Raw genomic sequence first — 56,982 nt, 5'->3', positions numbered from 1 at the left:
CCCCGGCCCACCAGCTCGTGCGGCGCGGGCTGGTGCAGGTGCCGGAGGGCCGGCAGATCCTGGCCACGCTCACCATCGAGGAGAACCTGCAGATGGGGGCATGGCACACCGGACGGGCCGCCCAGGGCCCGATCGACGCCATGTACGACCGCTTCCCGGTGCTGGCCAGACGCCGCGATCTGCCCGCCGGCGCACTCTCCGGCGGGGAGCAGCAGATGCTCGCCATCGCCCGCGCCCTGGTGGCCGCGCCGACGGTGATGCTGATGGACGAGCCGTCCATGGGGCTGGCGCCGAAGATCGTCGACGAGGTGTTCCGCGTGATCGAGGAGATCCGGGCGTCCGGCACCACGGTGGTGCTGGTCGAGCAGAACGCCCGCCGGGCGCTGCGCGCCGCCGACCACGGCTACGTGCTGCAGAGCGGGGAGATCGTGCACTCCGGGCCGGCGGACCGGCTGCTGGCCGACGAGCGGATCGTGCAGGCCTACCTGGGGGTGGAGACCCGACCCGACCAGCGCTGAGGCCCTCTCCGTCCCGGGTCCCGCGCCGAGCCTGCGGGGGGTGGGGGGACGGGGTCGCGCCTGGGTTCCTGGCCCCGTCCCGGGTCCCGCGCCGAGCTCGCGAGGGGTGGGGCAGCGGGGTCACGCCTGGGTCCCTGGCCCCGTCCCGGGTCCCGCGCCGAGCCTGCGAGGGGTGGGGAGGACGGGGTCCTTCTAGGGTCTCCCCGTGACGGACTGCCTCTTCTGCCGCATGGTCGCCGGCGAGGTGCCGGCCACGGTCGTGCACGAGACCGACCGGACGCTCGCCTTCCGGGACATCAACCCGCAGGCGCCGACGCACGTGCTCGTGGTCCCCAAGGACCACCACCCGACCGTGGCGGCGCTCGCGGCGGCCGACCCCGACCTGCTGGCCGCCGTCGTCCGCGCTGCGCACGCGGTGGCGGTGCAGGAGGGGCTGGCCACCGAGTACGACGTCGAGCCCGGGTACCGGGTGGTCACCAACACCGGCCCGGCGGCCGGCCAGACGGTGCACCACGTGCACCTGCACGTCCTGGGTGGGCGGCACCTGAACTGGCCGCCCGGCTGACGGCTGCCCCCTCCATGCCGGGACGGCGGCCCGGCGGCCGACCGGCCGGTCACGAGGGGCTGGGATGGCCATTTCCGCCCCTCGGCGACAGGGTGGGGACGTGACCGAGCCCGTGCGCATCGAGCGGGACGGCGACGTCGCCGTCGTCGTCCTGGACCACCCGCCGCTGAACCTCTTCGACGGCCCCGTGTTCGACGCCCTGGAACGGGTGGTCGGCGAACTCGCCGGGCTCACCGACCCGGCGGGCGACGGCCGGGCCCGCGCGGTGCTGGTCGAGGCCCGCGGCAAGGTCGTCTCCGGTGGCGTCGACGTCACGTTCTTCCGCGACATCGCCGAGGGGCCGGACCCGACGGGGCAGGGTGCGCAGCTGTGGCGGCGGCTGCTGCGGGTGGCGCAGGCCGTCGAGGACCTCCCGGTGCCGACGGTCTTCGCGGCGCACGGGCTCACCCTCACCGCGGCCTTCGAGCTGGCCCTGGCCTGCGACGTCCTGCTGGCCGCGGAGCGCGCCTCCTTCGGGCTGGTCGAGATCGTCGTCGGGCTGACCCCGTCGATGGGCGGGCCGCAGCGGCTGGCCGAGCGGGCCGGCCCGGCCCGCGCCAGGGAACTGGTGTTCACCGGCGAGCGCTACCCCGCCGCGGTGCTCGAGCGCTGGAACGTGGTCAACCGCGTGCTGCCCGACGACGGCTTCGCCGAGGCCGCCCGCGAGTACGCCCGGCGGGTCGCCGCGGGGCCCACCGTCGCCCACGCGGCCACCAAGACCCTCGTCGCCACCGCCGTCCGGGAGGGCGCCCGGGCCGCCGACGACCGGGTGCCGGAGATCTCGGGGGAGCTGTTCGCGACCGAGGACCTGCGCGGCGCCGTGCGGTCCTTCCTCGCCGACGGCCCGGGGAGGGCGACCTACTCGGGCCGGTGACCTGCGCCTCGGACGGGGTTCGCGGAGTGCTGCGCGGGTAGACTCGAACGGTCCGCACCCCCCTCCGCAGGAAGGCAGGGTCGAGGGTTCTTGCCCGACTCCTCCCCGAACGTCCCGGTGCCGGGAGCCCCCACGTCGCGTGAGGCCTCGGCGCAGGCCGCAGCGGCGGACGGCCATCTCGGTACGCCCGCCCAGTCCGCCACCGGCCTCGCGGAAGCGGGGCTGGGTGGGGGTCCGTCCGTCGTGCGGACCACCATCACCGTTCCCGACTCCGTCCCCATGGTCGCCCTGCTCGGGTCGGCCGACGAGCTGCTCCGGCTCGTCGAGGACGAGGTCGACACCGACGTCCACGTGCGCGGCAACGAGATCGCCGTGACCGGGCAGCCGGCCGACAACGCCTTCGCCGTCGCCGTGTTCGACGAGCTCATCGCCCTGCTGGGCACCGGCCAGGCGCTGCGGCCGGACTCGGTGCGCCGGGTCATCGGCATGCTCCGCGCCGGGGGCGCCGAGCGGCCGGCCGACGTGCTCAGCCTGGACATCATCAGCCGCCGCGGGCGCACCATCCGGCCCAAGACGCTGAACCAGAAGCGGTACGTGGACGCGATCGACGCGCACACCGTCGTCTTCGGCATCGGCCCGGCCGGTACCGGCAAGACGTACCTGGCCATGGCCAAGGCGGTGCAGGCGCTGCAGACCAAGCAGGTCAACCGGATCATCCTCACCCGCCCCGCGGTGGAGGCCGGCGAGCGGCTGGGCTACCTGCCCGGCACGCTGTCGGAGAAGATCGACCCCTACCTGCGGCCGCTGTACGACGCGCTGCACGACATGGTCGACCCCGAGTCGATCCCGCGGCTGATGCAGTCGGGCACGATCGAGGTCGCCCCGCTGGCCTACATGCGCGGGCGCACCCTCAACGACGCGTTCGTCATCCTCGACGAGGCGCAGAACACCACCGCCGAGCAGATGAAGATGTTCCTCACCCGGCTCGGTTTCGGGTCCAAGATCGTCGTGACCGGCGACGTGACGCAGGTGGACCTCCCCGGCGGCGCGCAGAGCGGGCTGAAGATCGTCCGGGAGATCCTCGACGGCATCGAGGACGTCCACTTCGCCAACCTCACCAGCTCCGACGTCGTCCGCCACCGGCTGGTCGGCGACATCGTCGACGCCTACGAGCGCTGGGACGCCGCCCACCAGCAGAACCGGCCGGCCACGGCCTCGGGTCAGGCGCCGGTGCGCCCCTCACGGCCGCGCCGGCAGGGGAGCTGAGCGCCGTGCCCGTCGAGGTCGCCAACGAGTCCGAGATCGCCGTCGACGAGTCCTCCCTCGCCGCGATCTGCACCTACGTGCTCGCCGAGATGGGGGTCAACCCCATGGCCGAGCTGTCGGTGCTGTGCGTCGACCCGGACTACATGAGCACGCTGCACGAGCGCTGGATGGGGGAGAAGGGCCCGACCGACGTCCTCGCCTTCCCCATGGACGAGCTGGACACCGGCCGCCCCGACGAGCCCGACCCCGGCCCGGCGCTGCTCGGTGACGTGGTGCTCTGCCCGTCGGTCGCGATCCGCCAGGCCCGCGCCGCCGGCCACACGATGGACGACGAGCTGATCCTGCTCGCCACCCACGGCGTGCTCCACATCCTGGGCTACGACCACATGGAGCCCGAGGAGGAGAAGGAGATGTTCGGCCTGCAGACCTCGCTGCTCGAGGGCTGGCGCTCCGCCCCGCGGGCACCGATGACCGGCGAGGCCGTCGAGCGGGGGCCGGGCCCGCGATGACCTCCGGCGAGATCACCCTCCTGGTGATCGCCGTCTGCCTCATCCCGCTCGCCGGCGTCTTCGGCGCCATGGACGCCGCTCTCCAGCGGGTGTCCCGGGCCCGCGTGGAGGAGCTGCGGCGCGACGGGGTCAAGCGGGCCGGGGTGCTCGCCGACGTGGTGGCCGAGCGGGCGCGGCACGTCTCCCTGCTCCTGCTGCTGCGCATCGCCTGCGAGATGGTCGCCGCCGTCCTCGGCACGGTGGTGCTCTACCGGCTGTGGGGCGGCGGCTGGCAGACGGTGCTCACCGCGGCCGGCGCCATGACCGTCGTCAGCTACGTGCTCGTCGGCGTCGGCCCGCGCACGCTGGGGCGCCAGCACGCGTACGGCTTCGCCCTGCGCACCGCCGGCATCGTCCGGCTGCTCGGGCGGCTGCTGGGGCCGGTGGCGACGCTGCTGATCCTCGTCGGCAACATGATCACCCCCGGCCGCGGCTACCGCGACGGGCCGTTCTCCTCCGAGGTGGAGCTGCGCGAGCTGGTCGACATGGCCGAGGAGCGCGGCGTCGTCGAGTCCGGCGAGCGCAACATGATCCACTCGGTCTTCGAGCTGGGCGACACGATCGCCCGCGAGGTCATGGTGCCGCGCACCGACGTCGTCTGGATAGAGCGCACCAAGACCGTCCGGCAGGCGCTCGCGCTGGCCATGCGCAGCGGGTTCAGCCGGCTGCCGGTCATCGGCGAGAACGTCGACGACGTCGTGGGCGTGGTCTACCTCAAGGACCTCATCCGCCGGGCCCAGGGCATCCACGACCCGAAGAACGGCCCGCGCGTCGAGGAGCTGATGCGACCGCCGACGTTCGTGCCCGAGTCCAAGCCGGTCGACGAGCTCCTGCGGGACATGCAGGCCCAGCGGATCCACATCGCGATCGTCGTCGACGAGTACGGCGGCTTCGCGGGGCTGGTGACGATCGAGGACATCCTCGAGGAGATCGTCGGCGAGATCGCCGACGAGCACGACGCCTTCCAGCGCCCGCCGGTGGAGCACCTCGACGACGGCTCGGTGCGGATCACCGCGCGGCTGCCGGTCCGCGACCTCGCCGAGCTGTTCGACGTCGAGCTCCCCGAGGACGACGACGTCGAGACCGTCGGCGGGCTGCTCGCGCGGGAGCTGGGCCTGGTGCCGATCGAGGGTTCGGCGGCGGAGGTCTCCGGGCTGCGGCTGGTCGCCGAGAGCACCGGTGGCCGGCGCAACCGGATCGACACCATCCTCGTCTGCCCGGTGGCCGGGTCCGACGCCGAGGACACCGCGGAGGCGGGGGCCACCCGGACGGACGTGCCCGCGGCCGTGGAAAGCTGACCGGCCGTGCCCGAACTCCAGCCCGAGGACGCCAAGCTCGTCACCCTCGCCCGCTCCGCCCGCGGCCGCACCGGCGCCCCTGAAGGAGCGGCCGTGCGCGACACCGACGGCCGCACCTACGTGGCCGCCACGGTCGCGCTCCCGTCGCTGGAGCTGTCCGCGCTGCAGGCCGCCGTCGCCGCCGCCGTCTCCAGCGGGGTTGAGGGGCTGGAGGCGGCCGCGATCGTGTCGGGCGCCGACGCGGTCGAGGGCGCCGGGCTGGCCGCGGTGCACGACCTCACGCCGTCGGCACCGGTGTTCCTGGCCGGCCCCGACGGCGCGGTCCGCACCACCGCCTGAGGCCGCACGCGGGGTCCCCGGCCGCGGCTGCCCGCCGGCTGCGTCCGACGGCGACGGGTGCAGCCGCACCCGGTGCGACGGGACCGGCAGGGTCACCCGGTCCGGGTCAGCCCAGCGGCACGCCCAGGGCCTCGGCGAACCCCGCCGGGTCGCGCACCCACACGGTGAGCGCCCGCTCGCCGCCGCCGTCGGCCGCCAGGTGCCGGACGGCGACCCGCGTCCGCCCGGGCCACCACCCGCCCCGCGAGCGCGCCTGCGGCCAGCCTTCGGCCGCGGTGCCGCGGCGCACCTCGCGCACCAGGCTGCGCGGCACCACGTGCAGGGACGACGTCCGCCGCAGCCCGGCGACGTCGAAGGAGAGCCCGGCGTCGGAGACGGTCAGCCGGGCGGTGGACAGCACCACGGCGGCCCCGCCGAGGAGCAGCGCGAGCGGCAGCTCGTCGAGCACCGCGGAGCTGCCGCCGGTCCAGGCGAACAGCGCCAGCCAGGCCGCGACGAACAGGACCGCGGTGAGCAGCAGCCAGGGCCGGGGCGGGTCGTACTGCCAGTAGCGCAGCGGCGCCGGGGTCACCGTCGCCGACCGTCGCGGGCCACGGGACGGGAAGAAGCCGTACGCCGCGACCTGGGCGGTGTGCCGTTCCTGCTCCCGCAGCGCCCGCACCACCAGGGGTTCGTCCTGCTCCCGCCGCCTCCGACCAGCCATGCGCCGATCCTCCCTGGTCGCTTCCGGCGGGCACCCGGCGGAGGTGCGCGGGGCTGTCGGGCCCCGGTGGGAGACTGGACGCCGTGACCGCACCGGACCAGCCGTACCGCAGCGGCTTCGCCTGTCTGGTGGGCCGCCCCAACGCCGGCAAGACCACGCTCACCAATGCGCTGGTCGGCGAGAAGGTCGGCATCGTCAGCAACCGTCCCCAGACCACCCGGCACGCCATCCGCGGCGTCGTCCACCGTCCGGGTGGGCAGCTGGTGCTCGTCGACACCCCCGGCCTGCACAAGCCCAAGAGCCTGCTCGGCCGCCGGCTCAACGACGTCGTCCGCGACACGCTGTCCGAGGTCGACGTCGTCGTCTTCTGCGTGCCGGCCGACCAGCCCGTCGGCACCGGCGACCGGTTCATCGCCCGGCAGCTGAAGGAGGTGGAGGCGCCGGTCGTCGTGGTCGTCACCAAGACCGACGCCGCCTCCAAGAAGCAGATCGCCGAGCAGCTCGTGGCCGCCAGCCAGCTCGTGGAGGCCGCCGAGGTCGTGCCGGTGAGCGCGGTGGCCGGTGACCAGGTCGAGCTGCTGGAGGACCTCCTGGTGCGCCTGCTGCCCGAGGGGCCGCCGCTCTACCCGGAGGAGCAGACCACCGACGAGGACGTCGAGCGGCAGATCGCCGAGCTGGTGCGCGAGGCCGCCCTCGAGAAGGTCCGCCAGGAGGTGCCGCACTCCCTCGCCGTCACGGTCGAGGAGATGACCCGCCGTCCCGACCCCAAGCGCGCCGGTGGCGAGCTGGTGGAGGTGCACGCGCTGCTGCACTGCGAGCGCCCCAGCCAGAAACCGATGCTGCTCGGCCGCGGCGGGCAGATCATCAAGGCGATCGGCACCGAGGCGCGCCAGGGGATGGAGATGCTGCTGGGCGCCCGCGTGCACCTGGAGCTGCACGTCACCGTGCTCGGGGAGTGGCAGGACGACCCCAAGAAGCTGAACAGGCTCGGCTACTGATGGCGCACACACCCAAGGCGCTCTACCGGGACGAGGGGATCGTCCTGCGCACCCAGAAGCTGGGCGAGGCCGACCGGATCGTCACCGTGCTGACCCGCCGCCACGGCAAGGTGCGGGCGGTGGCCAAGGGCGTGCGCCGCACCAAGAGCAAGTTCGGCGCCCGGCTGGAGCCGTTCACCCACGTCGACCTGCAGCTCTACACCGGGCGCAACCTGGACATCGTCAGCCAGGCCGAGACGATCCGCTCCTACGGCCAGCCCATCGCCGGCGACTACCCGGCCTACACCGCCGGCACCGCCGTCCTCGAGACCGCCGACCGGCTCACCGCGGAGGAGAAGGAGCCGTCGCTGCGGCTGTTCCTCCTCGTCGTCGGCGCGCTGCGCTCGCTGGCCGAGCGCAGCCACCCCGCCGGGCTGGTGCTCGACGCCTTCCTGCTCCGCGCGATGTCGGTGGCGGGGTGGGAGCCGGCGCTGACCGGCTGCGCCCGCTGCGGCGAGGAGGGCCCGCACCGGCACTTCTCGGTGCCGGCCGGCGGCATGGTCTGCCCGCCGTGCCGCCCGGCCGGCTCGGCGATGCCCAACCCGGTCACCATCGAACTGCTCGAGGCGCTGCTCACCGGCGACTGGGACGCCGCCGAGGCCAGCCAGGGGGGCACCCGGCGCGAGGGCAGCGGCCTGGTCGCCGCCCTGCTGCAGTGGCACCTGGAGCGCGGCCTGCGCTCGCTGCCGCTGGTGGACCGCAGCGACCCGTCGGCACCGCGCCGGGAGATGGACCTGCTGCGTGAGGCGTGAGGTCAAGGCCCCCGACCCGCACCCGTCGGGCGCGCGGCCACCCCGGATCCCGGCCGGCAAGGTGCCCGGCCACGTGGCGATCGTCATGGACGGCAACGGGCGCTGGGCCAAGCAGCGCGGCCTGCCCCGCACCGCCGGGCACGAGGCGGGGGAGTCCTCGCTGTTCGACTGCGTCGAGGGCGCCATCGAGCTCGGCATCACCGCCATCAGCGCCTACGCGTTCTCCACGGAGAACTGGCGGCGCAGCCCGGAGGAGGTGCGCTTCCTCATGGGCTTCAACCGCGACGTCATCCGCCGGCGCCGCGACGAGATGCACGAGCTCGGCGTACGGGTGCGCTGGGCCGGGCGCCGTCCCCGCCTGTGGCGCTCCGTCATCAAGGAGCTCGAGATCGCCGAGGAGCTCACCAAGGACAACGACGTCCTGACCCTCACCATGTGCGTCAACTACGGGGGGCGCGCCGAGATCGCCGACGCCGCCGCGGCGATCGCCCGCGAGGTCGCCGCCGGTCGCCTCGACCCCGACAAGGTCGACGAGCGGACTGTCGCCCGGTTCCTCGACGAGCCCGACATGCCCGACGTCGACCTGTTCGTCCGCAGCTCGGGGGAGAACCGCACCAGCAACTTCCTGCTGTGGCAGTCGGCCTATGCCGAGTTCGTCTTCCTCGACACCCTGTGGCCAGACTTCGATCGGCGGCACCTGTGGGCGGCGTGCGAGGAGTACGCGTCGCGGCAGCGCCGCTTCGGCACCGCCTGAGGCGGGGCGACCGTCGCAGGTCCTCGACGGGGGCCTCCGGTGCCGGTACCCGGCGCTCCGTCTGCGACGATCGGCGCTCCGGTCCGGTGCGGCGAGGAGGCCTGCGTGTTCGCGGTGACCCGGCTGCGGGTGTCGGAACGGGACGCCGAGGCCCTGGCCGCCGACGTCGCCGTCCTGCTGGCCGCCCTCGCCGCGCGCCCCGGCTACCGGGACGGCGAGGTGGGCCGCTGCGCCGACGACCCCGGGCTGTGGGCACTGGTCACCCGGTGGGACGGCGTCGGTGCCTACCGCCGCGCGCTCTCGGCCGCCGAGGTGAAGATCGCCGGGGCGCCGGTGTGGGTGCACGCCCTCGACGAACCGGGGGTCTACGACACCGACTGACCCCGTGGCCCCCGCCGGCGGCGGGTCCGGTGCCGGACCCGCCGCTTCCCGCCCGGGAGGAGCCGGCCGGCGGGCAACTACCGTGGACGGGTCAACCCGCCGACCGCCAGCCGGATGGAGCCTCTCGCCGTGAGCGACAGCACCGCCAAGCACGACCCCGCCCGCCTCGACAAGGTGGTCAACCTCTGCAAGCGACGGGGCTTCGTGTTCCCGTCGGGCGAGATCTACGGCGGCACCCGCTCCGCCTGGGACTACGGGCCCCTGGGCGTGGAGCTCAAGGAGAACATCAAGAAGCAGTGGTGGCGCACCGTCGTCCAGAGCCGCGACGACATCGTCGGCCTGGACTCCTCGGTGATCCTGCCCCGCCAGACCTGGGTCGCCTCCGGCCACGTCGGCGTCTTCACCGACCCGCTGACGGAGTGCCAGAGCTGCCACAAGCGGTTCCGCGCCGACCACCTCGAGGAGGACTTCGAGGCGCGCAAGGGGCGGGCGCCGGAGAACGGCCTGGCCGACATCTCCTGCCCGAACTGCGGCACCAAGGGCGCGTGGACCGAGCCGCGCGACTTCAACATGATGCTGAAGACCTACCTCGGCCCGGTCGAGGACGAGTCGGGCCTGCACTACCTGCGCCCGGAGACCGCGCAGGGCATCTTCGTGAACTTCGCCAACGTCATGGGCGCCGCGCGCAAGAAGCCGCCGTTCGGCATCGGGCAGATCGGCAAGTCCTTCCGCAACGAGATCACCCCCGGCAACTTCATCTTCCGCACCCGTGAGTTCGAGCAGATGGAGATGGAGTTCTTCGTCGAGCCCGGCACCGACGAGCAGTGGCACCAGTACTGGATCGACGAGCGCACCCGCTGGTACACCGACCTCGGCATCGCCCCGGAGAACCTGCGGCACTACGAGCACCCCAAGGAGAAGCTCTCCCACTACTCGACCCGCACGGTCGACATCGAGTACCGCTTCGGGTTCCAGGGCTCGGAGTGGGGTGAGCTCGAGGGCATCGCCAACCGCACCGACTTCGACCTGAAGACCCACTCGGAGCACTCCGGCGCCGACCTCACGTACTTCGACCAGGCCACCAACACCCGCTGGACGCCGTACGTCATCGAGCCGGCGGCCGGACTGACCCGCTCGCTGATGGCCTTCCTCATCGAGGCCTACACCGAGGACGAGGCACCCAACGCCAAGGGCGGGGTCGACACCCGCACCGTCCTGCGCCTGGACCCGCGGCTGGCCCCGGTGAAGGCCGCCGTCCTGCCGCTGTCGCGCAACGCCGACCTCTCGCCCAAGGCGCGCGACCTGGCCGCGACGCTGCGGAAGAGCTGGAACGTCGACTTCGACGACGCCGGCGCGATCGGCCGCCGGTACCGCCGGCAGGACGAGATCGGGACGCCGTTCTGCCTCACCGTCGACTTCGACACCCTCGACGACGACGCGGTGACGGTGCGGGAGCGGGACTCGATGAGGCAGGAGCGCATCGGCCTGGACCAGGTGGAGAGCTACCTGAAGGCCCAGCTCCCCGTCTGCTGACCGGTCCGTCGCTCCCCCCGGGGACCGACGGATCGCCGGGTGGGCAGTCGTGGTCGCCGACACGGTGCGACACGCCGGTCGCAGCGGCCGCGACCGCCCACCCGGGCGGAGGGGCCGGGTGACCCAGCTCGCCACCTACCCTGGTGGGGTGAGCAGCAGCGTCCTCGTGCGGGAGCCGTCCACCGGGACGGGCCCCGCTCCGTTGCGCCTGGGCGCGCTCACCGTCGATCCCGCGGTGGTGCTGGCACCGATGGCCGGCATCACCAACCCGGCGTTCCGGACGCTGTGCCGCGAGTTCGGGGCCGGGCTCTACGTCTGCGAGATGATCACCACGCGGGCGCTGGTGGAGCGCAATGAGAAGACGCTGCAGATGGTGCGGGCCACCCCCGACGAGAAGGACGCCTTCTCCGTCCAGCTGTACGGCGTGGACCCGGCGACCGTGGGCCGCGCCGTGGAGATGCTCGTCGACGAGGGCGTGGCCGGCACCCGGCCGGCGCACATCGACCTGAACTTCGGCTGCCCGGTGCCCAAGGTGACCCGCAAGGGCGGCGGCTCGGCGCTGCCGTGGCGGCGGGTGCTCTTTCGGGACATCGTGCGGGCCGCGGTCGCCGCCGCCCGCGACGTGCCGGTCACCGTCAAGACCCGCATCGGCATCGACGCCGACCACGTCACCTACCTCGACGCCGGCCGGATCGCCCAGGACGAGGGCGCCGCGGCGATCACCCTGCACGGCCGCACCGCCGACCAGCTCTACAGCGGCACCGCCGACTGGGCGCCGATCGCCCGGCTGGTCGACGCCGTCGACATCCCCGTGCTCGGCAACGGGGACATCTGGGAGGCCGACGACGCGCTGCGCATGATGGCCCGGACCGGCTGCGCCGGCGTGGTCGTCGGTCGGGGCTGCCTGGGCCGCCCGTGGCTGTTCGGCGACCTCGCCGCCGCCTTCGCCGGGGAGTCGCGGCGGGCGCTGCCGACCCTGCGCGAGGTGGCCGCCGTGATGGTCCGGCACGCCGAGCTGCTGTCGGCCGACCAGGGCGAGCTGCACGGCTGCACGGACTTCCGCAAGCACGTCGCCTGGTACCTCAAGGGCTTCTCGGTCGGCTCGGACGTGCGCCGGTCGCTGGCGATGGTCAGCTCCCTCGACGAGCTCGCCGGCCTGCTCGAGCGCATCCCCGACCAGCCGTACCCCACCGCCGTCCTCGGTGGGCCGCGCGGGCGCACCAGCCCGCCACGCCCCGTGGCACTGCCCGAGGGCTGGCTGGCCGATCGTGACGACCCCCGGCCGCCGGCCGGGGCCGAGCTGATGGTGAGTGGCGGATGAGCCAGACCGAGGGTCCCTACCTCTACGACGACGGCCCCGAGGCGCTGCACACCGGCACTCCCCGCGGGGCGCGCGGGCTGATCCTGGCCGTCCTCGGCGGGACGGTGCTGGTCGCCGTCGCCATGGCCGTGGGCCTGCCCCTGGTGAAGGGCACGCCCGAGGAGCAGGCACGGGAGGTCACCGGCGTCTTCCTGGCCGCGCTGGCCGACGGCGACACCGAGACCGCCCACCAGCTGCTGTGCGAGGACGAGCGGGCCCGCGTGCCGGCCGGCCGGGTGGCGGCCGAGTACGCCCCCGGCAGGGACGGCGAGATCACCGGCACCTCCGCGGCCGACGTCGACGGCGTGCCCGTGCAGCAGGTGGAGATCGCCTGGGCCGACGGCAGCACCTCGACGTTCACCGTGCTCAGCGAGGACGGCCCGCGCGTCTGCGGGGTCTCCGCCGGCTGACGACACGGGGCGGCGAGGCCTCCCCGGACGGGACGGCGGCCGCGACCACGGCGCCGTCCCGGCTCCCTGAGGAGGGACGCTGGCCGCACCCGCCCGCTCGCGCCGTCCACCGGTCGTGTGCCGCTGGTCACAGGAGACTGGTGCGGGCCTGCGTCGTGGGCCAGGATCGCCGTCCTAGGTCCCGACAGGACGTATGAGACGTCTAGGTGTCGGGGCCGTGCTCGTCGGGGTGGGGCCACCCTGGCGCGCCACCATCCCGGCACGCGGATCGCAGCCGGCGGACGAGCGCGGAGGTGCACGGTGGGCGGAGCGGCAACGACGACCTGGGTCTACGACTTCAGCGAGGGCAGCAAGGAGCAGAAGGACCTGCTCGGCGGCAAGGGCGCCAACCTCGCCGAGATGACCAACCTCGGGCTGCCGGTGCCGCCCGGGTTCACGATCACCACCGACGCCTGCCGCTACTACCTCGAGCACGGCAGCACCCCGCCGGACCTGGCCGAGCAGGTGACCGAGCACCTGACGGCGCTGGAGAAGGCCATGGGCAAGACGCTGGGGGACCCGTCCGACCCGCTGCTGGTGTCGGTGCGGTCCGGGGCGGCGGCGTCCATGCCCGGGATGATGGAGACCGTCCTCAACGTCGGCCTCAACGACGAGTCGGTACGGGGGCTGGCCGCCCAGTCGGGCAGCGAGCGCTTCGCCTGGGACTCCTACCGGCGGCTGATCCAGATGTTCGGCAAGACCGTGCTCGGCATCGACGGCGAGCTGTTCGAGGACGCCCTCGACGCGGTGAAGGCCGAGCAGGGCACCGACTCCGACCTCGACCTCGACGCCGCGCACCTCGAGGACGTCGTCGGCCGGTTCAGGGCGATCGTGCGCGAGCAGACCGGCCGCGACTTCCCGCAGGACCCCCGCGAGCAGATGGACCTCGCCATCAACGCCGTCTTCGACTCGTGGAACTCCGAGCGGGCGGTCCTGTACCGCCGCCGCGAGCGCATCCCGAGCGACGCCGGCACCGCGGTCAACGTCTGCGCGATGGTGTTCGGCAACCTCGGCCCCGACTCCGGCACCGGGGTGGCGTTCACCCGTGACCCCGGCAGCGGCGCGCAGGGCGTGTACGGCGACTACCTGCAGAACGCGCAGGGGGAGGACGTCGTCGCCGGGATCCGCAACACCGTCCCGCTGCCCGAGCTGGAGCGGATCGACGAGAACGCCTACGACGAGCTGATGTCGATCATGAGCCGGCTTGAGTCGCACTACCGCGACCTGTGCGACATCGAGTTCACCGTCGAGCGCACCAAGCTCTGGATGCTGCAGACCCGGGTGGGCAAGCGCACCGCCGCGGCCGCGTTCGTGATCGCCACCCAGCTGGTGGACGAGGGCCTCATCGACATGGACGAGGCCGTCCGGCGGGTGACCGGCGACCAGCTGGCCCAGCTGATGTTCCCCCGCTTCGTCTCCGGCGGGGACGCCACCCGGCTCACCCAGGGCATGAACGCCTCGCCCGGGGCGGCCGTGGGCCGGGCGGTGTTCTCCTCCGAGACCGCCGTCGAGTGGTCCGGCCGCGGCGAGAAGGTGGTGCTGGTCCGCCGGGAGACCAACCCCGACGACCTCTCCGGGATGATCGCCGCCGAGGGCGTGCTCACCAGCCGCGGCGGCAAGACCTCCCACGCCGCCGTCGTCGCCCGGGGCATGGGCAAGACCTGTGTCTGCGGCGCCGAGGAGCTGCAGGTCGACACCACGGCCCGGCGGTTCACCGCGCCGGACGGCACGGTCGTGAGCGAGGGCGACGTCATCTCCATCGACGGCTCCACCGGCAAGGTCTGGCTCGGGGAGGTGCCGGTCGAGCCGTCGTCGGTGGTCCGCTACTTCGAGGGCGAGATCGACCCGGGGTCCGAGGACGCCGACGACCTGGTGCGCAGCGTGCACCGCATCCTCGCCCACGCCGACTCCCGGCGGCGGATGGACGTGCGCGCCAACGCCGACACCCCCGAGGACTCGGCCCGCGCCCGGCGCTTCGGCGCCCACGGCACCGGCCTGTGCCGGACCGAGCACATGTTCCTCGGCGACCGCCGGCAGCTGGTGGAGCAGCTCATCCTCGCCGAGGACGACGAGGGCAAACAGGCCGCCCTGGACGCGCTCGCGCCGCTGCAGAAGCAGGACTTCGGCGAGATCTTCGCGGCGATGGACGGGCTGCCGGTGACCGTCCGGCTGCTCGACCCGCCGCTGCACGAGTTCCTGCCCGACCTCACCGACCTGTCGGTGCGGGTGGCCGTCGCCGAGGCCCAGGGCCATCCCGACGAGGCCAACCTGCGGCTGCTGGCCGCCGTCCGCCGGTTGCACGAGCAGAACCCGATGCTCGGCCTGCGCGGCGTCCGACTGGGGCTGGTCGTGCCCGGGCTGTTCGCGATGCAGGTGCGCGCGATCGCGGAGGCGGCCTGCGAGCGCAAGGCGGCGGGGGGCGACCCCCGGCCGGAGATCATGATCCCGCTGGTCGGGGCCGTGCAGGAGCTGGAGGCGATCCGCGAGGAGTCCGAGCAGGTGCTCAGCCAGGTCTTCGAGGAGTGCGGCGTCGAGCTCGACGTCCTCATCGGCACGATGATCGAGGTCCCGCGGGCCGCGCTGACCGCGGAGGAGATCGCGCAGTCCGCGGAGTTCTTCTCGTTCGGCACCAACGACCTCACCCAGATGACGTGGGGCTTCTCGCGGGACGACGTCGAGGCGGCCTTCTTCCACGCCTACCTGGACAAGGGGATCTTCGGGGTCTCGCCGTTCGAGTCGCTGGACCGTCCCGGTGTCGGCCGGCTCGTGGAGATCGGCGTCGAGGGCGGGCGCCGGGCCCGGCCGGACCTCAAGCTCGGCGTCTGCGGGGAGCACGGCGGCGACCCCGACTCGGTGCACTTCTTCCACCAGGTCGGGCTGGACTACGTCTCGTGCTCGCCGTTCCGCGTACCGGTGGCCCGGCTGGAGGCCGGCCGGGCCGCGCTGGGAGCCGAGCGCGCCGGCTCCTGAGCGCGGACCCGCGCCGGGAGCGCGGAGGTGGTCCGGCACACCGCCCGGGGGCCCCGTCCCGACAGCAGCGCGTGGTACCCATGACGCGTGGCGGTGCATGCGGGGAGCCTGGTCGGCCGGGTGGTGGGCGCCGCCGTCCTGGCGTTCTTCCTGCTGGTCGCCTCGACCGCGACCGCGATCTGGTGGACGGCGCGGCAGGACTCCCGGCCGTCGTCGGACGCGATCGTCGTGCTCGGGTCGGCCCAGTACAACGGCGTCCCCTCGTCGATCTTCGAGGCCCGGCTGGAGCACGCGCTGCGGCTGTACGAGGCCGGCGTCGCCCCGGTGGTCGTGACCGTCGGCGGCAAGGCCGCCGGCGACCAGTTCACCGAGGCCGTGGCCGGCCGCGACTACCTGGCCGGCTCCGGCGTCCCGGCCGAGGACCTCCTGGCCGTCGAGCAGGGCGTCGACACGCTGGAGAGCATGCGGGCGGTGGCCACGGCGTTCGACGAGCGCGGCTGGGGGTCGGCGGTGCTGGTCACCGACCCGTGGCACGCGATGCGGGCGGAACGGATGGCCGAGGACGCCGGCATCGCCGCCGACAGCTCGCCGACCCGGCAGGGCCCGGCGGTGCAGACGCGCACCACGCAGTTCCGCTACATCCTGCGGGAGACGGCGGCCTACCTGCTCTACCGCGCGACCGGCGAGAGCGTCGCCGGCGCCCCTGGGATCGGCTGAGGAGCGGCCGTGCTGGAACTCGGGAAGCCCGGCTCGGCCGGGGTCGGGAAGGGCGTGCTGCCCGTGCTCCGCGACGGCGCCGTCGTCGCGCGGTTGCGGGCCTCGAGCTGGAAGGAGGCGGCCACGGCCGTCGTCGGCGACCGCGAGTGGGTGCTCGCGAAGCGCAAGAAGCAGCTCACCGGCCGCTGGGCGGCCGACCCGGAGGACGCCGTCCGCCTGCGGGCGCGGCAGACGTCGTTCTGGAAGGGCACCTGGGCGGCCGACCTCGAGGGCACGCCCGTGCACGCCGAGGTGGTCTCGCGCTGGAAGGGCGGGTACCGCTACCTGGTCGACGGCCGGGTGGTCGCCGAGAGCGGGACGACGGGCGGCTGGTCACCGCGCCCGACGCTGACCGCCGAGGGGTCGCTGTCGCTGGACCACCAGGTCTTCCTGCTGTGGCTCGGGCTGGTGATGGCCCGCCGCGACGAGGCCGCGACCACCGCGGCGGTCGCCGGTGGCGCGGCGGCGGGAGGCAGCTGATGGCCGGGCGGGGACGCATCCGGGCCGCGGACATCGCGCTGGTCCGCGAGCGGAGCAAGATCGACGAGATCGTCGGCGAGCACCTGCAGCTCAAGCGCGCGGGGGGTGGCAGCCTGAAGGGCCTCTGCCCCTTCCACGACGAGAAGTCGCCTTCTTTCCACGTCACCCCGTCGAGAAACCTCTACCACTGTTTCGGTTGCGGGGTCGGCGGGGACGTCATCTCCTTCATCCAGCAGATCGACCACCTGTCCTTCACCGAAGCGGTCGAGCTGCTGGCCGGGCGGGCCAACGTCGAGCTGCACTACGAGGACGACGGCGGCCGGCCCACGGGGGCGCCGTCCCGGGAGCAGGCCGGGCAGCGGGCCCGGCTGGTGGCCGCCAACACCGCGGCGGCGGCGTTCTACGCCGAGCAGCTGGGCAGCCCCGAGGCGGCGCCGGCCCGGCAGTTCCTCGCCGACCGCGGCTTCGACCGGCAGGTGGCGCTGGACTTCGGCTGCGGCTACGCACCCGGCGGCTGGGACACGCTGACCCGCCACCTGCGCGGCAAGGGCTTCACCCAGCAGGAGCTGGTGACGGCCGGCCTGGCCAAGGAGTCCTCCCGCGGCACGCTGATCGACCGGTTCCACCGCCGGCTGGTCTGGCCGATCCGCGACATCACCGGCGACGTCATCGGCTTCGGCGCCCGCAAGCTGATGGACGACGACCAGGGCCCCAAGTACCTGAACACCCCGGAGACCCCGCTCTACAAGAAGAGCACCGTGTTGTACGGCGTCGACCGCGCCAAGCGCGACATCGCCCGCCGGCACCAGGCGGTGGTGGTGGAGGGATACACCGACGTGATGGCCTGCCACCTCGCCGGCGTCACCACCGCGGTCGCCTCCTGCGGAACGGCGTTCGGGCCCGAGCACATCGGGGTCCTGCGCCGGCTGCTGATGGACCAGGACGAGTTCCGCGGCGAGGTCGTCTACACCTTCGACGGCGACGCGGCCGGGCAGAACGCGGCGATGAAGACCTTCGCCGAGGACCAGCGCTTCGTCGGGCAGACCTTCGTCGCCGTCGAGCCCGACGGCCGCGACCCGTGCGAGCTGCGCCAGGCGCACGGCGACGCCGCCGTCCGTGACCTGGTGGCCCGGCGGACGCCGCTGATCGCCTTCGTGCTGAAGACGACGCTGGCCGGCTACGACCTGGACACCGTCGAGGGCCGGGTCGCGGCGCTGGAGAAGACCGTTCCGCTGGTCGCGCAGATCAAGGACCACGCGTTGCGGCCCGCCTACGCCCGCCAGCTCGCCGGGATGATCGGCAACACCGACGAGGCCGAGGTGATCGAGCGGGTGCGCCGGCTGACCGGCGACGGGGCGCCGCAGCAGCGTTCCCGCCCGCGGACGCCGAGGCGCTCGCCGGACGACATCGCCGTGGCCGTGGAGCGGGAGGCGGTGAAGACGGCGCTGCAGGTGCCCGAGCTCGCCGGCCCGTCGTTCGACTCCATCCCGGTCGATGCCTACACCGATCCGGACTACGCGGCGGTGGCCGCGGCGGTCGCCGGCGCCGGGGGAGCGGCGGCCACCCGCGTCACCGGCCCGGCGTGGCTGGACGAGGTGGCCGCGCACTGTCCCAGCGAGTCCGCGCGGGCCCAGCTCACCGCGCTCGCGGTCGAGCCGCTGCGCTCGGCGCACGAGGCGGACGCCGCGTACGTGAGCGCGGTGCTGGCCCGGCTCGAGGAGATGCACACGGTGCGGCAGGTGACCGCGCTGAAGGGCAGGCTGCAGCGGATGAACCCGGTCGAGGCCGCCGACGAGTACATGAAGGCGTTCAGCCAGCTCATGGCACTCGAGCAGCAGGCGATCTCGCTGCGGCAGCGGGCGATGGGCGGGCTGGGCCAGTGAGTCTCGCCGACCGCGTGCGGCGGCGGTTCGCCCGGCCGCCGGAGCTGGTCCGCGCGGTCGTGCTCGCCTCGGACGACGCCGACGAGCGGGTGCTCGCCTGGGGCGCCCTGGTGCGGGACGAGGGCTGGCTGGTCGCGACGTCCCGGGGGCTGCGCCGGGTGCCGGCCGAGCTGCCACTGCCCGAGGCCGGGGGCGTCGGCGTCCTGCCGTGGCACGAGGTGGCCTCGGCCCGGTGGACGGCGACCGGCGACGGCGGTGGCCGGTTCGAGGTGACCGCGCTGACCGAGGTGGAGCCGGGGGTGCAGGCGCGGCTGCCGGTGGAGCGGCACGCCCTGCGCGACGCGGGGGAGCTCCCGGCCGTCGTCCGCCGGCGGGTGGACCAGACGGTGGTCGCCAGCCGTCGGGCGCCACTGCCCGGGCGGGGCGAGGTCGTGCTGGTCGCGCGGAGGGTGCCCGGTCAGGCGGCGCGGGAGTGGACCGTCGTGTTCGACGACGACGCCGACCGCAGCGACCCGGTGGCCCGGGAGGCCGCCCGGCACAAGCTCGCCGAGGTCGTCGCCGCCGACCGGGTGGACTGACTCAGCGGGGCGGGGGCGTCGGCCCCGGGGCGGTCGTCCCGGTCGGGCGCTGCGGCCCGGTGTCGCGGCCCATGCGGGCCTTGACCGAGTTCACCACCGCGTCCGCGCGGGCCTGCGCCATGCCGGCCACGCCCTGCAGCTGCGGGTTGTCCTTGGCGTTCTCCCACGCCTTGCGGATCTGCTCGTAGCGCTCGCGCCCGGCCTTGGAGCCGAGCACGTACCCGGCACCGAAGCCGGCGAGGAAGGACAGCTTCGCCACGGGGAACCTCCTGGTGGGGGACTGGCAGAGGGATGATCACCGTAGCGGCGCCTGGTGTGACGCGCGACGCGAAGGCCCCTCCGCGGGGAGCGGGACGGCGTCAGGTACTCTCGTTGCTGCGCGCGGGTCCGACCCGCCGATCCCCCGTAGCTCAATTGGCAGAGCATGCGACTGTTAATCGCAGGGTTATTGGTTCGAGTCCAATCGGGGGAGCACCACCGCAGGTGGCCGCGGTTCGGTGGCCTGCCCTTCTCTCGAGCCGGCCTCTCGCAGCCCGGCCGACGCCGGCTCACGTGCTCCGGGAGGAGACGCTGGCCCGGACTCGCCCGTAGCCCTTGAGGAGACGGTCGGCACGGCGGTACAGCGCCGGGTTGTCGAGGACCGTCTGTCGGAGCTTCCGCACCGGAGCGCGCCCGACCCGGTAGAGAGCCGCGCCGAGCGGCGACCGCACGACAGCGCCCTCCGAGACGACGAGGTCGTGGCTCTTGAAGAGCTCCTTCGACTCCTTGGTGCCCCGGCCCAGCTCGATGTACCGGATGCCGTCCGCAGCCGCGGCCGCGATGAGGTTCAGGCGGTGCAGCATGCCGGGCGAGTATGTGGCATAGCGGAGGTCGTAGGCCGGGAACCAGCCGGCCAGGACGTCGTCGAGCCGCAGTGCCACGTGTCCGGCGATGGGCTCGTCCCCTGCGTACAGCGTCGAGACGACGAGGTGGGCGTCGTCGCGGTCGGCGTCGAACAGGGCCTCGAGCAGTTGGACGATCCAGGGGTGGGCGAACCTGTCGCTGCGGCCGGTGCGCTGGTACTGCGCCGACTTCCAGGCCATGACGCGCGTCAGCGCTGACCGGTCCCGGGAGTCGTAGTCGAAGCGGAGGGGGCCGACGTCCCGGGTGAGCCTGCGTTCCTGACGTGGCAGCTTGTCGGCGATGCGGGAGGACTGCTCGCGCAGCCGCGCCAGGACCGACTCCGATCCCTGCCCGAGGTCGATCACGGGTGACGGGGCACGGACGTGCTCGTACGGCTGGAAGGGCTCCTGCCCGCTCACGAGTCGGTCGAACTCCCACACGTCGAGCCGGCAGGCGCCCAGCAGTTCACGCGGGTCCCACTCGAAGTCGCCGGCGTGCACGAGGCCCTGGCAGTCGGTCAGCCCGGCAGCGATCGGGACGCCGTAGCGCAGACTGCGGCGCTCGAACGGGAAGAACCCCTGGATCTGGCCGCCTTCGGACAGGACCGCCACCTGGGCCGTGGCCTGGAGCTCTCCGACGGCGAGGGCGAAGCCCGAGGCCAGGAAGGGACTGCGCAGGGTCGGCAGCTGCCGCTGCAGGGCACGCCATCGCTGCACCTCTCCAGGGCCCAGCTGCCGTGGATGGACCACCTCGACCCTCATGCGTGCCTCCTGATGCTCGACGGGCGGGATGGCCCGGCCGGGTCACACCTGTGCATCGCGTGGTCCTCCGCCTCGTCGAGGGTCGCGGGTACCGAGGCAGCCGACGCTAAGGAGCCGGTGGCAAGCGCGGGGGCAGGAGCTGGCAAGCGTTCGGTAAACGCTGCGCACGGCGGCCCTCGTTGCGCCCCCGTGCCCGGTGGGCGGCCGATCGGGGACCCGGTTGGGCGATACTCGCCGGTGAGGGCGGCTCCCTGGACGCCCCTGCCCTCCCGATGGGTGACGGAGGGGACGCGCGTGCGTACTCGGATCATCGGCCTGGCGGTGTGGGTCTCCGTCCTCGCCATCGGGCTGTTCGGGGTCCCGCTGGCCGTCGCGGTGCTCCAGTACGCGGAACAGGCCGAGCGCGGTGAGCTACAGCGGATCGCCGACGCCGTGTCCATCGCGGTGGCCGATGACCTCGACCGGCACGAGCCCGTCGGCGACCTCGACGGGCACGGCGTCGTCGAGCTGACGGTGTACGACGCTGGGGGCAACTGGGTGGGCGGCAACCGGAGGGAGGGGAACGAGGCCGAGGTCGGTCGAGCCCTCCGCGGCGGCGTGAGTACCGGGACGAACGGCGATCACGTCGTGGTGGTGGCTCCCGTCACCCACAGCAACGACGTCATCGGTGCGGTCCGTGCCATGTCGATCCACGACGCCGTCCTGCCCAGGGTCCTCATGGTGTGGACCGGGATGGCCGCGCTCGCGGCTCTGGCCGTGACGACGGCCTGGCTCGTCGGGCGGAGGCAGGCTCGGCGGCTGGCGCACCCCCTCGAGGACCTCGCGGTTGCCGCGCACCGACTCGGCGATGGCGACTTCAGCGTCCGCATCCGGCGAGGCGGAGTGCCGGAGATCGACGCGGTCGGCTCCGCGCTCGATGCCACCGCGGTGCGGCTGGACGACCTCCTCGCCCGGGAACGGGCCCTGTCCGCTGAGGTCTCCCACCAGCTGCGGACGCCGCTGGCAGGTCTGCGGCTGCGGCTGGAGGCCGCCCTCGAACGGCCGGATCAGGACCCGCGACCAGCCATCGCGGCGAGCCTCACGGATGCGGACCGGCTGGAGGGCACCATCGACGAGATCCTGGCCCTCGCTCGTGACCGACGGCCCTCGCCGTCCGGCCCGCTGGACCTCTCCGCACTGCTGAGCGAGCTGACGCAGGAGTGGCGCGCCCACTTGGCGTTGCGGGGACGCACGCTCGACCTGACGGTCGAACCGGGAACCCCCGCCCCGCGCGCCTCGTCCACCGCCGTCCGCCAGGTCCTGGCCGTGCTCCTGGACAACGCGACGACGCACGGAGCGGGAACCGTGTCGCTGACCGTCCGCGAGGCCGCCGGCGCCGTCGCCGTCGCCGTCTCCGACGAGGGCCAGGGCGTCCCCAAGTCGGGCGGCGACGTGTTCTCGCGCAGCACCGAGCGCCGGGACGGGCACGGCATGGGGCTGGCCCTGGCCCGCCGGCTCGCCGAGGCCGAGCACGGACGGCTCGTGCTCACGCAGACCTCGCCTCCGGTCTTCAAGCTGCTGCTGCCGTCGGTGCCCGAGGAGACCCCACACGGGCAGCGCCCGGCCGTCGGCCTCGCCGGGGCCACCGGCTAGGGCGGCGAGCTGCTGATGTCCGCCAGCTCCAGCCGGTAACCGTGGCCACGGACCGTGGTGATCCGTGGAACCCGTCCCCCCGCGGTGTCAGCGAACACGCCGAGCTTCCTCCGGAGGGCGGCGACGTGGACGTCGAGGGTCTTGGTGGAACCGAACCAGTGTTCGTCCCACACGTCCGACATCAACGACTCACGGCTGTGCGCGACCTCGGGTTCGGCGGCCAGCCTGGCCAGCAGGTCGAACTCCTTCGGACGCAGGTGGAGCTCCCGTCCGGCGACCACGACCCGGCGACGCGACACGTCCACGACGAGGTCCCCGACGGTTCGGACGGCGGGCGCGCTCACGCCTCCTCCGGTCCGCCGCAGATGGGCGCGGACGCGCGCGTGCAGCTCCGCGAGCCGTACCGGCTTGACCAGGTAGTCGTCGGCTCCGGCCTCCAGCCCCACGACCACGTCCATCTCAGCTGACCGCGCGGTGAGCATGACCAGGACGCAGTCGGGCCGTACGTGTCGCAACTGCCGGCAGACCTCGACGCCGTCGAGGTCGGGCAACCCCAGGTCCAACAGCACCAGGTCGATGGGGGTGGCCGCGGCACGCCTCAGCGCGGCCGTCCCGGTTCGCTCCCACACGACCTCGTGGGCATGGCTTCGCAGACTCGCCGTCAGCACCTCACCGATCGTCGAGTCGTCCTCGACGATCAGGATCCGACCCCCCACGGCGCCATCGTTGCAGGCTCCGTTCCTGCCGCCGGCTCGGTCCCCCCGGAGTCCGTGGTCCGGTACGGGGAACCCGTGCTCGGCTTCGAGCAGCACCGGCCCCGGCGATGGCCTCGCCGACCGGGGCGAACCGCCGCAGGGGGTGGGTGGCGCCCACGGGCAGGGCGAGCGCGGCCTCGCGCTCGTCGGTCCGTCCCCGCGCGGCTGCCCGCGAGAGAGGGGTCGTTCCCGCATACTCGCGGCAGTTGGGCCGGGGTCGGTCCAGGCAGCGCTGCGTGCACCGACCCCGTGCTGCCGTCGTCGGTCCGCTCGGCATCCGTCGGACACCCGGTGCGTGGGGGAAGCTTGCAGTCGAGCACGAGGCGTGCGCTGAGCTGGTCGGCCTCGGTCGCGTGCCTGTTGCTCGGGTGCGTCTTCGCTTCCCTGCAGTTCGGTGCCGAGGCGAGGGTCGACGAGGTCCAATCCCGTGTGCGCCTCACCCAGGAGGTCCCGACCACCTTCAACGGCGCCGAGATCAGCCTGGGTGTCATCCACTGGAGAGACGACTCCGGGCCGGACGACGTGGCAGAGGTGTGCGGGGACCGGGTCATCGGTTACGGCGAGTTGCGCGAACCGCCGACGATCGGCCAAGACGAGCAGCCGCCGGCCCGCCTGCGGAACGACATCGTCGTCCTGCATGTCGAGGGGGCACCGTTCTGTCTGGCGGTGGGGGCCACTGCCGGCAAGGACTCGATGCGACTCCGGGTCGTGGATGTCGACGGCGCCGGCGCCGAAGCCGCCGACTCGGCTCAGCTCGTCGTCAGCACGACGATCAGGACCGACGAGTTGCTGAACAACCTGCTGGCCGGCGTGCTGCTGGGGGCGGGAGTCGGTGGCGCGCTCGGGCTGTTCTCGGCGGGCAGGACCTAGTGCCACTGCCGCGGGCGGCGTCTGCTCCCTGGGCCGGTGCGGCGCGCCACCAGCGGTGAGCGGTCGCCGGTGGCCGGCAGACGGGCGCGTCGACCTGCGTGCGGTGGCGTGCGGGTCGCATGGCCGGGGGCGTCCCCGTCGAGGACGACCCCGGGTCGGCTGCGGACTGCCATCGCACGTCCCGTGGCTGTGAGTGCCGCGCCGACACGGTCCTCCTCGTGTCGGGTGGTGGGTCCGACGCCGACGTGTCCTCCCTATCGTGAGCGGCCTCCTCAGGGGCTGCACCGCACACCAAGGGGGCGTCATGCACACGGGACCGGGTGTCCGGAGCCAGTGCCGCGTGGTCCGGCTCGTCGACCGGTTCGACCGGGCCGTCGGGCTGGTGGACACCGGCCCGGTGCCGCTGCGGGCGCGCCCCGCGGTGGAGGCCTCGGCCGGCGGTGCCGGGCGATGAGGACGAGGGAGGTGTGGGGATCCCGCGGTGGACGTCGCCGGCCGCCTCACCCGGAGGCTGCTGGTGCCCTGGTGCTCTCGCGGCCACTGGGTCTCCTCACCGCGGTGCTGACCGGCCTCCTGGCGGGCGGCATGGTCCTGATCGAGGTCGTGCTCCTCCCGTTCTGGCGCCGAGCGTCCCCGGCCGACTTCCGGGACTGGTTCGCCGCCCACTCCGACCGGATCCGGGATCTGATGATCCCGCTGGGAGTCGGCGCCGGGACCGTGGGCGCCGCCTCTGCGCTCGCGCACCTCACCGAGGGCCGGCGCAACACCCCCGCGTCCGTGACCGCAGCGCTGGCCACGGTGGGCGTCATCGGCATCACGGTGACGGTCAGCGAGCCGGCCAACCACAGGTTCACGGCCGGGACGTTGACCGACGCCGAGACCACGGAGCTCCTCGGCAGGTGGGCGCGCTGGCACCACGCCCGCGTCGTCCTCGGTCTGGCAGCGACGCTGGCGGCCGCTGCCGCGCTGATGGACGAGCACGTTGGCGGACGACGCCGACGGCCGCCCGCGTGAGCTGACCTGCGCCGACAGCCGGACCGCCGAGGCCGTGGAGCGCCCCGGCGACCGGCAGCACGCCGGCGGTCGGGGTCCTGCCCGGCCCGCCCCTCAGTCGCCGGAACGGGCGTCGGCGACGACCCGGAACCACGCCACCCGGTTGTCCTCCTCCTCGAGGCGCTCCAGCGTGGCCCGCTGGTCGAGGAAGGCCGGGTCCGCGTGCCAGGCCTCCCAGTCCTCGCGGCTCCGCCAGGTCCCGACGATCACGCGGATGGAGTCCTCGTCGTCCGAGGTGAGGAGCTGTCCGGAGATCCAGCCCGGCCGCTCACGGGCGGAGTCGAACCGGGCCCGCATCGCGGCGTCCCACTCCGCTTCACCGCCGGGCCGGAGCCTGGTCGTGGTCATCACTGTCATCATCGCTGGCTCCTGGGTGCCGGGGGATCGGTCGAGGTCGGGGTCGCGTCCAGCGGGTCAGGCGAGGGGACGGGCGGCGCACCGGGCATAGGCGTCGTGCCACGGCCGGAGACGCTCGTACGCCGCGCTCGCCGCGAGCACGTCGGCGTCCCCGTGGCGACGGCCGATCACCTGCATGCCGACCGGTAGCCCGTCGACGTCGCCGGCGGGGACCGAGGCGGCCGGGTGGCCGGTGAAGTTGACGACGTAGGTGAGGCACCAGCCGATGAGGGGGTCGACGTCGACGCCCTCGACGCTCCTCGGGCCGACCGTGTTGCCGTCGTCGGCGTTGTCGACGGGCAGCGCCGCGAGGGTGGGGGTGACCAGCAGGTCGTAGGAGCGCAGCACCTGCTGGATCCGGTCGTAGACACCGGTGCGCATCCGCTGGTCGCTGAGCACGTCCAGCGCGCTGAGCCGGTAGCCCTCGTCGATCCAGCGCAGGTACTCCGGCGGGAAGTCGTCGCGGTGGTCGCCGAGCAGGTCCAGGCCCTGCGCCTTCAGTCCCTCGAGGCCCTCGATGTTGAGCGGCATGATCAGGCGGCACCACAGGTCGCTGAGCTCGCGCTGGTCGTGGTCGAACGTGAGGTCGACCTGGTCGACGGCGGCGCCCGCCTCCTCGAAGGCGCGCACCGCCTGCTCGACGACGCCGGCGACCCGGCGGTCGACCGGGTAGACGCCGAAGTCGGGGCTGTAGGCGATCCGCCAGCCACGGATCGACCGGCGCGTGGCCCCGGCGAAGGTGGCGGAGCCGTCGAGGGCGAAGGGGTCCCGGTCGTCGTACCCGGCGAGGACGTCGAGGGCGAGGGCGGCGTCGTCCACGGTGCGGGTCAGCGCCCCCTCGAACAGGAACGGGTTGAGCGAGCCGAAGGCGTTGGGCCGCCCGGTGTAGGGCACGCGGCCGAAGGAGGCCTTGTAGCCGTACAGGCCGCACCAGGAGGCGGGGATGCGGATGGAGCCACCGCCGTCCGTGCCCTCGGCCAGGGGGAGGAGGCCGTCCGCGACGGCGGCTGCGCTGCCGCCGGAGGAGCCCCCCGAGTTCTTCGTGGTGTCGAAGGGGTTGCGCGAGGGGCCGAACAGGTAGTTGTCGCACGTCCCGCGGAAGCCCATCACGGGGCTGTTGGTCTTGCCGACGAGAACGGCTCCGGCGGCCTCCATCCGCTCCGCGTACGTGCAGTGGGCAGGCACGCTGAACCCCCGGAGCGCGCGGACCCCACCGAACGTGGCCGGCCAGCCGGGCTTGAAGTCGAACAGGTCCTTGATCGCGGTCGGGACCCCGTGCAGCGGGCCCAGCGGCTCGCCCGACGTGAGGGCCCGTTCCGCCTGGCGCGCGCGGTCCCGAGCCTCGTCGAACGCCGTGAAGACCAGTGCGTTGAGGCTGGGGTTGCGCGCCTCGACCCGGGCGATCACGGCGTCGAGCACCTCGACGGGGGAGAGGTCACGACGTCGGATGCGGTCGGCCAGCTCGGTGGCGGTGGCGTAGGCCAGGTCGTCGGACATCGTCGTCCGCCCTTCGTCTCCGGGCACACTGAGGACCGGAGTCTGCCGAGGTCGGGTGGCCGCGACAAGGCCGCCGGACCCGGCGGACCGGCGCGCACGGGTGACCGCTCGGGCAGGGCGCGCACTGGGCTCGGACCGCGGGGGCGGCTAGGGTCGCCTCCGTGCACGTGCCGGACGGGCTGGTCGCGGTCGTGAAACGCGACTGCCCGACCTGCGTGCTGGTCGAGCCGGTGCTGCGGCAGCTGGGCGCCACGGTCTGGTGCCAGGACGACCCGGACTGGTTCGACCACGACGACACCGCCCTCGAGGTGTCCTACCGGCTGGACGTCGAGACCGTCCCCACCCTGCTGCGGATCGACCACGGGGTGGAGACCGCCCGGGTGGTGGGGTGGAGCCGCGAGCAGTGGGAGACGCTGACCGGCGTCACCGGGCTGGGCGCCGGGCTGCCCGAGCACCGGCCCGGCTGCGGGTCGCTGTCGGTGGACCCGGGCCGGGTCGACGCGCTGGAGGCGCGGTACGGGAGCACCGGGTTGACCAGCCGCCGGGTGGAGCTGGCCGACCTGGAGGACGAGCACGAGGCGTTGTTCGACCGCGGCTGGACCGACGGACTGCCGGTCGTGCCGCCGACTCCCGAGCGGGTGCTGCGGATGCTGCGCGGTACGAGCCGCGACCCCGGTGAGGTGGTGGCCGTCGTCCCGCCGGACCTCGTGGAGTGCACCGTCGAGAAGGTCGCGGTCAACGCGGTGATGGCCGGTTGCCTGCCCGAGTACCTGCCGGTCGTCCTCGCGGCGCTCGAGGCGGCGTCCGCGGAGGAGTTCGCGCTGCACGGCGTGCTGGCCACCACCTACTTCGCGGGGCCGGTCGTCATCGTCAACGGGCCGGTCGCGGCCCGGATCGGGATGAACAGCGGGGTCAACGCCCTCGGGCAGGGCAACCGTGCCAACGCCACGATCGGTCGGGCGCTGCAGCTGGTGGTGCGCAACGTCGGGGGCGGTCGTCCCGGTGGGGTCGACCGGGCGACCCTGGGCAACCCGGGCAAGTTCACCTTCTGCTTCGCCGAGCGCGAGCAGGACAGCCCGTTCGCGCCGCTCGCGGCCGATCGCGGGGTGCCCGGCAGCGCCGTGACCGTCTTCGCCGGATCGGGTGTGCAGCCGGTGGTCGACCAGCTCAGCCGCGATCCGGAGTCGCTGGCCCGTACGTTCGCGGCGTGCCTGCGCGTCAACGCGCACCCGAAGCTGACGGCGGCCTTCGACGCGATGCTCGTCGTCTCACCGGAACACGGGCGGGTCCTCCGCGAGGCCGGGTGGGACCGCGCCCGGCTGCTGGCCGAGCTGGACGGGCTGCTGAGGCTGCCGGCCGGCGAGCTGGTGCGTGGAGCGGGCGGCATGGCCGAGGGTCTGCCGCCCGGGGGCACCCCCGACGAGCTGCCGAAGTTCCGGCCGGGCGGGCTGCTGGTCGTCTCCGCGGGCGGCGACGCCGGCCTGTTCAGTGCGATCGTCGGTGGTTGGGTGGCCGGTGAGACGGGCAGCGTCCCGGTGACACGGGAGGTACGGGCGTGAAGACGGTTCTCGATCCCACCGGCGAGCGGCAGGCACCGGTCCGCGCGCCGCTGCCGCGCCCGTCCTCGCTGCAGGGGCGCACCGTGGGACTGCTCGACATCAGCAAGGCCCGGGGCGACGTCGTCCTGGACCGCCTCGAGCAGCTGCTGCGTCAGGACGGCGCGACGGTGCGCCGCTACCGCAAGCCGACGTTCGCGCGCATCGCCCCGGTCGACCTGCGGCACGAGATCACCGAGCAGTGCGAGGTGGTGATCGAGGCGCTGGCCGACTAGGGCTCGTGCACGTCGTGCAGTGTGCACGACATCGCAGACATCGAGCGCCGGGGCGTGGTCGGGGTGTTCCTCGCGAGCGAGGCCTTCGCCGAGGCGGCCCGGCTGCAGGGCGCGGCGCTCGGTTTCCCGGCGCCGTACGTGCTGGTCCCGCACCCGGTCCAGGACCGCACGGACGCCGAGCTGCGCCGGGTCGCCGAGGAGGCCTACCCGGCCGTGCTGGCCTCGGTCACCACGACGGCGTAGCCCGTCCGACCGACGGCTGACGGCTCTGGTGCGACCGCTCCGTGCTCGCCCCGCGGGCCACACCGGCTCCGCGTTCGGGCCACGGGTCCTCATCCCGGTGCTGGTGCTGGCCGCCGCCGTGGCCCAGGGCTTCGGGCGCTTCGGGTACGCGCTCCTGCTTCCCGCCGTCAACGCCGACCTCGTGCACTCCTACGTCGTCGCCGGGCTGCTCGGCACGCTGAACCTCACCGCGTACCTCGCGGGGACGCTCCTGGTCAGCCTCACCGCCGACCGCATCGCGCCGGCGACCTCGGTGCGCACGGGCCTGCTGCTCACCACGGCCGGGCTGTCGGTCCTCTCGCTCGCGCCGTCGGTGCCGGTCCTGGTGACCGGCATGGTCCTGGCGGGGTTCGGCGGAGCGATGATCTGGGTGCCGGCTCCGGGCATCGCCGGGTCGGCCGTCCGCGTGTCCCGCCGGGGCCTGGCCATCGGGCTGACCGGCAGCGGGGTGGGGCTGGGGGTGGTGGCGAGCAGCGGTCTCACCGCCGTGGTCCACGCCGTCGGCGACCCGGGTGCGTGGCGCCCCGTGTGGGCGATCGAGGCGGTGCTGTCGGCGCTCGTGGCGGCCGCCGCCCTGCGCTGGCTGCGTCCGCCGTCCGCCCCGGTCTCCGGTCCGGTCCGCATCTCGGCGCTGCGCGCGGTCCCGGGCTGGATCGGCTCGACCCTCTCCTACGGCGGGTACGGCCTGGCGATCGCCGTCTACATGACCTTCCTGGTCGCCGCGTACGAGGACGACGCCGGCTTCGGCGCCGGCCACGCGTCTGCGGTCTTCGCACTCGCCGGGGTGTCCATCATGTTCGGCGGGGTGGTGCTCGGCCGCTGGTCGGACACCGTGGGACGGCGGGCGGCCATGACGTGGGCCTACGTGGGGATGACCGTGGCGGTCCTGCTGGTCCCGCTCGGCGACGAGCCCTGGGCCGCCCTATCCGCGCTCGTGTTCGGCCTGGCGATGTCCGGGGCGCCGGCGGTGCTCGCCGCCCATCTGGCCGACTGGCTCGACCCCCGGCGGTTCGCCGCCGCCTTCGGCGCGGTCACCCTCGTCTTCGGGTCGGCCCAGTTGGTGGGCCCCCAGCTCGGCGGGTGGATCGCCGACCGGACGGGCAGCTTCACCGCGGCCTTCCTGGTCGCCGCCGGAGCCGCACTCGCTGCCGCCTGCGCGTCGGCCACGCTGCCCCGGCGCGGCGCCGCGCGGGGCGGTCCGGGCGGCACCGACGTCGGCCCGGACGCGGGACCGCCCTCGCCGTCGGTTCGGAACCGGCGCCCCTGACCGGTGGCTGGGGACGGGGCGTCGTCCCCCTCCTCCGGCGGCGATTCGGTGCCACACTCCCCGCATGCCCGAGCCCTACACGGCCGTGGGTCTCGTCCCCGCGGTGCGCGGCATCCGCACCCGTGCCGACATCGGCCGCAACCTCGAGCACATCGCGCACCTGTTCAAGGCCGCGTCGTGGCTGTCCAGCCTCGACCTGCCGGTGCGGCTCGTCGCCATCCCCGAGGGCGGTCTGCAGGCGTTCAACGACGAGGTGCTCGACCTGGACCACGAGACCTTCGCCCGGGACTGCGCCATCGACATCCCCGGCCCGGAGACGGAGTTCCTCGGGGAGCTGGCGCGCACCTACGACACCTTCGTGATGGCCCAGGCCAAGGCCCGCCACGAGGCCTTCCCCGACCGGTTCTTCAACGTCGGGTTCGCCCTCGACCGGCAGGGCGAACTCGTCCTGAAGCACTACAAGCTGACCACGCTGTACCCGGTCGAGCACTCGATGACCCCGCACGACGTGTGGGACCGCTGGGTGGACCTGTACGGGCTGACCCTCGACGCCTTCTTCCCGGTGGCCGACACCGAGATCGGCCGGCTCGGCGTCCTCATGGCCAACGAGGGCTCCTACCCCGAGAACGCGCGCGGGCTGGCGATGAACGGTGCCGAGGTCGTCTACCGGGCGTCCTACCCCCACCCGCACACGGGCAACGAGTTCTTCGAGATCCAGAGCCGGGCGCGGGCCCTGGACAACAACTTCTACGTGGTGGCCCCCAACCTGGCCACCTACTACCTGTACCCGGAGGCGCAGGACCCCATCGACACCTTCGGGGGGCGGTCGATGGTGATCGACTACAAGGGCCGCGTCGTCGGTCAGCACCTGTACGGGGCCGGGTCCTCCTACGTCGCCGGCACCATCGACATCGACGCCCTCCGGCACTTCCGTACCCACGCGCAGTGGGACAACTGGGCCAAGGACCTGCGCACCGAGCTCTACCAACTGGTCTACCGCGACTCGGTCTACCCGCCGAACCTCTACGCCGACCGGGCGCCGTTCACCCATGCGGAGTTCCGCGAGCAGGTGATCGAGAAGCAGATCGAGCTGATGGTGGAGCGCGGCGTGTGGGTGCCCCCGGACCGGCGGGTCTGAGGTCGGGTCCTGCCGGAGGGCCGGCGCGCCGCGACACCGCGTGACCCGCGGGCCGGCCCGGGGCGCCGGACCGGCCCGCCGGGCCTCACTTGACCAGGGCGCCGGCGTCCACCGGCAGTGGCACGCCCGTGATGTACCGGGCGTCGTCGGACACCAGGAACACCAGTGCGCGGCTGATGTCGATCGGCTGCACCCACGGGATCGGCAGCGTGTGCATGGCCTGCGACCGGGGCTCGAAGTCCGCCCGGGTGGGGTTCGGGATGTCGGGGACGAAGACCTTCATCGTCTCGTCGTTCATGATCATGTCGGTCTCCACCTGGGTCGGGTGGATGCTGTTCACCCGGATGCGCTCCGGCCCGTACTCCACGGCGAGGGTGCGCATCAGTCCGACCACGCCGTGCTTGGCCGACACGTAGTGCGAGATGTGCGAGTACGCCTGCAGCCCGGCCGCGGAGCTGGTCAGCACGATCGCGCCGCCCTCGCCGCCGGCGATGATGTGCGGGATCGCGGCCTTGCACGTCTGCCACACACCGGTGAGGTTCACGTCGATCATCTGCTGCCAGACGTCGAGCGGCAGCTCGTGCGAGGCGTGCGGCAGCGACCCGATCCCGGCGTTGGCGGCCACGATGTCCAGGCGGCCGAGTTGGGCCACCCCGTCGTCCACCGCGCCGGCGAGGGCGTCGTAGTCCCGCACGTCGGCCTTCGCCGCCACGATCCGGCGGTCCAGCGCCTCGACCTGCCGGACGGTCTCCTGCAGCTTCTCCCAGGTGCCCGTCGGGTAGGGCATCCCGGGGACCTGTTCGCAGACGTCGACGGCGATGACGTCGGCGCCCTCGCGGGCGAGTTCGACCGCGTGGCTGCGCCCCTGTCCCTGGGCCGCTCCGGTGACGAAGGCGACCTTGCCCTCGAGTCTGCCCATGACCTCTCCTCTCGTCGACACGGTTCGTGGCGCGCGTCACACTACGGGTGCTGCACCGGTCGTCGCCCCGTGTCGCTGCCACCGCCGGGCCGACTCCGTCGGGGGCGGGTGTCCGGGGAGGTCGGGTCGAGCAGGACCACTACCCGTCGGCGTCGGCGCCGTCCGGGCCGCGCTGCTCGTCCTCCGGGCGTGCTGCCGAGGACCGCGGGTCCGTGCGCTCGAGCCGCTGACGGATCGCCGCGACGTTCAGAGCGAGGTCCTCCAGTGCCTCGACCGCGCGTGTCGCGAGCGCGAAGGTGAGGTTCTCCCGCTGCTGCTCGGCGCTGGGCTCGCGGTCGCCCTGCGGGATCTCGCGGCGCTCGCGCGGACGACGCGTCGCCTCCGCCCACGGATCGTCGCCGCTGCGCGCATCGCCGAACAGCTCGCGCAGCACCCGCTGCGCCAGCTCCAGGAACTCGCCCGGGTCGGGCCGATCGGTCGCCATCCGTCCCACTCTCCGTTCCGGTCGAGCGCGTCCCGCGGACCGGGACGACCGGTCCGCGACGGCGCGACCAACGTACGACCGACACCCCGCCCGCGACAGCCGACGGTGCCCGGGTGTCCGGCCGTCGAGGCGCGTTCAGCGCGGCTGTGACCGTGCGGGGCGCCGGCCCGTCGCGGGGGAGGCCTGCCGGACGGCGGTCGACAGCACCCCGAGCTCGGAGTAGCCACCCAGCTGCGCCGACAGGACGCCACGTGGTCGTGCTGCCGGAGGGTGGCCGGAGGACCGGGATCCCCGGGCGGCTCGCGTCCCGCGCCGGATGCGGCTACGTGGCTCCCCGGAGGCGGTCGCGGACCGAGGCGGTCAGTCGTCGTCGTGGCACGCGCACGAGCAGTCGCTGGTGCAGAAGGCGTGGTTGCCGAAGTCGCAGAGGCTCTCGTTCATGGTCGCTCCCGGTCCTGGGTCAACGGGCAGTACGGCCGGCTCCGCGTCTCGTCCGCGGGGACGCACGGGGTGTGTCGGCCGCCACACTCTAAGCAGCCGAGCGCCCGCGCGCGCGGTAAGCGGGACGACACCGGAGGACGTGTCGCCCCGCGCCGTCCGGGTCGTCCGGTGCCGCCCACTACGGTGGCGCGGTGCCCGGACCCGACGGCCTCCCGGCGGTGCGTCCGGGGGCGTGGCGGGCGGCGGCGGCCGCGGTGTTCGTCTGTGGGTGGGGCGGCAACCAGTTCACCCCGTTGCTGGTCATGTACCGCGAGGCCGGCTGGTCGGCGCTGACAGTGAACGCGCTGCTGGGTGCCTACGTGGTGGGCCTGGTGCCGGGGCTGCTGGTCGCCGGGCCGCTGGCGCAGCGGTGGGGACGACGGCGGGTGGTCGTCGGCGGGGTGGTCGCGTCGTCGGTGGCCAGCGTGCTGCTGGCGGTCGGCCCGCTGGGTGTCGCCTGGATCGCCGTGGGCCGGTTCGTCACCGGGACCGCGGTGGCGGTGGCGATGGCGGTGGGGACGACGTGGGTGCTGGAGCTGTCCCGGGCCGCGGGGTCCGATCCCGGCACGGGGGCGCGGCGAGGGGCGATGTGGCTGACGCTGGGCTTCGCGGCCGGCCCGGGGGTGGCCGGGGTGCTGGCCCAGTGGGGGCCGCTGCCGATGGTGCTGCCCTATGCCGTCCACGCGGCGCTGGCCCTCGCCGTCCTGCCGTTCCTGCCGGCCGCGCCCGAGACCGGCGACGGCGCGGCGCGGGGGAGTGGCGCCCGGTTCGCCGGGGTGCGGCATCCGCGGTTCCTGCGGGTCGTGGTCCCGATGGCGCCGTGGATCTTCGGGTCGGCCGGGGTCGCCTACGCGATCATGCCGCAGCTGGTCGGCGACCGGCTGGGGTCGTGGGGGCTGGCCTACTCCACGCTGCTGACCGTCTGCACCCTGGGTGCCGGGGCTCTGGTGCAGCCGGTGGCCAAGCGGCTGGACTCGCCCACCAGTGCCCGCGCCGTGGCGGTCTCGATGGTGGTGATGTCGGCCGGGCTGGCGGTCAGCACCGTCGCGGCCGTCGTCCGCTCGCCGGTCGTGGCCCTGGTCGCCGCCGTGGGGCTGGGCGCGGCGTACGGCATCGCGGTGGTCTCCGGCCTGCTGGAGCTGCAGCGCCTGGCCCGGCCGGAGGAGCTCGCGGCGCTCACCGGCGTCTACTACGTCCTGGCCTACGTCGGCTTCCTGCTGCCCACGCTGCTGGCCCTGCTCAGCCGGGTCGCCGGGTACCCGGTGCTGCTGGCCGGCCTGGCGCTGGTCGCCCTCGCCGGCACCGCGGTCGTCCTGCGGCACTCACGGTCGGACCTCCCCGGCCAGGACCGGCTCGACCCGGGCGGCCGCCGCGAGCAGCGCGCCGTCGCTCCCGGGCAGTGACTCCAGCGAGACGCCGATCGGCAGGCCGGTGGTGGTGGCGCCGGCCGGCAGGGAGATCGAGGGCATGCCGGCGGTCGACCCCGGGCCGGTGTTGCGGATCGTGGTGAGGAAGACCGGCACCTGCCGCCCGTTGAGCTCGGTGGTGTGGTCGTCGCCGACCGGCGGGGCCGGCAGCGGCACCGTGGGGTAGACGAGGGCGTCCAGCCCGTGGCCGTCCGGTGGGCGCAGTGCGGCGGCGTACGCGGCGCGCAGCCGCTCCCGGACGGCGAGGTTCTCCCGGTAGAGCGCCTCGGTGACCGAGCCGCCGGCGGCGAGCTCGAGCGCGCCGCGGACGTCGGGGGAGGCGGTCTGGGCCAGCACGTCGGCGAGGGTCAGCCGGCTCTCCGGGCCGGGCAGGGTGGCCAGGTAGGCCGGCAGCTCACGGGCGATCTCGAAGAACACGATCGGGAAGCCGCACTCGGCGTCGAGCTCGTGCGCGTCGGCCACGCACACCTCGACCAGCTCGACGCCGGCGTCGGCGAGCCGGTCCAGCGCCCGGGCGGCGACCGCGGCGACGTCGGGGTGCAGGTCGTCGTAGAACCCGATCCGGGGGACGCCGAGGCGCAGCGGCCGGTCGCCCGCCGCGGGGGCGGGGTGACCGGTGACCAGCTCGTCGACGAGGGCGGCGTCGGCGACGGTCGTGGTGAGGACGCCGGCGGTGTCCCGGGTGCTGGAGATCGGCACCGTGCGGCCGGTGCCCCAGCGACCGACCGACGGGCGCCAGCCGACCAGGCCGCAGTGCGCCGCCGGCACCCGCACCGACCCGCCGGTGTCGGTGCCCAGCGCGACGGGGACGACGCCGGTGGCGACGGCGACCGCGGACCCGCCGGAGGAGCCACCGGCCGAGCGGCTGGGGTCGTGCGGGTTGCGGACCGGGCCGAAGGCGGCGTTGTTGCTGGTGACGCCGAGCGCCAGCTCGTGCAGGTTCGTCTTGCCCATGACAGCCGCACCGGCGGCCCGCAGGCGCAGGACCGCCAGCTGGTCACGGTCCGGACGGGAGTCGCGCAGCGCCGGGGTGCCGCCGGTGGTGGGCAGGTCGCGGGTGTCCAGGTTGTCCTTCACCGCGACCGGGACGCCGGCCAGCGGCCCGGAGGAGCCCGCGGCGGTGTCGGCGAGGGTGATGAACGCGCCGAGGTCGGCGACCTCCCGTGCCCGGGCGAGGCTCTGGGCGAGCACGTCCTCGGCGGAGGAGGCCGCGATGCGCTGCCGGACCCGGTCGAGCGTCTGCACGTCATTGCCTCCTCGCCGGAGGCCGGGCGCCTCCGGTGCGGCGTCATCCTGCCCGCAGCGTGGCTACCGTGGCGCCGTGCGGATCGCCTCCCTGCTGCCGGCCGCGACGGAGATGGTGACGGCGCTGGGGCTGGCCGACCGACTGGTCGCGGTCACCTTCGAGTGCGCCCCGGAGGCCCGGGAGCGCTGTCCGGTCGTGGTGGACACCGCGATCCCACCGGGGCTCCCGCCGGGGGAGATCGACGCCTGGGTGCGCGACCGGGTGGCCGCGGGCCTGCCGCTGTACGAGCTGGACCGGGGGGCGCTGGCCGCTGCCGACCCCGAGGTGATCCTGACGCAGGACCTCTGCCGGGTCTGCGCGCTGCCGGCGGCGACCGTGGAGGAGGCGTGCCGGGTGATCGGGACCGACGCCGCGGTCGTGTCGATCGACCCGCACACCCTCGACGAGGTGCTCGACGCCCTCGCGGCGGTCGGCCGCGCGGTCGGCGTCCCGGACGCCGCGGAGGCCCTCGTCGAGGACCTCCGCGCACGCCTGGCTGCCGTCGGGCGGGCCGTGGCCGGCCGGACGCGACCCCGGGTGCTGGTCCTGGAGTGGACCGACCCGCCCTTCCTCCCGGGGCACTGGGTCCCCGAACTCGTGCACCGCGCCGGGGGTGAGCCCGTGGGCGGTGTCGTGGGCGGCCGCAGCGTGGCGGTGCGCTGGGCGGACCTGCCGCCGGCGGACCTCGTCGTCGTCGCGCCGTGCGGCTCGGGCCTGGACGCGGCGCTCGAGCAGTGCGCGGTCGTCGCGGACCACCTGCCGGGCGTCCCGCTGCTGGCGATCGACTCGGCCGGCTACGTGGTGCAGGCCGGGCCCGCACTCGTGGACGGCGTCGAGGCCCTCGCCTGGGCCCTGCACCCCGACGCCGTCCCCGAGCCGCCGGCAGGACGCATCAGACGGTGCTGAGCCCTCCGTCGACGGCCGGTGGCGCGCAACCGACGACCGGGACCCCGAACCGCGCGAGGCCGGCGGCGTCCCGCGGGTCGTCGGTGAGCAGGACCGCCGAGCGGACACCCAGGTCCAGCAGGACGTGCGCGGCCACCCGGTGGGTGGAGTCCGGCCCGCGACCGCCGGACGGCGCACCGGCCTGCCCGGCGCACGACGGCCGGCTCCCGCGCAGGTAGACCACGACGCCCCGCCCGGACGTCCGCACGGCGGTCAGCGCGGCGTCCAGGTCGCCGGCGCAGCGGCACTGCACCGAGCCCAGCAGGTCACCGGCGAGGCACTCGACGTGGACGCGGACGGGCACCGCCTCCCCGCCGGCCACGTCCCCGGCCACCACCGCGAGGTGCTCCGGGCCGTCGACGGCGTCGACGTAGGCGTGGCTCCGGAACCGGCCGTGCCGGTTGGTCAGCACGGTGCTCCCCGCACGGCGCACCGGTGACTCGACCCGCTCCCGGTGCCGGACGACGTCCTCGACGGTCAGCGCGGCCAGGGCGTCCAGCGCGGGGGGCAGGGGCTCCGACGCCGGCTCCGGGACGGCGGCGAGCACCGCGGCGGGCACCAGCCCGGCCAGCCGGCAGAGATCGGCCGCGGCCTCGGGGGGTGCCGCGCGCTCCAGCACGCCGCCCTGGCGCACCTGCACCGGGACGACGTGGCCCGGGCGGACCAGGTCCGCCGGCGTCGTCGACGGGTGCGCCAGGGCTCGGGCGGTGCGCGCCCGTTCGAGGGCGGAGATCCCCGTCGTCAGGCCGGCGCAGGCGTCGACCGACACGGCGAACGCCTCCCGGCCGGCGTCGTCGGCCTCCATCAGGGGGATCTCGAGGGCGGCGAGCCGTTCCCCCTCGAGGGCCACGCAGGCGAAGCCGCTGCTGTAGCGCACCAGGAGGGCCATGGTCTGGCCGGTCACCCGCTCGGCGGCGATCACCAGGTGCCGCTCCCCGGCGGAGGTCAGGACCACCGGCTCCCCCCGGCGCAGCGCGGCCAGGGCGCCGGGCACGCCGTCGGTGGTCTCCGGGCGCTCGGCCAGCACCGCGGTCATCGCCGGCCTCCCGGGAGTGCGGGGTCGCGCCGGGCCGACACGAGCTCGGCGAACCGGACCACCTCGTCGGCGACCGTGTGCAGCTGCTCGAGGACCCGCTGGTCGCTGCACACCCCGTCCGCGAAGCTGCACTGCGTCGAGTTGATCGCCGCCCCGTAGGGCGTGACCCACCCGCGCAAGGCGTGGACGATCGCCCGCAGCGCGGTCAGCGTGGTCACCGACGCCTGCCAGCCGTAGGCCGTGACGATCAACCCGACCGACCGGTCGGCCAGGTAGGGCAGCCGGTCCTCGCGCATGTCCTCGGTGTAGTCGAGGGCGTTCTTCACCATGCCCGAGAGGGAGCCGTGGTAGCCGGGGGAGGCGACGATCACCCCGTCGGCCCGGCGCAGCTCGGCGACGAGCTCCTCGGCCACCGGACCCCCGCTCCCGGACTCCGGTGCGTACATCGGCAGCTGGGCCAGCTCGGCGCCGGTGAAGACGCGGGTGGTGGCGCCCCGCGCCTCCACCCGGCGCATCGCGGCGCGCAGCGCCTGCTCACTGGACGAGCCCGGGCGCACGGTGCCGCCCAGACCCACGATGTGCAGTGGACGGTCCACGTCCCCTCCTCGCTCCGGTCGGGCGGCGGTCGCCGCCGCGTCCACGTCAGGCCCCCGCCGGCACGGCCGGTCGGCTGGCCGCGGCGACCCGCTGCTGGCTCACCTGCGGCGTCCAGTGGTCGGGCTCGTCGGCCCACAGGTCGCGCAGCTGCGGGATGACCTGGGTGCCGAACAGGTGCGTGTTCTCGGCCGCGGTCTCCTCGGGGAGGTTGCCCATGTGCAGCGACGCGATGAGCTGGCCGACGCGCAGCTCGGTCGCCAGCTCGCGGAGTCGCTGCGCCACGCGGTCGGGCGTGCCGGCCACGATGTAGCCCTTCTCGTCGTACTCCCAGAAGCTCATCTCCCCGCGGACGGCCCGCTCCCGGTCCGCGGCGGCGGCCGGGTTGGTGGTGTGCTTCAGCGTCTGCGCGAGGGACTGGGTCGAGTTGTAGCCGGGCGGGGTCGCGTACCGCATGGCGGGGTTGCGCACGCGCTGGAAGTACTTGACCGCCTCGTAGTACTTCGCCTCGGCCTCGGCGTCGGTGTCGGCCACGCAGACCAGCTGGGTGAAGGCCATGCGGTGCGGGTTCATGTCGCCGTCGTTGGCGGCGACGTAGTCCCAGTAGCCGTCGACCAGCGGCTTGGCCGCCTGCAGCCCGGAGAAGGAGAGGTGGCCGTAGCAGTAGTTCTCCCGCGTCACGAGCTCCCACGTCTCGACGCTGCTGGACCCGGGGATCCAGATCGGCGGCCGCTGCTGGATCGGCCGCGGCCAGAGGTTGACGTAGCGCAGCTGGGTGTACTTGCCGTTGAACGCGAACGGCTCCCGCTCCTCCCACGCCCGCAGCACCAGCCGGCGCGCCTCGTGGAAGCGGTCCCGCAGCTCGACGGGGATCCGGGCGTAGGCGAAGGCCGAGTCCATCGGGGTGCCGAAGACGAAGCCGGCGATGAGCCGCCCCTCCGACAGGCAGTCCAGGTAGGCCATCTCCTCGGCGACGCGGGTCGGCGGGTTGTAGAGGGCCAGCGAGTCGCCGATCACCAGGATCGCCGCGTTCTGGGTGCTGCTCGCGAGGCTCGCGGCCAGCAGGTTCGGCGACGGGGTCATCGCGAACGGCGTCTGGTGGTGCTCGTTCACCGCCAGGCCGTCGAAGCCGTCGCGGTCGGCCTGCTGCATGAGGCGGATGAACATCCGGTAGTTCTCGCCCACCCGGCCGGGGTCGGCCATGTCGATGGGGCTGTCCACCCACCCGCCTTGGCCGGGCGCCGGGAACTGGTCCGGCAGACCGTCGTACGTCACTTCCGCGAACCAGTGGAACTTCATCGTCGCCTCATCCCGGACTGTCGCGTCCTCGTCGTCCGCTACGAACGGGCCCACTGTCGAACGCCTCGGTGGAGCGGGACAACAGACGTCCGCCCACTCGTGCCCCGGCAACGGTGGGCAGCGTCACACCGCCCGGGCGGTCGCCGGCCGGCGGTCGCACGCGGCGGGCGATGTGGAGGAGTGTCCACTCCGGAAGGGTGAGGAGTGTGCGGGCGCCCCTGTCACCGAGGTGCGGCAGTGCCGACACTGGGTGGTGACGTGAGGTCGGTCACAGCGCGTGTCCGCGCGGGTCGGACGCCTCCGACCGGGCGGGGGTCTGTCGTAGCGTGACCGACCACGGAGGTGATCCGGACCACATGACGCGTGCACCCGTCGCCATGACGAACCGACGCCCACCCCGCGCGACCGTCCCGGCCGCGCGCACCGCGGCCCCTGCCCGCCCCGGGCCGACCGGCGCGGTGGCGCACCGGGCCATCGCCCACCTGCTGCACCTGCTGGCCGAGGAGGCGCCCGCGGAGGCGTTCGACCGGCTCTCCCGGAACCTGCTGGACGCGACGGTCCCCGCCGACCGGGACGCCGCGCTGACCGCGCTGGCGCGGGCCGGTCGGGTCCGGGAGCTGCTCGCCCACCGCAAGCACCGGGAGAAGGAGACGCAGGCGCTGTACGAGACCGCCCGGGACCTCGCCTCGCTGCGGGACGGCGAGCAGGTCCTGGAGGCGATCCTGCAGCGGACCCGTCAACTGCTGGGCACCGACGCCGCCTACCTGGCCCTCGTGGACCCCGACACCGGCGAGGCCTACATGCGGCTGACCCTCGGCACGGTCACCACGCCGATCCAGTCGGTGCGCCAGCGCCCGGGGCAGGGCATCGGCGGCCGGATCATCAGCACCGGCCGGCCCTTCGCGACGGCGAACTACCAGCAGGACCGGAGCCTGGAACGCGACCCCTCGGTCGCGGATGCGGTCGTCGAGGACGGGATCGTCGGCATCATCGGGGCCCCGCTGCGGGTCGGCGGGGACGTGGTGGGGGCGCTGTTCGGCGCCAACCGCTACGAGCGCTCGTTCGCGCCGTCGGAGATCGCGCTGCTGTCCTCCCTGGCCGACCACGCGGCGATCGTCATCGAGAACGTCCGGCTCTTCGAACGCGCCGAGCGGACGGCCGAGGAGCTGCGGACGGCCAACGCGCAGCTGCGGGTCCAGGGGCAGGCCCTCGAGCGGGGCACGTCGGCGCACGGCCAGCTCATGCGGACGGTGCTCCGGCGGGCGGACCTGGCAGAGCTGATCGAGGCGATCGGCGGCATCCTGGAGGGCGCGGTGGCGCTGGTCGACCCCAACGGTCAGGTGGTGGCCAGCACCCGGCCGGGCGACGGCCTGTCCGTCGGCGACCTGTCGGCCACCGCTGGTGTCGAGCCGACCGCCACGGCCCGTCCCGGCGCCGCCCACCGGCTGGACGGGCCGGCCGACGACGGGGCCGAGCGGTGGGCGGTACCCGTCCAGGCAGGGCCGGACTCGTTCGGGCACCTCGTGTTCGCCGCCGGCAAGCCGCTGCTGGAGGCCGACGTGCGCATCCTCGAGCGCTCCGCGCAGACGGCGGCGCTGCTGCTGCTGATGGAGCGCCAGGCGGCGGTGGCCGAGCAGCACGTGCGTGGTGAGGTCATCGCCGACCTGCTCGCCGAACGCGAACCGCGCTGGGACTCCTTCACCCGGAGGGCCAAGCGTGCCAGCGGCATCGACTTCGACGTCCCGCACTCGGTGCTCGTGCTGACCGCCGCCGGGGTGTCGCGGCGGCGCCTGCTCAGGGCGGCGGCGGACTACGCGGCGACGCGCCGCGGTCTGGCCAGCGAGCACGCCGGGAAGGTGGTGCTGCTGCTGCCCGGGGTCGACGCGGCCACCGCGGGCCGCACGGTGAAGCCCCAGCTGGACCGGATGACCGGCGGCCAGGTCACCTGCGGCGTCGCCGGCCCGGCCGCCTCGGCGGCCGCCGTGCGGGAGCTGTACCGCAGCGCGGACCGGTGTCACCGACTGCTCCTGGCCCTGGGCCGGGAGGGTCAGGCCGCCGGCGTCGAGGACCTCGGCGTCATCGGACTGGTGCTCAGCGGCACCTCGCGGGAGCAGCTGGAACAGGTGCTCGCCGAGACCCTCGGCCCGATCGTCCGCTACGACGAGCAGCACGGGACGCCCCTGGTCGAGACGCTGACGGTGTTCTTCTCCGCCGGGCAGAACCCGCGGGCGGCGGCCCGCTCGCTGCGGGTGCACCCCAACACCGTCTACCAGCGCCTCGAGCGGGTCGACGCCGTGCTCGGGCACCGGGCGTGGCGGGAGCCGGCGGGTGCGCTGACCATGCAGATGGCCCTCCAGCTGCACCGGGTCGTCGAGCAGGTCCCGATCGAGGTGCTGGTCGGCCGGTGAGCGGTCCCCTTCCCCGTCCCGGCCGGCCGGCCGCACCGTCCGACGTGCTGGCGCGGCTGCTCGACGTGCTCGCCGAGGAGGGGCCGGTCGCCGAGATCGACGCCATCGCCGCGCGGGTGCGCGACGCCCGCGACGTCCCCGACCGCCAGCTGCTGCTGCTCGCGGCCGAGGACGCCCGCCGCGTCCGGCACCTGCTGGCCCAGCGCGAGCGGCGCGAGGCCGAGATGCAGGCCCTGTACGAGACGGCGCGCGACCTGACCTCGCTGCGCGACGTCGACGACACCCTGCACGCCATCGTGGACCGGGTGCGCCGGCTGCTGGGGGCCGACCTCACCTACATCGCGCTGGTCGACGAGGAGACCGGCGACGCGTACATGCGGGTCACCTCCGGCGCGAGGACGGCCCCGATCGAGTCGGTCCGCCAGCGCCCGGGCCAGGGCATCGGCGGCCGGGTCATCGAGACGGGGCAGGCCATCGCCACCGACGACTACCTGGCCGACCCCCGCCTCACGCTCTCGCCCGCGGTCGCCGCCGCCGTCCGCGAGGAGGGCATCGTCGGCATCGCCGGCGTCCCGATGAAGCTCGGCTCCCGGGTCGTCGGGGCACTGTTCGCCGCCGACCGTCGTCGGCGGACGTTCGACCAGGCGGAGATCGCGCTGCTGTCCTCCCTGGCCGACCACGCGACCGTCGTCATCGAGAACGCCCGGTTGTTCGCCGGGATGCGGGCGTCCACCCGGGAACTGCGGGAGGTCAACAGCCGCCTGTCCGCGCAGCGGCACGTCCTCGAGCGGGCCAGCGCCGCGCACGAGCAGCTCATGCCCCTCGCGCTCACCCGCGCGGACCTCGGTCAGTTCGCCGAGACGCTGAGCCGGATCCTGGGCGGCGCCGTCGAGTTGTCCGACACCGACTCCCGGCTCCTCGCCGCGGCGGACGCCCCCGAGGCCGACCCGGCGGCACCGGCGTCCGCGCCCGGTGAGGAGGGCGTCGACCCCGCACCCAGCTCCGCGGTCGTGCGGGTCCGGGCGGGGAAGGAGACCTTCGGGAGCCTGCGCCTGACCCGCGCCACCCCGATCAGCGACGCGGAGATGCGGACGCTGGAGCGGGCGGCGCAGACGGCGGCCCTGCTGGTGCTGATGGAGCGGCAGACCGCCCTGCTGGAGGAGGAGCTGCGCGCCGAGCTCCTGGACGACCTGCTCGCCGACGGGACGCCGGACCCGGAGGTGGTGCACCGGCGGGCGGAGCGGCTCGGTGTGCTGCGGCCCGGTGAGGCCCAGGTCCTCGTCGTCTGCTCGGCCACGGAGGTGCCGCTGTCGCACCTGCTGAAGGCCGCTGCCGACCTGGCCGCCCGGGCCGGAGGCCTCGCCAGCGAGCACGGCGGCTCGGTGGTCCTGCTGCTGCCCGGCGTGGACGGCGGTGCCGCCGCCCGCACGGTCGCCGCCGAGCTGGGGCAGGTCGTGGGCACGGCGGTGACCGCGGGCGCCTCCGGGCCGGCGGAGGCGGGGACCGGCCTGCACGCGTCGCACCGGGAGGCGGCACGCAGTCACCGGCTGCTCCTCGCCCTGGGGCGGGAGGGCGACGGGGCCACGCTCCAGGAGCTGGGCATCGTCGGCCAGATGCTCGAGGGTGCGACGCCCGGGCAGGTGCAGCGGGTGGTCGACCGCGCGCTGGGAGCGTTGATCGCCTACGACGCCGAGCACTCGGCAGCCCTCTTCGACACCGTCGAGGCCTTCTTCTCCTGCGGGCAGAGCCCACCGGAGGCGGCGCGCCGGCTCGGGGTGCACGTCAACACCGTCTACCAGCGGCTCGAGCGCGTCGACCGGGTCCTGGGGGGACCGAGCTGGCGGGACCCGCAAGGGGCACTGGAGATGCAGATGGCGTTGGAGCTGTACCGCGCCACCGGACGTCCCGTCCGCACGGAGTCGTCCCCCTCCTGAGGGGGGCTCTGCGGTTCGCCGTCACAGGCGCTCCTGCGTCGGGACGTGGCCGACCGGCTCCTGGGGCTCCGCGGAGCCGGCGACGGGATCGCCCCGAGGGTGCTCGGCTCGGACGGAGGATCGACGAGGGGAGGGGGCCGGTCCCCCGCAGGGACCGGCCCCCTCCCGTGGGCGTGGACGGCGAACGGACGCCGGCTCAGGCGCGTCCGGCCGCCGCCTCCACCGGTTCACGGTCGGCCGACGGGTGAGCGGCGAAGTGCTCGAACATCCGGCTGGCCTGCGGCTTGGTGAGCAGGGAGACCACGATCAGGGCCGTGTACGACCCGATGACCCCGATCCCGGCGATGTTCCACGGCGACAGCAGGGGGTCGTCGGCGAACAGGGTCTGGTTCAGCAGCGCCAGTACACCGCCGATCCCGATGCCGGCCAGCAGCGAGGCGATCGCCCCCTGCGACGTCGCCCGCTTCCAGCGCACACCGAGGTACAGCACCGGCCCCAGCATCGCGGCCAGCGCTCCCCAGGCAACGGCCATCAGCGACAGGACGAACTCCGGCGGGTTGAGCGCGATCAGCCCGGCGATCACCATGACGACCACGGACGTGGCCCGGCTCCACCACATCTCCTGGCGGTCGGAGAGCCGGGCACCCAGACCCATCTTCGCGATGTCGCGGACCACCGCCGCGCCGCTGAGCACCATGAAGGAGTCCGTGGTGGACATGACCGCGGCGAGGACCGCGGCGATCATGATGCCGACGAGGAGGGGGTTGAAGGACTCCATCATCAGCGTCGGCAGCACCGCGTCGGGCTGGTCGACCGGTGGCACCACGCCCTCCTCCGCCTGCACCCGGTACGCCATCCCGATCCAGGTCGCGGCCACGGCGAACAGGTACAGGAAGCAGGAGATCAGCGGGATCCAGCGGATGACCTCGAGGTTCTTGATGGTCAGGAACTTGGTGTTGATGTGGGGCACGCCGGCGTAGGCCAGCAGACCCACGAAGAAGGCGTAGACGAGCACGTTCTGCCACGCGAAGACGCCGGAGTCGTGCCAGGGCTCCACCAGCGCCGGGTCGATCGCGGTCATCCGCTCGTGCAGCTCCGTCAGCCCGCCGACCTGGCTGACCGTGTAGACCGCGAAGGTGACGACGAAGACGCTCAGGACCAGCAGCTGGAAGAAGTTGGTCCACATCGCGGCCACGATGCCGCCACCGATGCAGTACACGACGATGATGGCGCCGCCCACGAGGAGCGAGATGCCGGGGCTCCACCCGAAGATCGTCGTCCCCACGTAGCCGATGGCGACGAACTGCACCACCAGGTAGATCAGCGAACCGAGAGCGGTGGCCAGCCCGGCGAGGATCCGGACGGTGCGGCTGTTGTCGTACCGCAGGGCCAGCACGTCCGGCAGCGTGTAGACCGCGTGTCGCTTGGCGATGACGGTCATGGGCTTGGCCAGCAGGAAGTAGGCCAGTGTCAGCCCGAGGAAGCTCAGGCCCATCGTCATGACGTAGAGCGCGTAGCCCGTGCCGTAGCCGGAGCCGGCGTTCCCGAGGATGCCGGCACCGCTGACGATGGCACCGACGATCCCGAAGGAGACGACCCAGCGGCCGAAGCCGTCACCGGCGACCAGGTAGTCCTTCATCGACTTGACCCGCCGCGTGGACCACAGGCCGATCGCGATGACGACCAGCATGTAGGCGACGACGGCGGCGATCGTCCAGGGTGAGACGACCATGCAACACCTCGCTGTGTGGGATGGGTCGGGGGCTGTGCCTCAGGAGCGGCGCGTGAAGACGTCGTCGAGCGTGGCCCACTCCTCGTCGTCGGCGGAGAAGCGCATCGCGAAGACGATGGACAGGACGACGGCGACAAGGAAGCCGCCCAACACGAACAGCGCGGTCAGGGCAGGGAGTCCGAACATGGTCGTTCCTCACTGTCGGAGAGAACGGGCGACCGACCGGGCCGGCGCAGAGCGCCGCGACCCCGGCGGTGGATCGACGAGGACGACAGTAGGGACGGCGCAGGGGGCGGGTGTAGCGCAGTACGTCCACACTCACCGGCCAGGAGGTGGGCAGTCTCACATCGGGGATCTCACCCGATGCGGCTCGGTGCCCCCTCGCCGGCCTGCTCGCGGAGCCGGAACTTCTGGACCTTCCCGGTGGAGGTCTTGGGCAGCGGGCCGAACACCACGGCCTTCGGTGCCTTGAAGCGGGCGAGCCGCCCGCGGACGTGCTCGATGATCTCCGCCTCGGTGACCGCCGCGTCCCCGTGCAGGGTCACGTAGGCGACCGGCACCTCGCCCCACCGTTCGTCCGGGGCGGCGACGACCGCGACCTCCAGGACGGCGGGGTGCTCCGCGATGGCCTGCTCGACCTCGACGCTGGCGATGTTCTCCCCACCGGAGATGATCACGTCCTTGCTGCGGTCCCGGAGCTCGACGTAGCCGTCCGGGTGCACGACGCCCAGGTCGCCGGTGCGGAACCAGCCGTCCGGCACCGCCTTCCGCGTGGCCTCCTCGTCCTTGAGGTAGCCGAGCATCACGTTGTTGCCGCGCAGGGCGATCTCGCCGACCGAGACGCCGTCGGCCGGGACGTCCGCCCCGTCCGAGCCGACCACACGGGCCGTGCAGGAGATCATGTTGCCCACGCCCTGCCGCGCGCGGAGCCGCGCCTTCACCTGGTTGTCCAGGCCGTTCCACTCCGGGCGCCAGTCACAGATCATCGCCGGGCCGAAGGTCTCGGTCAGCCCGTAGAGGTGGGTCACCTCGAAGCCCAACTCCTCCATCCGGCGCAGGATGGCCGGGCTCGGCGGCGCGCCCCCGGTCGCCACCCGCACGGGGGTGGCGACCGGTGCCGCCTCCTCGGCGTAGGCGAGCATCGACAGCACCGTGGGAGCGCCCTCGAGGTGGGTGACCCCCTCGGCGCGGATGAGCCGCCACACCTCGGCCGGGTCGACCTTCGGCAGGCAGACGTGCGTGCCGCCGGCAGCGGTGACCGCCCAGGGGAAGCACCAGCCGTTGCAGTGGAACATCGGCAGGGTCCACAGGTGCACCGCCGACGGGGACAGCTGCGTGTGCGCGACCATCGCCAGCGCCTGCAGGTACGCGCCGCGGTGGTGGTACATCACGCCCTTGGGTCGCCCGGTGGTGCCGGAGGTGTAGTTCACCGACAGCAGCGCCCGTTCGTCCGTCGGCCGCAGGGCGAGCGGGGTGGCCCCGGCGAGCAGCTCCTCGTACTGGGTGCCGGCCCGGATCCGCCGCGGCGGGTCGGCGACCTGCGCCAGCGCCGCGTCGACCACCTCGTCGAACGCCGGGTCGTGCACCAGGACGGCGGACTCCGAGTGCTCCAGGATGTAGGCGATCTCCCCGGCCGAGAGGCGGGTGTTGATCGCCACCAGGGGGACCCCCGCCCAGGGCACGCCGAAGTTCGCCTCGAGCAGCACGTGGGTGTTGGGCGCGAGGACCGCCACCGGCCGGCCCTGTGCCAGGGGAGCGAGGGCGCCGGCCAGCCGCTGGGCCCGGTCGTGCAGTTCGGTGTAGGTCCAGCGGTGGTCGCCGTCGACCACCGCCACGCGCTCGCCGTGTGCCGCGGCCGCCCGGTCCAGGTAGGAGACGGGCGTCAGCGGCTCGAAGGAGAGGGCGTCCAGGTCCGCCGTCGTCGTCATTCGTTGCCTTCCTCGGTCGCGGCCGCGCGCACCCGGTGCGCGGCCGGTGGTCACGGCAGGGGCGCTGCGGGCGGCCGGGCCAGGAGCACGTCCTCGTCCTTGCGAGGCGCTCCCGCCAGCCGGCGCGGCAGCACGATCGCGGCCAGGACGGCGCCGGCCAGGGCGACACCGGCCACCACGAGGAGGGCGAACCGCTGGCCCGCGAGCGCGCTCCCGGTCAGGCTCCCACCGCCGGCCAGGGACCGCTGGGTGGCGATGGTGCTCAGGACGGCGACGACCGCGATCGAGAGGGTGCCGCCCAGCGCCTGGGTGCTGTTGAGGGCTCCGGCCCCGACCCCGTGCCGGTGGCCCGGGATGCCCGACAGCGCCGTCACCGTGCACGTCACGTTGATCGCCCCGCTGCCGAGGCCGAGCAGCAGGAAGGGGACCAGCAGGCCGGCGGCGTAGCCGGTGGAGCCGTCCAGCGCGAGGGCGAGGAGACCGGCGCCGGCCGCGCACAGGGCGAGCCCGGCGGGGACGAGCAGTCGCGGGCCGAACCGGTGGGTGTTGCGCGAGACGAGGCGGGCGGTGATGGCGACCGTGGCGGCCCACGGCACGAAGGCGAACCCCGCGCGCAGCGCCGACCAGCCGAGCGTCTCCTGCATGAACAGCGAGCTGGTGTAGTACGCGCCGATGCCGACGCCGGCGGTCAGCAGGACGAACAGGAACGCGAAGGAGGTGCGGTGCCGGAAGATGCCCAGGGGGAGCAGGGGGTCGGCGCCGCGGGCCTGGGACAGCGCGAACAGCCCCAGGAGGACCGCGGCGGCTCCGAGGGTGACCCAGGTCCACACCCCGGCCCCGTACACCTGCAGCTGGGTCAGCCCGAGGATGAGCGCCGCCACCCCGAGGGTGACCAGCAGGCCGCCCACCGCATCGAGCCGCTGGCGGTGCTCCGGCCGGATGGCCGGCACGACGAAGAACGCCACCACGAAGGCCAGCAGGCACACCGGCACGTTGACCAGGAAGACCCAGCGCCAGCCACCCGTGTCGGTGAGGACGCCACCGATGACGTTGCCCAGCGTGGCGCCGAAGGCACCGATCGCCGCCCACATGCCCAGCGCCGCGCTGCGTTCGCGCGGCGCCACGAAGACCGTCGTCAGCAGGGACATCGCCGCGGGCGAGGCCATGGCCGCGCCGATGCCGGCGAACGCGCGGGCCGCGATCAGCAACCCGGCGTCGGAGGCGATCGCGCACAGCAGCGAGCCGAGCGTGAAGACGAGCAGGCCGGCGAGGAACAGCCGCCGCCGGCCGAACACGTCGGCGCTGCGTCCGCCGAACAGGAGCAGGCAGCCGAAGGTCAGGCTGAAGGCCGTCAGCACCCACTGGAGCTGGGCCGGCGTCAGATCGAGGTCGGCGCGGATGGCCGGGAGCGAGACGACGACGACCGTGCCGCCGACCAGCAGGATGAACTGCGCGCTGCACATCAGGGCGAGGAAGAGCCCCCGGTGCCTGACCTCCGGGACGGCCGGCGCGGCGTGCCCGGCCTCGACGGTCGCTGGCCTCGCCACGGCTCAGCTCTCCCGGCGTGCGGGGCTCGTGCGGGCCGGCGGCTGGACGGTCACCGTGCCGTGCGGCATCGCGCGCGTCCGGGGCGGCCCGCCCCGGACGGGGTCACGCGGCCTTTCCCGTCAGGTACGCGGTGATGGCGGCGAGGGTGTCGTCCGGGTACTCCAGGACCATGCCGTGGCCGCCGCGGGGCAGGACCTGCAGCGTGGCGGTCGGGATGAGCTCGGCGATCTCGACCGACTGCGACACCGGCGTCAGCACGTCCTCCGCGCCGGTGAGCACCAGCGTGGGCGTCCGCACCGACGGCAGGTCCGGCCGGGAGTCGTAGACGCGCAGCCCGGCCGCCTGGGCCTCGAAGCCGGCCAGCGTGGTGGGGTGCGGGTCGAGCCGGGACAGCTCCGCCTGCGCGGTCACCGCGGCGTGGTCGCTCACCAGCCGCGGGGTGAACCCCCACGGCATGCCGGTGATGGCGATCGAGACCGGGTCGGCGCCGCTGCGCCGCAGCGCGAGCCCGGTGTCGAGCCAGGCGTGCTGGACGGCGGTGTAGGACGGGAACGCGTTGAGCAGCACCGCCTTGGACAGGACGTCGCCGTGGCGGATGAGCATCGACTGGAGCACCGAGCCGCCGAGGGACCAGCCCACCGCCGCCACCGGGCCGAGGCCGAGGAACTCCACCAGCGCCGCCGTGTCGTCGCCGAGGTCGTCGATGGCGTACGGGCCCGGCGGCACCTCGGTCCGCCCGGTGCCCCGGTTGTCGACCGTGATGACGGTGAAGCTCTCGCGGAGGCGCGGCGCGGCGGCGGTCCAGGCGATCGAGCTGGAGCCCAGACCGGCGATGAGCAGGAGGGGCGGGCCGTCGCCGCTGACCTCGTAGTGCATCGAGATCCCGTTGACCGTCGTGGTCGACATCGAGGTCCGCTCCTCTCCCGGGGTCCCGAGGGCCCGCCGATCCGCGTGTGTGGGGTCGCAGGCACGGCGGACCGCCGGGCGTGCGAGGCCGGGCGGTGCCACCGCCCCAGGGGTTCCGCGTCCCCGGTGGACCAGCGATCCCGCGCTGACCACCGAGGCGTCGTGGGGCAACTGTCGGGCGGGGGGCGGGGGCGATCAATGGGGACTGACCCACATCCCACCCGGTCCCAGGTGGGCAACGCTCCACACCGCGGGCCCCCCGATGGCCGGCGATCACCGTTCCCGGACCGATTTCCGACGAAAGCGGAACGGGCCGTTGCGACGCGTGTCACAGACCGCCTAACGTCCGTGGCCGTCGTCACACCCCCTGGGTCGTGCCGACACCTCCTGGCTGAGACGCCGGGGCAGGTCCGATCCCGCGGACCCGGACGGTGCCGTGCGCCGTCCGAGGCCTCGCGACGCGATCAGCCGCCCGTTACTTCCGACGATGGGGTGGTGGATCTGTGCTGAGATTCCTGCTGCTACGGGTGTTGACCACCATTCCGGTCCTGGTGCTGGTGACCTTCGTGGTGTTCGGCCTGGTGTTGCTGATCCCGGGTGACCCGGCGGTCACGATCGCCGGGCCGGACGCCACGGTCGAACAGGTCGCGGCGATCCGCGAGCGACTCGGGCTGGACCGGCCACTGCTCGTGCAGTACTGGGACTGGGTCACCAGTGCCATGGCCGGCGACCTGGGCACGTCGCTCTACACCAGCCGGGCCGTGGCCACCTCGATCGGTGACGCCCTGCCCGTCTCGATCGCGCTCGCCGGTGCGGCGCTGCTGATCTCGCTGGTGATCGCGGTCCCGACGGCCATCGTCTCCGCGCTGCGCCGCGGCACCTGGATCGACCGGGTGGCCACGCTGGGGTCCTCGCTGGGCATCGCGCTGCCGTCGTTCTGGCTGGGCCTGGTCTTCGTGCTCATCTTCAGCCTCACCCTGGGCTGGCTCCCGGCGACCGGCTACGTCCCGTTCGCGCAGGACCCGGTGGGCTGGCTGACCCACCTCATCCTCCCGGCGCTGACGCTCGGGATCGCCGGCGCCGCGGAGAGCACCCGGCAGCTGCGCGGCTCGATCATCGGCGTCCTGCAGCAGGACTACATCCGGACGGCGCGGGCCAAGGGCCTCCGCGGCCGGATGGTCGTCGGCAAGCACGTCATGAAGAACGCGAGCGTCCCGCTGGTGACCGTGCTCGGGCTGCAGATCACCGCACTGCTCGGCGGGGCGGTGCTGGTGGAGCAGGTCTTCGGCGTCCCCGGCCTCGGCCAGGTGGCGATCGCCGCGGTGACCACGCGCGACATCCCGGTCATCCAGGGCATCGTGCTCATCGCCGTCCTGGTGGCCGTGGTCTGCAACCTGCTCGTCGACCTCGTTTACGGCTATCTCAACCCGAAGGTGCGGCCACGATGACCCAGTCCCAGACCGGCCCGACGACCTCCGAGCTGTCCGTGGCCCCCGGTTCCCCTGCCGCCGCCGGCCTCCCGGCCGGCACCGACGTGGCGGCGGTGTCGCACCCGACGGTCCGCCACCGCGGCGGCGCCTGGTCCAACTTCCGGCGGCGGGTCGCGAAGAACACCGGCGCGGTCATCGCCCTCGGCGTCCTGGGCGTGCTCGTGGTCATCGCCGTCATCGCCCCGTGGATCACCCCGGCGGACCCGAACCAGCAGGACCTGCGCAGCGTCCTGCTGCCGCCCTTCAGCGACGGATACCTGCTGGGCAGCGACCAGCTGGGCCGGGACATCCTGAGCCGGCTGATCATGGGCACCCGGGTGTCGCTGCTGGCGATCGTGCTGGCGCTGGCCGTCGCCATGGTCATCGGCGTCCCCGCGGGTTTCCTCTCCGGGTTCCTCGGCGGACGCTTCGACATGGTCGTGATGCGGCTCAACGACGCCGCGATGAGCTTCCCGCCGCTGCTGCTGGCGATCGCGCTCGTCGGGGTGCTCGGCCCGAGCCTGCGCAACGCGATGATCGCCGTCGGCATCCTGCTCGCCCCGCGGTTCCTCCGGCTGGTCCGCGGTGTGGTCATCGGGCTGAAGGAGGAGACCTTCGTCGAGGCCTCCCGCAGCATCGGGACGCGCACGCGCACGATCATCGTGCGGCACATCCTGCCGAACACGCTGTCCCCGCTGACCGTGGCGATCGCGGTGACGGCCGGCTACGCGATGTTGTCCGAGGCGGGCCTGAGCTTCCTCGGGCTGGGCGTCCAGCCGCCCGACGCCAGCTGGGGCTCGATGATCCGCGAGGGCTACCTCTACTTCGGCCGCGCCCCCTGGCTCGGCATCTTCCCGGGCGTGCTCATCGCCCTGACCGTCTTCACGTTCGTGACCCTGGGCGACGGCCTCCGCGACGCCCTCGGTCGTGAAGAGCGCACCGAGTCCTGATCACCGGAGCACAGGAAGGACTGGGCACATGACCCGCACACTGCCGGTGGCCAGGACGGCGGCCACCACGACGCTGGAGGTGGAGGACCTCGTCGTGGAGGTCCTCACCGAGAACGGCTGGGCCACGGTCGTCGACGGCGTCTCCTTCACCCTCGGCCGGGGCGAGACGCTGGGCATCGTCGGGGAGTCCGGCTCGGGCAAGAGCGTCACCTGCCTGGCCATCGCCGGCCTGATGCCGCCGCGGCAGACCCGGGTCCGTGCCGGGACGCTGCGGCTGCTGGGCCAGGACCTCACCGCGCTCGACCAGCGCCAGATGGCCGACATCCGCGGGCCGAAGATCGCCATGATCTTCCAGGAGCCGATGAGCAGCCTGAACCCGGCCTTCACCGTCGGCGACCAGATCGCCGAGGTGCTCCGCCGGCACGAGGGGCTGTCGCGGAAGGCGTCGAAGGCCCGGGCCATCGAGCTGCTCGACCGGGTCGGCGTCCCGAACCCGGCCCGGCGGTTCGGCCAGTACCCGTTCGAGTTCTCCGGCGGGATGCGGCAGCGGGTGATGATCGCCATCGCCCTGGCGTGCACGCCGGACATCATCATCGCCGACGAGCCGACCACGGCCCTCGACGTGACCGTGCAGGCGCAGATCCTCGAGCTGCTGCGCGAGATCCAGCGCGAGCACGGGATGTCGGTCATCTTCATCACCCACGACCTCGGGGTCGTCGCCGACGTCTGCGACCGGGTGCTGGTCATGTACGCGGGCCAGATCGTCGAGGGCGCGCCGCTGGACGAGCTGTTCGAGAACCCGCAGCACCCGTACATGGAGGGCCTGCTGATGGCGATGCCCCGGATGGACCAGGTCTCGGAGGCGCTGGTCAGCATCCCCGGGCACCCGCCGCAGGTGGGTGCGTTCCCGAGCGGTTGCCGCTTCCACCCGCGCTGCTCCTACGTGCGGGACCAGTGCACCGACGGGGACGCGCCCGAGCTGGAACAGGTCGGCCCCACGCACACCACCCGGTGCCTGCGGCACCCCGAGCTGACCCTGCGAGGGACCACATGACCGAGCTGTCCAGGCCGGGCGAGGACACAGGACCACAGGGCGTGGCGACGAGGCAGCCAGGAGGAGACGTGGCCGGGGTCGAGCCGCTGTTGGACGTCCGGGACCTGCAGGTCACCTTCTCACCGCGGAAGAAGATGTTCCGCGAGCGGGTGGAGCTGCGGGCCGTGGACGGCGTGAGCTTCCAGCTGTACCCGGGGGAGACGGTGGGCCTGGTCGGCGAGTCCGGCTGCGGCAAGTCCACCACCGCCCGCGGGCTCATGCGCCTCGTCGAGCCCAGTGGCGGCTCGGTGAAGCTGGCCGGACAGGAGCTGCTGGGCCTGCCGGCGAACAAGCTGCGCAAGGCGCGCAAGGACATCCAGATGGTCTTCCAGGACCCCTACTCGTCCCTCGACCCGTCCATGCTGGTCCTCGACTCGATCGCCGAGCCGATCGACGTGCACCTGGACCTCACCCGGGCGCAGACGGTGGAGCGGGTCGGGACGCTCCTCCAGCGGGTCGGGCTGCCCCCGGAGTACATGTACCGCTACCCGCACGAGTTCTCCGGTGGTCAGCGCCAGCGCATCACCATCGCCCGCGCGATCGCGGCGGACCCGAAGATCCTCGTCCTCGACGAGGCCGTCAGCGCGCTGGACGTCTCCACCCAGAACCAGGTCATCGACCTGCTGGAGGACCTCTCCCGGGACAGCGACCTGACCTACCTGTTCATCGCCCACGACCTGTCGGTGGTCCGCCACATCTCCGACCGGGTCGCGGTCATGTACCTCGGGCAGATCGTCGAGCACGGCGACGTCGACCGGGTCTTCGACGCCCCGGCGCACCCGTACACCGAGGCGCTGCTGTCGGCGGTCCCGCTGCCCTCGCCGAAGCTGCAGCGCAGCCGGGAGCGGATCGTGCTCGCCGGTGACCCGCCGGACCCGTCCAAGGTGCCGCCGGGCTGCCGCTTCCACACCCGGTGCAAGTACGTGATGGACATCTGCCGGACGGTCGTCCCGCTGCCCACCCCGACCATCGGCTCCGGCGCCGTCGCCTGCCACCTGCACACCAGCGGGCCGCAGCTGGCGGGGGCGTCGGTCCGGGAACTGACCACGCCGCACGCCGCGGCCGTGAGCTGAGGAGACCGACATGCGATCAGCACGGTGGAAGGGCATCCGCACGATCTCCCTGGACGAGGTCCCCGACCCCCGCCCCGGCCCCGCCGACGTCGTCCTGGACGTGCAGGCCTGCGGGATCTGCGGCTCCGACGTGCACGCCTACGCCGAGGGCGCGTGGATCGCCGAGGGCGCGCCGATGGGCCACGAGTTCGCCGGGACGGTGGCCGAGGTGGGCGCCGAGGTGACCGGGCTCGGCGCCGGCGACCGGGTGGCGGTGATCCCGATGACGTCCTGCGGCGTCTGCCCGCAGTGCTCCATCGGGCACCCCAACCTCTGCGCCGACCTGAGCAACAGCGCCCGCGGCGGGCTCAGCGACCGGGTCCTGGTGCCCCGCGCGGCGCTCGGCCGGCAGCTGTACCGGATGCCGGACTCGCTCTCCTTCGAGGAGGGGGCGTTCCTCGAGCCGCTGTCGGTGGCGACGCGGGCGGTGCGGTCGGCCGCTCCCGACCTCGACGGGCCCATCGTCGTCACCGGGCTGGGCTCCATCGGCCAGTGCGTCCTGCGGGTGCTGCAGGCGTACGGCGCCACCGACGTCCTGGGCGTGGACGTGTCCCCGCCCCGGCTGGCCGTCGCGGCGACGACCGGCGCCGCGGTGCTCGACTCCCGCTCCGAGGACCTCCGTCAGCACGTCCTCGACCGCTGGGGCACGACGGTCTCCCCGTACCAGCAGGGCGGCTCCGTCGGCACCGTCTTCGAGTGCTCGGGCGCGCTGTCCGTGCTCGACGTCCTGCCCGAGCTGACCGCCCCGGCCGGCACCATCTCGATCGCCGGCCTCACCAGCTCGACCCCGCGGGTGGACCTCAACACGGTCGCCCAGAAGGAGCTGCGGCTGCTGGGGAGCTTCGCCTACACGCCACCGGACTCGGCCGAGGCCTTCCGGCTGCTCGCCGAGGGGGAGGTGCAGGTGGCGCCGCTGGTCTCCCACCGCGTGCCCCTGAGCCGGGTGGAGGAGGCGTTCGAGACCCAGCACGCCGTGGACGGCTCGGTCAAGGTCGTCGTCGTCGCCGACTGAGCCGCACCACGTCGTACCACCGGTCGCCGGACCTGCCGGCGACCGCCGCACCCGCGCGCCCGGTCCGGGGGACACCCGTGCCCGGACCGCGGCCACACCCGCACCCCGGGAGAGGAGTCCAGATGGGCACAGCACTGGCAGGCAAGGTCGCGGTCGTCACCGGCGGGGCCAGCGGCATCGGACAGGCCACCGCCGAGCGGTTCGCCGAGGAGGGCGCCGACGTCGTCATCGGCGACATCGGCCCGGGGGACGAGACCCTGCGGCTGGTGGAGAAGGCCGGACGCCGCGCGGTCTACGTGCGCACCGACACCACGGTGGAGGCCGACTGCGACGGTCTCGTCGCCGCCGCGGTGGCCGAGTTCGGCCGGGTGGACATCGGCGTCGCGTCCGCGGGCATCGCCACGGCCACCGGCCCCAGCAACGTGCAGACCCGGGTGGCGGAGAAGGACGCCACCCACGTGGTGAACCTGGACGTGGCGGCGTTCCAGCGGGTCCTGGACGTCAACGTCACCGGCCTGATGATGACCGGCCGCGCCCTGGCCCGGCAGATGCTCGCCCAGGGCACCGGCGGCTCGATCGTCAACATCGCGTCGAGCGCGGCGAAGATCCCGCTCGCCGGCGCCTCGCCCTACTGCGTCTCCAAGGCCGGGGCGTGGATGCTCACCAAGGTGATGGCCCTCGAGCTGGCGACCACGGGCATCCGGGTCAACGCCGTGGGCCCGGGCTACACGGCCACGCCGATGATCGGCGGCATCGAGCAGAACCAGGCGGCCTACGACCTGGCCATGAGCATCACCCCGATGAACCGGCTCGGCACGCCGGCCGAGATCGCGGCGGCCTGCCTGTTCCTGGCGTCGTCGGAGTCCTCGTTCGTGACCGGCCAGATGATCCACCCGGCCGGGGGGCAGTTCACCGGCTGACCGACCCCACCAGCACGCACCCGGACGCGCCGGGCGGGGAGCCGAGGCTCCCCG

Annotated in this window: 53 protein-coding genes, 1 tRNA gene and 1 pseudogene (1 of these 55 only partly in view); 38 read left to right on the top strand and 17 right to left on the bottom strand. The window is 73.8% G+C overall.

What is annotated here, in order from left to right; all coding sequences use genetic code 11:
* From ACI78V_RS18370 to ACI78V_RS18340, 7 genes are all read left to right on the top strand, one after another.
* Nucleotides 1–518, top strand: partial view of an ABC transporter ATP-binding protein gene (locus ACI78V_RS18370; RefSeq protein WP_456853330.1) — the 3' portion only. It extends 214 nt beyond the left edge of the window; only the last 518 of its 732 coding nucleotides appear in the window; the start codon falls outside the window, past its left edge; the stop codon is at nt 516–518.
* A gap of 205 nt (nt 519–723) precedes the next feature.
* Nucleotides 724–1,083 carry an HIT domain-containing protein gene (locus tag ACI78V_RS18365; protein ID WP_456853328.1) on the top strand — a complete coding sequence of 120 codons (360 nt, stop codon included), beginning with the start codon at nt 724–726 and terminating at the stop codon, nt 1,081–1,083.
* Between the two features lie 100 nt (nt 1,084–1,183).
* Nucleotides 1,184–1,996 carry an enoyl-CoA hydratase/isomerase family protein gene (locus ACI78V_RS18360; protein WP_456853327.1) on the top strand — a complete coding sequence of 271 codons (813 nt, stop codon included), beginning with the start codon at nt 1,184–1,186 and terminating at the stop codon, nt 1,994–1,996.
* A gap of 243 nt (nt 1,997–2,239) precedes the next feature.
* On the top strand, nt 2,240–3,262 hold the full coding sequence (locus tag ACI78V_RS18355; protein WP_456853325.1) for a PhoH family protein: 1,023 nt from the start codon (nt 2,240–2,242) through the stop codon (nt 3,260–3,262).
* A gap of 5 nt (nt 3,263–3,267) precedes the next feature.
* Entirely contained in the window at nt 3,268–3,771 is a 504-nt protein-coding gene (gene ybeY / locus ACI78V_RS18350) for an rRNA maturation RNase YbeY (protein ID WP_456853323.1), read from the top strand.
* The gene (locus ACI78V_RS18345; protein ID WP_456853321.1) at nt 3,768–5,108 is read left to right on the top strand and encodes a hemolysin family protein; all 1,341 of its coding nucleotides are present in this window, start codon (nt 3,768–3,770) and stop codon (nt 5,106–5,108) included. The genes ybeY and ACI78V_RS18345 overlap by 4 nt, the downstream gene beginning before the upstream one ends.
* A 6-nt stretch (nt 5,109–5,114) precedes the next feature.
* Nucleotides 5,115–5,447 carry a cytidine deaminase gene (locus ACI78V_RS18340; protein WP_456853320.1) on the top strand — a complete coding sequence of 111 codons (333 nt, stop codon included), beginning with the start codon at nt 5,115–5,117 and terminating at the stop codon, nt 5,445–5,447.
* Between the two features lie 106 nt (nt 5,448–5,553).
* On the opposite strand, the gene ACI78V_RS18335 is transcribed toward ACI78V_RS18340, so the two are convergent.
* The gene (locus tag ACI78V_RS18335) at nt 5,554–6,150 is read right to left on the bottom strand and encodes a hypothetical protein (RefSeq protein WP_456853318.1); all 597 of its coding nucleotides are present in this window, start codon (nt 6,148–6,150) and stop codon (nt 5,554–5,556) included.
* A gap of 83 nt (nt 6,151–6,233) precedes the next feature.
* Here ACI78V_RS18335 and era point away from each other — a divergent pair, with 83 nt between their 5' ends.
* From era to ACI78V_RS18275, 12 genes are all read left to right on the top strand, one after another.
* Entirely contained in the window at nt 6,234–7,148 is a 915-nt protein-coding gene (gene era, locus ACI78V_RS18330; RefSeq protein ID WP_456853316.1) for a GTPase Era, read from the top strand.
* Nucleotides 7,148–7,939: a DNA repair protein RecO gene (gene recO / locus ACI78V_RS18325; protein WP_456853315.1), complete on the top strand. Its 792-nt coding sequence runs from the start codon at nt 7,148–7,150 to the stop codon at nt 7,937–7,939. Before era ends, recO begins: the two co-directional genes overlap by 1 nt.
* Nucleotides 7,929–8,693 (top strand): isoprenyl transferase, encoded by a 765-nt coding sequence (locus ACI78V_RS18320; protein ID WP_456853313.1) that lies wholly within the window; start codon nt 7,929–7,931, stop codon nt 8,691–8,693. Before recO ends, ACI78V_RS18320 begins: the two co-directional genes overlap by 11 nt.
* 105 nt (nt 8,694–8,798) lie before the next feature.
* Nucleotides 8,799–9,074 (top strand): antibiotic biosynthesis monooxygenase, encoded by a 276-nt coding sequence (locus ACI78V_RS18315; protein ID WP_456853311.1) that lies wholly within the window; start codon nt 8,799–8,801, stop codon nt 9,072–9,074.
* Nucleotides 9,075–9,203: 129 nt separating this feature from the next.
* Entirely contained in the window at nt 9,204–10,607 is a 1,404-nt protein-coding gene (locus ACI78V_RS18310; RefSeq protein ID WP_456853309.1) for a glycine--tRNA ligase, read from the top strand.
* Nucleotides 10,608–10,755: 148 nt separating this feature from the next.
* Nucleotides 10,756–11,928 carry a tRNA dihydrouridine synthase DusB gene (dusB, locus tag ACI78V_RS18305; protein WP_456853307.1) on the top strand — a complete coding sequence of 391 codons (1,173 nt, stop codon included), beginning with the start codon at nt 10,756–10,758 and terminating at the stop codon, nt 11,926–11,928.
* On the top strand, nt 11,925–12,377 hold the full coding sequence (locus ACI78V_RS18300; RefSeq protein ID WP_456853306.1) for a hypothetical protein: 453 nt from the start codon (nt 11,925–11,927) through the stop codon (nt 12,375–12,377). Before dusB ends, ACI78V_RS18300 begins: the two co-directional genes overlap by 4 nt.
* A 300-nt stretch (nt 12,378–12,677) precedes the next feature.
* Complete coding sequence (ppdK, locus tag ACI78V_RS18295) at nt 12,678–15,386, top strand: pyruvate, phosphate dikinase (RefSeq protein WP_456853304.1); 2,709 nt, start codon at nt 12,678–12,680, stop codon at nt 15,384–15,386.
* A gap of 87 nt (nt 15,387–15,473) precedes the next feature.
* Entirely contained in the window at nt 15,474–16,103 is a 630-nt protein-coding gene (locus tag ACI78V_RS18290) for a YdcF family protein (RefSeq protein ID WP_456853302.1), read from the top strand.
* 9 nt (nt 16,104–16,112) lie between these two features.
* On the top strand, nt 16,113–16,622 hold the full coding sequence (locus ACI78V_RS18285) for a hypothetical protein (RefSeq protein ID WP_456853301.1): 510 nt from the start codon (nt 16,113–16,115) through the stop codon (nt 16,620–16,622).
* Nucleotides 16,622–18,505 (top strand): DNA primase, encoded by a 1,884-nt coding sequence (gene dnaG / locus ACI78V_RS18280; RefSeq protein WP_456853299.1) that lies wholly within the window; start codon nt 16,622–16,624, stop codon nt 18,503–18,505. The genes ACI78V_RS18285 and dnaG overlap by 1 nt, the downstream gene beginning before the upstream one ends.
* The gene (locus ACI78V_RS18275) at nt 18,502–19,083 is read left to right on the top strand and encodes a hypothetical protein (RefSeq protein ID WP_456853298.1); all 582 of its coding nucleotides are present in this window, start codon (nt 18,502–18,504) and stop codon (nt 19,081–19,083) included. The genes dnaG and ACI78V_RS18275 overlap by 4 nt, the downstream gene beginning before the upstream one ends.
* Before the next feature lies 1 nt (nt 19,084).
* Here ACI78V_RS18275 and ACI78V_RS18270 read toward each other — a convergent pair whose 3' ends face one another.
* Complete coding sequence (locus ACI78V_RS18270; protein WP_456853296.1) at nt 19,085–19,342, bottom strand: hypothetical protein; 258 nt, start codon at nt 19,340–19,342, stop codon at nt 19,085–19,087.
* A 140-nt stretch (nt 19,343–19,482) separates the two neighbouring features.
* On the opposite strand from ACI78V_RS18270, the gene ACI78V_RS18265 reads away from it, so the two are divergent.
* A tRNA-Asn gene (locus tag ACI78V_RS18265) sits at nt 19,483–19,555 on the top strand.
* Nucleotides 19,556–19,631: 76 nt separating this feature from the next.
* Here the strand turns inward: ACI78V_RS18265 and ACI78V_RS18260 are convergent.
* Nucleotides 19,632–20,726: a GNAT family N-acetyltransferase gene (locus ACI78V_RS18260; RefSeq protein WP_456853294.1), complete on the bottom strand. Its 1,095-nt coding sequence runs from the start codon at nt 20,724–20,726 to the stop codon at nt 19,632–19,634.
* A gap of 294 nt (nt 20,727–21,020) precedes the next feature.
* Between ACI78V_RS18260 and ACI78V_RS18255 the strand changes: the two genes are divergently transcribed.
* Nucleotides 21,021–22,358 carry a sensor histidine kinase gene (locus ACI78V_RS18255; RefSeq protein ID WP_456853293.1) on the top strand — a complete coding sequence of 446 codons (1,338 nt, stop codon included), beginning with the start codon at nt 21,021–21,023 and terminating at the stop codon, nt 22,356–22,358.
* On the opposite strand, the gene ACI78V_RS18250 is transcribed toward ACI78V_RS18255, so the two are convergent.
* A complete protein-coding gene (locus ACI78V_RS18250) occupies nt 22,355–23,074 on the bottom strand; it encodes a response regulator transcription factor (RefSeq protein WP_456853291.1) in 720 nt (239 codons plus the stop codon). The genes ACI78V_RS18255 and ACI78V_RS18250 overlap by 4 nt on opposite strands.
* A 345-nt stretch (nt 23,075–23,419) precedes the next feature.
* On the opposite strand from ACI78V_RS18250, the gene ACI78V_RS18245 reads away from it, so the two are divergent.
* The 3 genes from ACI78V_RS18245 to ACI78V_RS18235 all read left to right on the top strand — a co-directional run bounded on the left by ACI78V_RS18245 (nt 23,420) and on the right by ACI78V_RS18235 (nt 24,997).
* Nucleotides 23,420–23,983: a hypothetical protein gene (locus tag ACI78V_RS18245; RefSeq protein WP_456853289.1), complete on the top strand. Its 564-nt coding sequence runs from the start codon at nt 23,420–23,422 to the stop codon at nt 23,981–23,983.
* Between the two features lie 304 nt (nt 23,984–24,287).
* On the top strand, nt 24,288–24,437 hold the full coding sequence (locus ACI78V_RS18240) for a hypothetical protein (RefSeq protein WP_456853287.1): 150 nt from the start codon (nt 24,288–24,290) through the stop codon (nt 24,435–24,437).
* A gap of 71 nt (nt 24,438–24,508) precedes the next feature.
* A complete protein-coding gene (locus ACI78V_RS18235; RefSeq protein WP_456853285.1) occupies nt 24,509–24,997 on the top strand; it encodes an anthrone oxygenase family protein in 489 nt (162 codons plus the stop codon).
* A 93-nt stretch (nt 24,998–25,090) separates the two neighbouring features.
* On the opposite strand, the gene ACI78V_RS18230 is transcribed toward ACI78V_RS18235, so the two are convergent.
* Together ACI78V_RS18230 and ACI78V_RS18225 are read right to left on the bottom strand one after the other, a co-directional pair.
* Nucleotides 25,091–25,384, bottom strand: a complete 294-nt coding sequence (locus ACI78V_RS18230) for an antibiotic biosynthesis monooxygenase family protein (RefSeq protein WP_456853283.1) — start codon at nt 25,382–25,384, stop codon at nt 25,091–25,093.
* A 66-nt stretch (nt 25,385–25,450) separates the two neighbouring features.
* The gene (locus ACI78V_RS18225) at nt 25,451–26,956 is read right to left on the bottom strand and encodes an amidase (protein ID WP_456853281.1); all 1,506 of its coding nucleotides are present in this window, start codon (nt 26,954–26,956) and stop codon (nt 25,451–25,453) included.
* Between the two features lie 134 nt (nt 26,957–27,090).
* Between ACI78V_RS18225 and ACI78V_RS18220 the strand changes: the two genes are divergently transcribed.
* The 4 genes and pseudogenes from ACI78V_RS18220 to ACI78V_RS18205 all read left to right on the top strand — a co-directional run bounded on the left by ACI78V_RS18220 (nt 27,091) and on the right by ACI78V_RS18205 (nt 31,447).
* The gene (locus tag ACI78V_RS18220) at nt 27,091–28,488 is read left to right on the top strand and encodes a thioredoxin family protein (protein WP_456853280.1); all 1,398 of its coding nucleotides are present in this window, start codon (nt 27,091–27,093) and stop codon (nt 28,486–28,488) included.
* Nucleotides 28,485–29,003: pseudogene (locus tag ACI78V_RS18215) on the top strand (UGSC family (seleno)protein). Before ACI78V_RS18220 ends, ACI78V_RS18215 begins: the two are co-directional and overlap by 4 nt.
* Nucleotides 29,004–29,100: 97 nt before the next feature.
* Complete coding sequence (locus ACI78V_RS18210; protein ID WP_456853278.1) at nt 29,101–30,309, top strand: MFS transporter; 1,209 nt, start codon at nt 29,101–29,103, stop codon at nt 30,307–30,309.
* Between the two features lie 64 nt (nt 30,310–30,373).
* Nucleotides 30,374–31,447: a nitrilase-related carbon-nitrogen hydrolase gene (locus tag ACI78V_RS18205; protein ID WP_456853276.1), complete on the top strand. Its 1,074-nt coding sequence runs from the start codon at nt 30,374–30,376 to the stop codon at nt 31,445–31,447.
* An 85-nt stretch (nt 31,448–31,532) separates the two neighbouring features.
* Here ACI78V_RS18205 and ACI78V_RS18200 read toward each other — a convergent pair whose 3' ends face one another.
* Entirely contained in the window at nt 31,533–32,366 is an 834-nt protein-coding gene (locus tag ACI78V_RS18200) for a mycofactocin-coupled SDR family oxidoreductase (protein ID WP_456853274.1), read from the bottom strand.
* A gap of 139 nt (nt 32,367–32,505) precedes the next feature.
* The gene (locus ACI78V_RS18195) at nt 32,506–32,850 is read right to left on the bottom strand and encodes a hypothetical protein (RefSeq protein WP_456853272.1); all 345 of its coding nucleotides are present in this window, start codon (nt 32,848–32,850) and stop codon (nt 32,506–32,508) included.
* 632 nt (nt 32,851–33,482) lie between these two features.
* Between ACI78V_RS18195 and ACI78V_RS18190 the strand changes: the two genes are divergently transcribed.
* Entirely contained in the window at nt 33,483–34,733 is a 1,251-nt protein-coding gene (locus ACI78V_RS18190; RefSeq protein ID WP_456853270.1) for an MFS transporter, read from the top strand.
* On the opposite strand, the gene ACI78V_RS18185 is transcribed toward ACI78V_RS18190, so the two are convergent.
* Nucleotides 34,653–36,002, bottom strand: a complete 1,350-nt coding sequence (locus tag ACI78V_RS18185; protein ID WP_456853269.1) for an amidase family protein — start codon at nt 36,000–36,002, stop codon at nt 34,653–34,655. The two genes, ACI78V_RS18190 and ACI78V_RS18185, sit on opposite strands and share 81 nt — an antisense overlap.
* Nucleotides 36,003–36,078: 76 nt before the next feature.
* Between ACI78V_RS18185 and ACI78V_RS18180 the strand changes: the two genes are divergently transcribed.
* Nucleotides 36,079–36,948: an ABC transporter substrate-binding protein gene (locus ACI78V_RS18180; RefSeq protein ID WP_456853267.1), complete on the top strand. Its 870-nt coding sequence runs from the start codon at nt 36,079–36,081 to the stop codon at nt 36,946–36,948.
* On the opposite strand, the gene ACI78V_RS18175 is transcribed toward ACI78V_RS18180, so the two are convergent.
* From ACI78V_RS18175 to ACI78V_RS18165, 3 genes are read right to left on the bottom strand one after another with little or no spacing between them, the layout of a single operon-like run.
* Entirely contained in the window at nt 36,935–38,023 is a 1,089-nt protein-coding gene (locus ACI78V_RS18175) for a 3,4-dihydroxy-2-butanone-4-phosphate synthase (protein WP_456853265.1), read from the bottom strand. The two genes, ACI78V_RS18180 and ACI78V_RS18175, sit on opposite strands and share 14 nt — an antisense overlap.
* Nucleotides 38,020–38,619 carry an NADPH-dependent FMN reductase gene (locus tag ACI78V_RS18170; protein WP_456853263.1) on the bottom strand — a complete coding sequence of 200 codons (600 nt, stop codon included), beginning with the start codon at nt 38,617–38,619 and terminating at the stop codon, nt 38,020–38,022. The genes ACI78V_RS18175 and ACI78V_RS18170 overlap by 4 nt, the downstream gene beginning before the upstream one ends.
* A gap of 46 nt (nt 38,620–38,665) precedes the next feature.
* Entirely contained in the window at nt 38,666–39,916 is a 1,251-nt protein-coding gene (locus ACI78V_RS18165; protein ID WP_456853261.1) for an LLM class flavin-dependent oxidoreductase, read from the bottom strand.
* Between the two features lie 356 nt (nt 39,917–40,272).
* Here ACI78V_RS18165 and ACI78V_RS18160 point away from each other — a divergent pair, with 356 nt between their 5' ends.
* Nucleotides 40,273–42,324 carry a helix-turn-helix domain-containing protein gene (locus ACI78V_RS18160; RefSeq protein WP_456853259.1) on the top strand — a complete coding sequence of 684 codons (2,052 nt, stop codon included), beginning with the start codon at nt 40,273–40,275 and terminating at the stop codon, nt 42,322–42,324.
* Nucleotides 42,321–44,258, top strand: coding sequence for a helix-turn-helix domain-containing protein (locus ACI78V_RS18155; RefSeq protein ID WP_456853257.1), 1,938 nt, complete (start codon nt 42,321–42,323; stop codon nt 44,256–44,258). Before ACI78V_RS18160 ends, ACI78V_RS18155 begins: the two co-directional genes overlap by 4 nt.
* Nucleotides 44,259–44,454: 196 nt before the next feature.
* Here ACI78V_RS18155 and ACI78V_RS18150 read toward each other — a convergent pair whose 3' ends face one another.
* The 5 genes from ACI78V_RS18150 to ACI78V_RS18130 form a co-directional block, all read right to left on the bottom strand.
* On the bottom strand, nt 44,455–45,990 hold the full coding sequence (locus ACI78V_RS18150; RefSeq protein ID WP_456853255.1) for a sodium/proline symporter: 1,536 nt from the start codon (nt 45,988–45,990) through the stop codon (nt 44,455–44,457).
* Nucleotides 45,991–46,029: 39 nt separating this feature from the next.
* Complete coding sequence (locus ACI78V_RS18145; protein WP_456853253.1) at nt 46,030–46,176, bottom strand: hypothetical protein; 147 nt, start codon at nt 46,174–46,176, stop codon at nt 46,030–46,032.
* A 170-nt stretch (nt 46,177–46,346) separates the two neighbouring features.
* The gene (locus ACI78V_RS18140) at nt 46,347–47,918 is read right to left on the bottom strand and encodes an AMP-binding protein (RefSeq protein WP_456853251.1); all 1,572 of its coding nucleotides are present in this window, start codon (nt 47,916–47,918) and stop codon (nt 46,347–46,349) included.
* A gap of 50 nt (nt 47,919–47,968) precedes the next feature.
* Complete coding sequence (locus tag ACI78V_RS18135) at nt 47,969–49,465, bottom strand: MFS transporter (RefSeq protein ID WP_456853249.1); 1,497 nt, start codon at nt 49,463–49,465, stop codon at nt 47,969–47,971.
* Nucleotides 49,466–49,568: 103 nt separating this feature from the next.
* On the bottom strand, nt 49,569–50,372 hold the full coding sequence (locus ACI78V_RS18130) for an alpha/beta fold hydrolase (protein ID WP_456853247.1): 804 nt from the start codon (nt 50,370–50,372) through the stop codon (nt 49,569–49,571).
* A gap of 431 nt (nt 50,373–50,803) precedes the next feature.
* On the opposite strand from ACI78V_RS18130, the gene ACI78V_RS18125 reads away from it, so the two are divergent.
* The 6 genes from ACI78V_RS18125 to ACI78V_RS18100 all read left to right on the top strand — a co-directional run bounded on the left by ACI78V_RS18125 (nt 50,804) and on the right by ACI78V_RS18100 (nt 56,928).
* Nucleotides 50,804–51,820: an ABC transporter permease gene (locus ACI78V_RS18125; RefSeq protein ID WP_456853245.1), complete on the top strand. Its 1,017-nt coding sequence runs from the start codon at nt 50,804–50,806 to the stop codon at nt 51,818–51,820.
* Nucleotides 51,817–52,791: an ABC transporter permease gene (locus tag ACI78V_RS18120; RefSeq protein ID WP_456853244.1), complete on the top strand. Its 975-nt coding sequence runs from the start codon at nt 51,817–51,819 to the stop codon at nt 52,789–52,791. The genes ACI78V_RS18125 and ACI78V_RS18120 overlap by 4 nt, the downstream gene beginning before the upstream one ends.
* A gap of 28 nt (nt 52,792–52,819) precedes the next feature.
* Nucleotides 52,820–53,845: an ABC transporter ATP-binding protein gene (locus ACI78V_RS18115; protein ID WP_456853242.1), complete on the top strand. Its 1,026-nt coding sequence runs from the start codon at nt 52,820–52,822 to the stop codon at nt 53,843–53,845.
* 68 nt (nt 53,846–53,913) lie between these two features.
* Nucleotides 53,914–54,957: an ABC transporter ATP-binding protein gene (locus ACI78V_RS18110; protein ID WP_456853240.1), complete on the top strand. Its 1,044-nt coding sequence runs from the start codon at nt 53,914–53,916 to the stop codon at nt 54,955–54,957.
* A gap of 10 nt (nt 54,958–54,967) precedes the next feature.
* Nucleotides 54,968–56,008, top strand: coding sequence for a zinc-dependent alcohol dehydrogenase (locus tag ACI78V_RS18105; RefSeq protein ID WP_456853238.1), 1,041 nt, complete (start codon nt 54,968–54,970; stop codon nt 56,006–56,008).
* 122 nt (nt 56,009–56,130) lie between these two features.
* Nucleotides 56,131–56,928, top strand: coding sequence for an SDR family NAD(P)-dependent oxidoreductase (locus ACI78V_RS18100; protein WP_456853236.1), 798 nt, complete (start codon nt 56,131–56,133; stop codon nt 56,926–56,928).
* Nucleotides 56,929–56,982 lie beyond the last annotated feature (54 nt).

The sequence above is a fragment of the Geodermatophilus sp. SYSU D00742 genome (assembly GCF_054049935.1).
This window is presented reverse-complemented; position numbering and strand designations above follow the sequence as displayed.

Excerpts from the sequence above, each read along its gene's own strand:
- ACI78V_RS18345 (WP_456853321.1), top strand. The coding sequence starts at position 3,768 with ATGACCTCCGGCGAGATCACCCTCCTGGTGATCGCCGTCTGCCTCATC.
- ACI78V_RS18335 (WP_456853318.1), bottom strand. The coding sequence starts at position 6,150 with ATGGCTGGTCGGAGGCGGCGGGAGCAGGACGAACCCCTGGTGGTGCGG.
- recO (WP_456853315.1), top strand. The coding sequence starts at position 7,148 with ATGGCGCACACACCCAAGGCGCTCTACCGGGACGAGGGGATCGTCCTG.
- ACI78V_RS18300 (WP_456853306.1), top strand. The coding sequence starts at position 11,925 with ATGAGCCAGACCGAGGGTCCCTACCTCTACGACGACGGCCCCGAGGCG.
- dnaG (WP_456853299.1), top strand. The coding sequence starts at position 16,622 with ATGGCCGGGCGGGGACGCATCCGGGCCGCGGACATCGCGCTGGTCCGC.
- ACI78V_RS18260 (WP_456853294.1), bottom strand. The coding sequence starts at position 20,726 with ATGAGGGTCGAGGTGGTCCATCCACGGCAGCTGGGCCCTGGAGAGGTG.
- ACI78V_RS18240 (WP_456853287.1), top strand. The coding sequence starts at position 24,288 with ATGCACACGGGACCGGGTGTCCGGAGCCAGTGCCGCGTGGTCCGGCTC.
- ACI78V_RS18230 (WP_456853283.1), bottom strand. The coding sequence starts at position 25,384 with ATGACCACGACCAGGCTCCGGCCCGGCGGTGAAGCGGAGTGGGACGCC.
- ACI78V_RS18205 (WP_456853276.1), top strand. The coding sequence starts at position 30,374 with ATGCCCGAGCCCTACACGGCCGTGGGTCTCGTCCCCGCGGTGCGCGGC.
- ACI78V_RS18200 (WP_456853274.1), bottom strand. The coding sequence starts at position 32,366 with ATGGGCAGACTCGAGGGCAAGGTCGCCTTCGTCACCGGAGCGGCCCAG.
- ACI78V_RS18195 (WP_456853272.1), bottom strand. The coding sequence starts at position 32,850 with ATGGCGACCGATCGGCCCGACCCGGGCGAGTTCCTGGAGCTGGCGCAG.
- ACI78V_RS18175 (WP_456853265.1), bottom strand. The coding sequence starts at position 38,023 with ATGACCGCGGTGCTGGCCGAGCGCCCGGAGACCACCGACGGCGTGCCC.
- ACI78V_RS18165 (WP_456853261.1), bottom strand. The coding sequence starts at position 39,916 with ATGAAGTTCCACTGGTTCGCGGAAGTGACGTACGACGGTCTGCCGGAC.
- ACI78V_RS18160 (WP_456853259.1), top strand. The coding sequence starts at position 40,273 with ATGACGCGTGCACCCGTCGCCATGACGAACCGACGCCCACCCCGCGCG.
- ACI78V_RS18150 (WP_456853255.1), bottom strand. The coding sequence starts at position 45,990 with ATGGTCGTCTCACCCTGGACGATCGCCGCCGTCGTCGCCTACATGCTG.
- ACI78V_RS18145 (WP_456853253.1), bottom strand. The coding sequence starts at position 46,176 with ATGTTCGGACTCCCTGCCCTGACCGCGCTGTTCGTGTTGGGCGGCTTC.
- ACI78V_RS18140 (WP_456853251.1), bottom strand. The coding sequence starts at position 47,918 with ATGACGACGACGGCGGACCTGGACGCCCTCTCCTTCGAGCCGCTGACG.
- ACI78V_RS18130 (WP_456853247.1), bottom strand. The coding sequence starts at position 50,372 with ATGTCGACCACGACGGTCAACGGGATCTCGATGCACTACGAGGTCAGC.
- ACI78V_RS18120 (WP_456853244.1), top strand. The coding sequence starts at position 51,817 with ATGACCCAGTCCCAGACCGGCCCGACGACCTCCGAGCTGTCCGTGGCC.
- ACI78V_RS18115 (WP_456853242.1), top strand. The coding sequence starts at position 52,820 with ATGACCCGCACACTGCCGGTGGCCAGGACGGCGGCCACCACGACGCTG.
- ACI78V_RS18105 (WP_456853238.1), top strand. The coding sequence starts at position 54,968 with ATGCGATCAGCACGGTGGAAGGGCATCCGCACGATCTCCCTGGACGAG.
- ACI78V_RS18100 (WP_456853236.1), top strand. The coding sequence starts at position 56,131 with ATGGGCACAGCACTGGCAGGCAAGGTCGCGGTCGTCACCGGCGGGGCC.